The 40,615-nt window shown below is 46.1% G+C and carries 27 protein-coding genes, 1 pseudogene and 1 other annotated feature; of the genes and pseudogenes, 11 read left to right on the top strand and 17 right to left on the bottom strand.

Translation table 11 applies throughout. The annotated features are described in order from the left end of the window. Window positions 1-25: 25 nt before the first annotated feature. Window positions 26-1,342, bottom strand: a complete 1,317-nt coding sequence (locus ABD014_RS19700) for a DUF4179 domain-containing protein (RefSeq protein ID WP_343864010.1) — start codon at window positions 1,340-1,342, stop codon at window positions 26-28. Next, the gene (locus ABD014_RS19695; protein WP_343864008.1) at window positions 1,335-1,835 is read right to left on the bottom strand and encodes a sigma-70 family RNA polymerase sigma factor; all 501 of its coding nucleotides are present in this window, start codon (window positions 1,833-1,835) and stop codon (window positions 1,335-1,337) included. The genes ABD014_RS19700 and ABD014_RS19695 overlap by 8 nt, the downstream gene beginning before the upstream one ends. Before the next feature lie 361 nt (window positions 1,836-2,196). On the opposite strand from ABD014_RS19695, the gene ABD014_RS19690 reads away from it, so the two are divergent. Both ABD014_RS19690 and shc read left to right on the top strand, forming a co-directional pair. Continuing rightward, window positions 2,197-3,561 (top strand): TrkH family potassium uptake protein, encoded by a 1,365-nt coding sequence (locus tag ABD014_RS19690; RefSeq protein WP_343864521.1) that lies wholly within the window; start codon window positions 2,197-2,199, stop codon window positions 3,559-3,561. Between the two features lie 560 nt (window positions 3,562-4,121). Next, window positions 4,122-6,017: a squalene--hopene cyclase gene (gene shc, locus ABD014_RS19685; protein WP_343864006.1), complete on the top strand. Its 1,896-nt coding sequence runs from the start codon at window positions 4,122-4,124 to the stop codon at window positions 6,015-6,017. Window positions 6,018-6,390: 373 nt separating this feature from the next. On the opposite strand, the gene ahpF is transcribed toward shc, so the two are convergent. Together ahpF and ahpC are read right to left on the bottom strand one after the other, a co-directional pair. Continuing rightward, window positions 6,391-7,923, bottom strand: coding sequence for an alkyl hydroperoxide reductase subunit F (gene ahpF / locus ABD014_RS19680; protein WP_343864004.1), 1,533 nt, complete (start codon window positions 7,921-7,923; stop codon window positions 6,391-6,393). Between the two features lie 11 nt (window positions 7,924-7,934). Then, window positions 7,935-8,498 carry an alkyl hydroperoxide reductase subunit C gene (gene ahpC, locus ABD014_RS19675; RefSeq protein WP_343864002.1) on the bottom strand — a complete coding sequence of 188 codons (564 nt, stop codon included), beginning with the start codon at window positions 8,496-8,498 and terminating at the stop codon, window positions 7,935-7,937. A gap of 582 nt (window positions 8,499-9,080) precedes the next feature. Between ahpC and ABD014_RS19670 the strand changes: the two genes are divergently transcribed. Beyond that, window positions 9,081-13,031, top strand: coding sequence for an endo-1,4-beta-xylanase (locus ABD014_RS19670; RefSeq protein WP_343864000.1), 3,951 nt, complete (start codon window positions 9,081-9,083; stop codon window positions 13,029-13,031). A gap of 195 nt (window positions 13,032-13,226) precedes the next feature. Here ABD014_RS19670 and ABD014_RS19665 read toward each other — a convergent pair whose 3' ends face one another. Then, window positions 13,227-13,790, bottom strand: coding sequence for a cupin domain-containing protein (locus ABD014_RS19665; protein WP_379338701.1), 564 nt, complete (start codon window positions 13,788-13,790; stop codon window positions 13,227-13,229). Between the two features lie 297 nt (window positions 13,791-14,087). On the opposite strand from ABD014_RS19665, the gene ABD014_RS19660 reads away from it, so the two are divergent. Continuing rightward, window positions 14,088-14,663: a TMEM175 family protein gene (locus ABD014_RS19660; protein WP_343863996.1), complete on the top strand. Its 576-nt coding sequence runs from the start codon at window positions 14,088-14,090 to the stop codon at window positions 14,661-14,663. A 77-nt stretch (window positions 14,664-14,740) separates the two neighbouring features. On the opposite strand, the gene ABD014_RS19655 is transcribed toward ABD014_RS19660, so the two are convergent. From ABD014_RS19655 to ABD014_RS19645, 3 genes are all read right to left on the bottom strand, one after another. After that, window positions 14,741-16,159 carry a sensor histidine kinase gene (locus tag ABD014_RS19655; RefSeq protein ID WP_343863994.1) on the bottom strand — a complete coding sequence of 473 codons (1,419 nt, stop codon included), beginning with the start codon at window positions 16,157-16,159 and terminating at the stop codon, window positions 14,741-14,743. A gap of 32 nt (window positions 16,160-16,191) precedes the next feature. Next, complete coding sequence (locus ABD014_RS19650; RefSeq protein ID WP_343863992.1) at window positions 16,192-16,884, bottom strand: response regulator transcription factor; 693 nt, start codon at window positions 16,882-16,884, stop codon at window positions 16,192-16,194. Window positions 16,885-16,988: 104 nt separating this feature from the next. Next, a complete protein-coding gene (locus ABD014_RS19645; protein ID WP_343863990.1) occupies window positions 16,989-18,347 on the bottom strand; it encodes an erythromycin esterase family protein in 1,359 nt (452 codons plus the stop codon). 997 nt (window positions 18,348-19,344) lie between these two features. Here ABD014_RS19645 and ABD014_RS19640 point away from each other — a divergent pair. Continuing rightward, window positions 19,345-20,601, top strand: coding sequence for a saccharopine dehydrogenase family protein (locus ABD014_RS19640; RefSeq protein ID WP_343863988.1), 1,257 nt, complete (start codon window positions 19,345-19,347; stop codon window positions 20,599-20,601). A 1-nt stretch (window position 20,602) separates the two neighbouring features. Continuing rightward, entirely contained in the window at window positions 20,603-21,730 is a 1,128-nt protein-coding gene (nspC, locus tag ABD014_RS19635; RefSeq protein WP_343863986.1) for a carboxynorspermidine decarboxylase, read from the top strand. Window positions 21,731-21,980: 250 nt separating this feature from the next. Here the strand turns inward: nspC and ABD014_RS19630 are convergent, their stop codons facing one another. Then, on the bottom strand, window positions 21,981-26,369 hold the full coding sequence (locus ABD014_RS19630; RefSeq protein WP_343863984.1) for a DUF4855 domain-containing protein: 4,389 nt from the start codon (window positions 26,367-26,369) through the stop codon (window positions 21,981-21,983). A gap of 452 nt (window positions 26,370-26,821) precedes the next feature. Beyond that, window positions 26,822-27,020, top strand: a binding site (T-box leader). Between the two features lie 98 nt (window positions 27,021-27,118). Between ABD014_RS19630 and nhaC the strand changes: the two genes are divergently transcribed. Both nhaC and ABD014_RS19620 read left to right on the top strand, forming a co-directional pair. Next, a complete protein-coding gene (gene nhaC, locus ABD014_RS19625; RefSeq protein WP_343863982.1) occupies window positions 27,119-28,549 on the top strand; it encodes a Na+/H+ antiporter NhaC in 1,431 nt (476 codons plus the stop codon). Then, window positions 28,542-29,405 carry an MBL fold metallo-hydrolase gene (locus tag ABD014_RS19620; RefSeq protein ID WP_343863980.1) on the top strand — a complete coding sequence of 288 codons (864 nt, stop codon included), beginning with the start codon at window positions 28,542-28,544 and terminating at the stop codon, window positions 29,403-29,405. The genes nhaC and ABD014_RS19620 overlap by 8 nt, the downstream gene beginning before the upstream one ends. 91 nt (window positions 29,406-29,496) lie before the next feature. On the opposite strand, the gene ABD014_RS19615 is transcribed toward ABD014_RS19620, so the two are convergent. The 6 genes from ABD014_RS19615 to ABD014_RS19590 all read right to left on the bottom strand — a co-directional run bounded on the left by ABD014_RS19615 (window position 29,497) and on the right by ABD014_RS19590 (window position 34,726). After that, entirely contained in the window at window positions 29,497-31,143 is a 1,647-nt protein-coding gene (locus ABD014_RS19615; RefSeq protein ID WP_343863978.1) for an FAD-dependent oxidoreductase, read from the bottom strand. A gap of 86 nt (window positions 31,144-31,229) precedes the next feature. Beyond that, a complete protein-coding gene (locus ABD014_RS19610) occupies window positions 31,230-31,604 on the bottom strand; it encodes a rhodanese-like domain-containing protein (protein ID WP_343863976.1) in 375 nt (124 codons plus the stop codon). Window positions 31,605-31,821: 217 nt separating this feature from the next. After that, window positions 31,822-32,085 (bottom strand): metal-sensitive transcriptional regulator, encoded by a 264-nt coding sequence (locus tag ABD014_RS19605; RefSeq protein ID WP_343863974.1) that lies wholly within the window; start codon window positions 32,083-32,085, stop codon window positions 31,822-31,824. A gap of 191 nt (window positions 32,086-32,276) precedes the next feature. After that, window positions 32,277-32,588: a rhodanese-like domain-containing protein gene (locus ABD014_RS19600; RefSeq protein WP_343863972.1), complete on the bottom strand. Its 312-nt coding sequence runs from the start codon at window positions 32,586-32,588 to the stop codon at window positions 32,277-32,279. A 364-nt stretch (window positions 32,589-32,952) separates the two neighbouring features. Beyond that, window positions 32,953-33,270: a thioredoxin gene (gene trxA, locus ABD014_RS19595; RefSeq protein WP_343863970.1), complete on the bottom strand. Its 318-nt coding sequence runs from the start codon at window positions 33,268-33,270 to the stop codon at window positions 32,953-32,955. Between the two features lie 163 nt (window positions 33,271-33,433). After that, window positions 33,434-34,726 (bottom strand): ArnT family glycosyltransferase, encoded by a 1,293-nt coding sequence (locus tag ABD014_RS19590; RefSeq protein ID WP_343863968.1) that lies wholly within the window; start codon window positions 34,724-34,726, stop codon window positions 33,434-33,436. Between the two features lie 311 nt (window positions 34,727-35,037). On the opposite strand from ABD014_RS19590, the gene ABD014_RS19585 reads away from it, so the two are divergent. The 3 genes from ABD014_RS19585 to ABD014_RS19575 all read left to right on the top strand — a co-directional run bounded on the left by ABD014_RS19585 (window position 35,038) and on the right by ABD014_RS19575 (window position 39,758). Beyond that, window positions 35,038-36,798: a LytS/YhcK type 5TM receptor domain-containing protein gene (locus tag ABD014_RS19585; RefSeq protein ID WP_343863966.1), complete on the top strand. Its 1,761-nt coding sequence runs from the start codon at window positions 35,038-35,040 to the stop codon at window positions 36,796-36,798. A gap of 228 nt (window positions 36,799-37,026) precedes the next feature. Then, window positions 37,027-37,767 carry a LytR/AlgR family response regulator transcription factor gene (locus tag ABD014_RS19580; protein WP_343863964.1) on the top strand — a complete coding sequence of 247 codons (741 nt, stop codon included), beginning with the start codon at window positions 37,027-37,029 and terminating at the stop codon, window positions 37,765-37,767. Window positions 37,768-37,949: 182 nt separating this feature from the next. Then, window positions 37,950-39,758, top strand: a complete 1,809-nt coding sequence (locus tag ABD014_RS19575; protein ID WP_343863962.1) for a carbon starvation CstA family protein — start codon at window positions 37,950-37,952, stop codon at window positions 39,756-39,758. 26 nt (window positions 39,759-39,784) lie between these two features. Here the strand turns inward: ABD014_RS19575 and ABD014_RS24895 are convergent. Together ABD014_RS24895 and ABD014_RS24890 are read right to left on the bottom strand one after the other, a co-directional pair. After that, window positions 39,785-40,216, bottom strand: a pseudogene (locus ABD014_RS24895) (transposase). A gap of 224 nt (window positions 40,217-40,440) precedes the next feature. Then, entirely contained in the window at window positions 40,441-40,590 is a 150-nt protein-coding gene (locus ABD014_RS24890) for an IS3 family transposase (RefSeq protein ID WP_425542120.1), read from the bottom strand. Window positions 40,591-40,615 lie beyond the last annotated feature (25 nt).

Here is a 40,615-nt window from a genome sequence, read left to right as displayed (position 1 = left end):
AAGATGAAAAATCATTCAACGCACATTATTTTAATGGCACAACGATTCCATTTATACGCAGCTCCTTGATCGCTTCAACATCTAGAGGAGCTTCATGTTTCACTGTAAACCTCCCCTCTGCTTCCTGGGATTCAATACGGCTATTCAGCTCTATACTCGTTCCATCCTTCATCACAAGTTCTACTTGTAAGGGGGCAATAGACGGCAGTGAACTGACAATATGGACACCAAGGGGCGTTAAAGTAACCTGATCGAAGTGTACATCACCTACATTTACATCTTTAGCAACTTTTTTCGTGGTATCTACCGCATCAAACTTAAAGGTTGTCTCCCAATTGCCTGTGGTAAAACTATTATTTTTGACAAAGTAACCATATAAGTCATAATTGTCAATCTCAGATTCATTGATATCAAATATATATTCGACATATTCATCTCCATAGACTGCCTTACCCTGTTGATCTACTCCGAAATGAACACTACCTCCCCTAACACGCTCGCCCTTCTTATTTTGCAGATAGAAGTATCCATGATTATCCACGCTCTCCTGCCACTTAGTCTGGACATGAAGTCTTCTATTCACAAAACCTATATTAGAGATATAGGCAAAATTAATCTTAGGAATATCCTTATGAATCTCATCTGTTCTTAAAATATCTATAAACTCCTTGTCCTTTAACTCCTTATATAACTCACCTCCGCCTCCAGAAATGTTGTTCATATCGAGCGTTTGTGTGTCAATCGGTCTATTCACGATATCTTTCAGGTTAATCTCAGTATTTTCTAGATCAAATTCCTCTCTATGACTTAGGAAGGAACTGAGGCGAACAGTCACCTTGCTGCCATTCCATTGCTTCCCACCATGAGAGACCATTCTAATCGTAGCTGTACGAGAGGTTTCATCATAATCAATCAGTTCATGCGTAAAGCTTCTCCCCCCACTGATCCAGTAATTATACAAATCAACCGTATGATCTACCCGATCTCCTGTTAGGTCTTGCAACGTTAAATAAACAACGGCCTCATCCTCATCATTTATTGCTGCCAGGACTTCCATCTTGATCCCTTGATCTTCAGCAACCAACTGAATGGGTTGAAGGAGATAGACATAGGGGACTCCCAGCTGCTCTAATATTGCTCGAAAAGTAGGAACTTGTGCTGCTATGACAGGAACGGAGACCATCACGCAAATAAAACAAGCCACTATGAAGGCCACAGATCTCCGATATGTACGCTTTCTTGGTGCTACAGCGTAGCGAATTCTACCTTCTAATTCATGACTCACTTTTACGGCACTTAACCTGGCATTAATCACTTCTTCGAGATTAATCCTACTATTCATCAGCCTGCCATCCTTTCAAGTTGAATTTTAGCTTCTCACGAGCTCGCTTCAACCTTACAGAGATCGTAGATTCTGGTACCTGCAACGCTTCAGCAATCTCTCGAATTTTCATGTCCTGATAGTAATAAAGGAGAATAACCTCCTTATACTTCGGAGACAACTTCATAATCTGACTTAATAAAGCATCATCCTGCCTATCATGAGTCTTAGCTGGTATCTGCTCCAGAGTGAACGAATAATCAATACGTCTCCACCACGAACTTCGCTGAATATTCTTGCAAACATTTATGGCGATTCGCATAATCCATGTTTTCTCACTAGATTTGCCTTGAAACTGTGAATAACGCTGATAGACTTTCACGAAGGTATCTTGCACCGCATCTTCTGCTAAGCTCAGATCCTTCAGATACAACAAACACATTCGCAGAAGAGAGTCCCCATATTCCTCGATTAATCTCTCAATATCAGGTTCTTCCCTCTCTAGATCTATCATAAGTGTCCCTTCCCCCCCTTTCTACAATTAGACACAGGAGAAGCTGTTTTTCTTTCATTAATAAAAAAATAATTAAACCCCTCTAATGTACCATAGAGTGATGCATCTAAAACTATATTCGCAATATCATCATCGATCACTATTTGGATCTTCTTACTCATCAAGATATAGAGATAGACAAGAGTAAAGTAGGTGTAAGAATATAACCGAAGCACTATTATTTACTACCCTTTACAAGCCGAAACACAGAGGGTATGATAAACACGATTCAATTTTAAACTTTCTTTGAAGCTGTCGGAAGAGTCATCTCTTTCGTTGGCTTCTTTTTACGATATATGAATTGGAGGACATGTTGTTGGCCCTGTTAAGAAATATGCGAGGTTGGCTAGAAAAACGCTCACCTGCTCAGGTTATATCCGGCTATTATTTACTTGCTGTAACGATATCTATTGGATTATTCAGCCTTCCAGGTGTATATCGACGTGGCACTGAGGTGAGCTTCTTTGATACGGTGTTCACTGCAGTTAGCGTAGTAAGTGACACAGGGCTTGCTGTACTGAATGTGGCAGACACCTTTAGTGTGTTTGGATACTTCATTATTATGTTAGTGCTGCAGTTCGGTGGTCTTGGGATTATGGCGATGAGCACCTTCTTCTGGATCCTCATCGGACGCAAAATTGGACTACGCGAACGGCAGCTTATCATGATTGACAACAACCAGTTTCAATTATCAGGACTGGTTCAATTTATCAAGGAAATTCTAAGAATCATTTTGCTTACTGAGCTCATTGGAGCTGTTATTTTCGGACTTCATTTCCTTAATTATTTCCCAACCTGGCATGAAGCCTTCCTACAAGGTTTATTTGCATCCGTTAGTGCAACGACGAACGCCGGAGTGGATATTACAGGACAATCACTGCTGCCTTTTGCCAATGATTATTTTGTACAAGTCGTTACCAGTATCTTGATCATATTTGGAGCCATCGGATTCCCTGTACTGATTGAGATTAAGACTTTTTTATCGAGAAAAAGGGACAAGCAGGCTCCACCTTTTCGCTTCTCGCTATTTGCCAAATTAACGACATCGACGTATCTCATTCTTTTGGTTATTGGGACTATTCTTATCTTCTTGCTTGAATATCAGCATTACTTTAAAGGAATGTCATGGCATGAGATGTTCTTCTATTCGTTCTTCCAATCTACTTCAACCCGAAGCGCCGGATTAACGACGATGGATATCACTCAATTGTCAGAGCCTACCCTGCTTGTCATGAGCATCTACATGTTCATTGGTGGATCTCCAAACTCTGTAGGCGGAGGAATTCGAACCACGACCTTTGCAGTGTGCATCTTATTTATGTATAACTACGTCAGAGGGAATCGTGAGATCAAAATTTTCAATCGAGAAATTCATCCGGATGATGTTATGAAATCACTGGCGATTATGCTGCTTGCCATTGTGATGTGCGGGACCTCCGCTATTGTTATCAACATTACGGATCCACATCACCAACTGATATCGATCATTTTGGAGGTATGCTCTGCCTTTGGTACGGTGGGAATGTCCACAGGCATTACACCAGAACTAAGCGCCTTTGCGAAGTGTTTGCTGATGCTGCTCATGTTCATTGGTAGAATCGGTCTGACATCGTTCATCTTCATTATTGGGGGCAAGAAGAAGAAACCGAAAATTAATTATCCTGTGGAGAGAGTTATTTCGGGGTAATACAGGGGTAATACAGGAGTAATTCATATAATGGACTATAGGGCTGTCTCAAAAGTCGATCTTCCGACTTGGAGACGGCTCTTTTGTGTTTGACCTGACCACTCAGACGGACATTATTGACCGTTAGCGGTGATTCTTTGGCATCTTGCCCCTGTAACGGACATTGATGTCCATTACAAGGGGGAAATGTCGAAGAAAACCACATTATGTGCTTCTAATGGTCAAAAGTGTCCGTTAGAAGAGCGTAGTTGTTCTTTTCTTGCTCTAACGGTCATTTTTGACCGCTTGATAAGTGTGATCACACTAGTTTTCATCTCATAAGGATATTTCCCCCCGCCCACATTCATATAATTCTAAAAGTGCGTGTTCAAAAAGGCCGGTTTTCAGCACCGAGAATGAAGCTAGGGCATGAGGAGCGGAGCGTACGTTGTGAGTACGTGAGCACCGGAAGGCCCGGCTGAATTCAAGATTCGATGTCGAATTTGCTTCCTGATTCACTTCGTGATCAAAAGCGGACTTTTTGAACAACCTCTAAAAACACCCTCGGAGGTACTAAGGAAATGGGCGATGTGCTGAGTGCAGTAGATGACGAAATAGAGAGGCTGACGACGGCGCTGATCGAGCAGCAGGAGCAGGATGGGTCCTGGCGTTTCTGCTTTGAGAACGGGACAGCCATCGATGCTTATGTCATTATTCTCTTTCGAGTGCTGAATATCCCGAACGAGGCGCTGATTCGGCAGCTGCATGACCGGATTCTTGCTGCGCAGCAGCCCGATGGCTGCTGGAGACTGTTTACCGATGAAGAGGAAGGGAACTTGTCCGCTTCGGTTGAAGCTTACTACGCCCTGCTCTACTCCGGGTACAGCCAGACAGCAGACGAGCCTATCCAGCGGGCTAGACGATATATTTTATCCAAAGGTGGTCTCGGCAAAATCACCAATATTCTAACGAAGGCTATTCTCTCGATCACCGGACAACGAAAGTGGCCTGCTTCCATCTCCTCGATCCCGCTAGAGATCATGCTGTTCCCCAAATATTTTCCGATTAATATATATGATTTCTCAGGATATTCAAGGATTCACCTGATCCCGATGCTCATTATGGGCGACAAGCAGTTTTCGATGACCAACGCTCATACGCCAGATCTGTCTGATCTTCATATGCGACTAATAGATGAAGAAGAAGAACCACTCCCCCGCGGATACCAGGAGTTGCAGGATAGCATGAAGACGGGTCTAAGCTGGCTGATCGGTACTCGACGTCATATCCATGAGACCGCGATAACCAAAGCGGAGAAGTTCATACTCAAGCGAATCGAAGCTGACGGCACCCTCTACAGCTACGCCAGCAGTACGATCCTTATGATATTCGCCTTGCTGGCCCTGGGCTATGAGCAGCAGCATCCTCTGATCACGGATGCCATTCAGGGGCTTACCGATATGCAGTTCCACTATGACGGAACAACGACGATACAGAACTCTCCTTCGACGGTATGGGATACGGCGCTGCTAGCCTACGCCTTGCAGGAGGCCGGGGTTCCCGCTAATCATCCAGCGATCCGGCGTGCCGCCGCGTATCTACTGCCTAGACAACAGCATAAGACCGCTGATTGGAGTATTCACAATCCGGGAACCCAGCCTGGGGGCTGGGGATTCTCAGAGACCAATACGATCAATCCTGATGTGGATGATTCCACCGCGGCTCTACGGGCAATCCTAAGCTTCTCCAATAGCGATCCTTCCTACCTGAAAGCGTGGAATCGCGGACTGAATTGGGTTCTCTCTATGCAGAATAAAGACGGAGGATGGCCCGCATTTGAGAAAGATACAAACAACGAAATGCTCACCTGGCTCGCTATCGACGGGGCCAAGTCAGCGGCCATTGACCCCTCAGAGGCGGATTTGACCGGGCGTACCTTAGAGTATCTTGGAAACTTCGCTGGACTGGACATTCGATACCCATATATCAAGCGGGGAACAGAGTGGCTGATCGGACATCAAGAGAAGGATGGTTCCTGGTACGGAAGATGGGGCGTCTGTTATATCTATGGAACTTGGGCAGCGTTGACCGGATTAGCCGCAGTTGGCCTCCCCGCCAGCCATAAGACCGTACAACAAGGAGTCCGTTGGCTCTTGGACATTCAGAATGCGGACGGTGGATGGGGAGAATCCTGCCGAAGCGATCGACTGCGGCGTTATGTGCCCTTAGGGGAGAGCACACCCTCTCAAACCGCGTGGGCGTTGGACGCGCTCATCGCTGTTCAGGCGCAGCCAACACCAGAGATCGATCTAGGAATACAGAGGCTTATCGCTTTACTTCACGAAGACGACTGGAAGAGTACCTATCCGACAGGTGCTGGCCTTCCTGGCCACTTCTATTCCCATTATCATAGCTACCGCTATATCTGGCCGCTTCTTACACTGAGCCACTATAAGAAGAAATTTGGAAATGATTGATGTTATGCCACCCGGTGCGTGCCACGGTAGAGTCTCGCTTCTTATCATAGCTACCCATAGCGATGTCCGTGTAATTATTGTTCGCAACTATATCGTCCCTCAATGCCGCTATCTCCACCAAATTAAGCATTCTAAAAATTTCATTTCCATTAGTTCTCAAAACACCACATTTAGCGCAAAATAACGTCGCTGATTTCCGTTAGAATCCAGTAACTTCATATTTACAAAAAACCCCAGCCCTCACCCGGGCTGGGGTTCTTCAATGGACGCAGGAGCCATCCTTCTAGGAACGCACGTATAAGCGTAATCCCAAGCAGGTACATTCACGGTGCTGTCGTGAACTTAGGCCCTTGCTCCATGATCTTAATAAGGTTTATTGGTTCCGGATCATATAATCGAACGCGCCAAGCGCTGCAGTAGCACCGGAGCCCATCGAGATGATGATCTGCTTGAATGGAGCATTCGTGCAGTCGCCTGCGGCAAATACGCCAGGAACGGTCGTTGCACCGCGGTTGTCTACGACAATCTCACCCATACGAGTACGTTCTACGGTGTCGGCTAACCAATCTGTATTCGGTACAAGACCGATTTGGATAAATACCCCTTGCAGATCGATATGCTTCTCTTCACCGCTCTCACGCTCGATGTAAGTTACACCGTCAACCTTGTTGGTTCCGGTAATCTCCTTCACTTGAGCGTTCTTGAGTACTGTGGTATTCGGCAAGCTGTTCAGACGTTCTTGAAGAACGGAATCAGCCTTCAATTCTGGCATGAATTCGAGGACAGTAACATGACCAGCGACGCCTGCCAGATCAATTGCTGCCTCCACACCAGAGTTGCCGCCGCCAACAACAGCAACATGCTTGCCAGCGAATAGAGGACCGTCACAGTGCGGGCAATAAGCCACACCCTTGTTCTTGAACTCTGCTTCGCCAGGTACACCCAGGTTACGCCAACGAGCACCTGTGGACACAATGACGGTCTTACTCTTCAGAATCGCACCGTTCTCCAATTCAACCTCTACGAAGTCTTTCTTCTCGAGACGCTTCGCAAGCTGAGATTTCATGATGTCGATGTTGTATTCCTTCGCATGCTCCTCAAGGCTGGCAGCAAGCTTAGGACCTTCTGTATATTTTGTACCGATCAAGTTCTCGATACCCAGCGTATCATTCACTTGTCCGCCGAAGCGTTCAGCGATAATACCTGTGCGAATGCCTTTGCGTGCTGCGTAGATCGCTGCGCTCGCGCCAGCTGGACCGCCACCAACAACCAATACGTCGTATGGCTCTTTATTATCAAACTCGGAAGTATCCTCCGAGCTGCCCATTTTATTCAAAATATCTTCCACCGTCATACGGCCGCTCTCGAAGAATTCAGCATTGAGATAGACACTTGGCACCGCCATAATGTCCTTGCTCTCTACTTCTTCCTTGAAGGCTGCACCGTCAATCATGGTGTGGGTAATATTAGGATTAAGCACGCTCATCATGTTCAGCGCCTGTACAACGTCAGGACAGTTGTGGCAGGACAAGCTGACATAAGTCTCAAAGTGATATACACCTTGAATGGCCTTAATCCGATCAATAACGCTCTGCTCAACCTTAGGCGGTCTACCGCTAACTTGAAGCAAAGCGAGTACCAACGAAGTGAACTCATGGCCTAATGGTACCCCAGCAAAAGTAACGCCAGTGTCCTCACCTACACGGTTTACGCTAAAGCTTGGAGTTCTAGGCAATGTAGTATGCTCTATCGTAATTTTATCAGACATGCTGGATAGTTCATTCACTAAATCCAGCATGTCGTTAGATACCGAATCGGATCCTGCACTGACCTTCAGCAGAACATTGCCTTCCAAGAGCTGGAGATATTGCGCCAGTTGTGATTTGATGTCTGCATCCAGTTTCATGATCTCTCTCCTTAAATCTTGCCTACAAGGTCAAGGCTAGGCTTCAGAGTTGCTCCGCCTTCCTTCCACTTAGCAGGGCAAACTTCACCCGGATGGTTGCGAACATATTGAGCAGCCTTGATCTTGTCGATCAGAATGCTTGCGTCACGTCCGATGCCGCCGGCAGTAATCTCAACCGCTTGAATCACTCCGTCTGGGTCGATGATGAAGGTACCGCGGTCTGCCACGCCATCTGCTTCAATCAACACGTCGAAGTTGCGGGAAATTGTATGTGAAGGGTCGCCAATCATAATGTAAGTAACTTTGCCGATGGCTTCGGAGCTATCGTGCCAAGCTTTGTGTACGAAATGGGAATCCGTAGATACGGAGTATACTTCAACACCAAGCTCCTTCAATGTTGCATATTGATCTTGCAAGTCTTCAAGCTCAGTAGGGCACACGAATGTGAAGTCTGCAGGGTAGAAGCAAACTACACTCCATTTTCCTTTGAAATTCTCTTGAGTGACTTCAACGAAATCACCGTTGTGATAAGCATCAGCTCTAAATGGTAGTACTTCTGTTCCAATCAATGACATGATTTTTCGTACCTCCCAGGTATATTGGTTTAAATGAAGATTAGCATAGAGACATTCGAGCAGTGGCATGCACATTTCTCAAGTAAGCTATACTAATTTCTTATTTATAATAATTATTATATATTAATCATTCTCAATGTCAAACCAGTTCACCAAGTCTTCATATTCTTAGTATTCACAGGAGTTCAGTTCTCATTCCTCCGGATGATTATAAATTCCCACCTATAGTATGACCACTTCTAATCCTGTCCTCAGCGCATAGACTCCCTCCCATGCAAGTTCGTTCTTCGTCTTGTTAGCAAGGATAACTCTTATCACACTGCTCTTGATATACATGATCTCTATTTAAATAGGATAACTCTTTTTCTGGAAAATAGATGTAGCTATTCTCGCAAATAGGAGCTAAATCACGAGAAAATCTACATATTCACAATGATATGTAATAATATCGGAACCTTCTTTAATTCTGAACTAGAGGCTAAATTGAAAAAATAATATGATTTGGTTCTGAAAGGAGGATCTGTTCCACGATACATGAAAGCGCTTAACCACAATATTTATAAGGGAGGGTGCACAGAACGAATGACTAAAATGATCAAACGATCCATCGCGATCTTGCTTGCAGCAATCCTATTCATCCCTTCGGGCTGGATAGCTACTGGAGCAAAGGCTGATACTGAGGGAGCTTCGGCGCCAGTAACAGTTTATCACGAGACCTTTGCTAACGGTAAAGGGGCAGCTCAACAATCGGGCAGCGCCTTGCTGGAGCATGTCACGGGTAAAGATTTTGAAGGAAATGAAGACGGCGGAGCGTTATATGTAAGCAACCGATCAAACAACTGGGATGCGGCTGATTTCAATTTCGCGGACATTGGTCTGAAAAATGGTAAGACCTACACGGTGACCGTAGCTGTGTATGTTGATGCGGGTGTGAATGTGCCGAGTGACGCTCAAGCTTTCTTACAAACGGTAGATAGTTATGAATGGCTAGACGGTGCAAAATTTGAAGCAGGAAAGGGCTTAACCCTATCCAAAAAGTTTACCGTTGATACATCCAAGGATCGGGCTCTTCGAGTCCAATCCAACGACCCCGGTGCCACAGTTCCATTCTACATCGGAGATATCCTGATCACCGAGGAGTCGGGTGGTACTGAACCAGAACAGCCTAGACCGCCAGCGAAGGAATTCACTACGATTACCTTTGAAGATTTGGAGATGGGCGGTTTTGGTGGGAGGTCAGGCAAAGAAACATTGACCATTACAGATGAAGCCAACCATACCGAGGGCGGATCCTACGCTTTGAAGGTCGAAGGCAGAACAGAGACTTGGCACGGTCCGTCCCTGCGTGTCGAGCAGTATGTCGACAAGGGCAGTGAATATAAAGTGTCGGCTTGGGTCAAGCTGATCGATCCGGCAAGCTCACAAATTCAATTGTCTACGCAGATTGGCGATGGAGGCAGCGCGAATTATGTTGCCCTCTCACCCAAAACCATCAGCACCAATGACGGCTGGGTGCAGTTCGAAGGAAGCTATCGTTATAACAGCGTCGGCGGCGAATATCTGACGATCTACGTTGAGAGCTCGAATAATGCGACGGCCTCTTTCTATATCGATGATATCAGCTTCGTGAAAATCGCAGGCCCAATCGATATCCAGAGAGATCTAGCTCCAATCAAGGATGTATATAAAAATGACTTCCTGATCGGCAACGCTATTTCGGCGGAGGATCTGGATGGCATACGGCTTGACCTGCTGACCATGCACCATAATGTCGCTACGGCAGGCAATGCTATGAAGCCGGATGCGCTGCAGGGCGAGAAGGGCAAATTTACTTTTGACGCAGCGGATGCCATGGTAAATAAGGTACTGGATGCAGGCATGCAAATGCACGGGCATGTCCTTGTGTGGCATCAACAATCGCCTCCATGGATGAATACGACTGACAACAAGCTCCCTCTGGGTCGCGAAGAGGCCCTCGAGAATTTACGGAACCACATCAAGACCGTGGTGAAGCATTTCGGGGACAGGGTCATTTCCTGGGATGTCGTAAATGAAGCGATGAACGATAACCCGAATAACCCTTCCGATTGGCAGGGAGCGCTGCGCAAGTCTGAATGGTATCAAGCCATCGGTCCGGATTATGTCGAGCAGGCCTTCCTTGCAGCCAGAGAGGCAGTTGAAGAGAATAACCTCGATATCAAGCTGTATTACAACGATTACAATGATGACAACCCGAATAAAGCGGAGGCCATCTATCAAATGGTCAAAGAGATCAACGATAATTATGCCAAAGACCATCCCGGCAAGCTGCTAATCGACGGTATAGGCATGCAAGCACACTATTCGGTGAATACCAACCCGGCCAGTGTAAGAGCATCCCTGGAGAAATTCATCTCCCTCGGTGTCGAGATCAGCATCACCGAGATGGATATTATGACCGGAAGCAACTATGAGCTCTCTGACAAGCTAGCCAAAGCCCAAGGTTATCTGTATGCACAGCTATTCAACATTTACAAAGAGTATTCTGATCATATCAAGCGTATTACGTTCTGGGGATTAGATGATGGGACGAGTTGGAGAGCTGAGTTCAATCCACTGCTGTTCGACAAGAATCTGCAGGCCAAGCCAGCCTATTATGGCGTCATCGATCCTGATAAATATATGGAAGAAAATCAACCTGAGCAAATCGATGCTAAACATTCCACAGCGAACTATGCCACTCCTGTAATTGACGGAAGCATAGACACGGTCTGGAGCAATGCCCCAGAGATGCCGATCAATCGGTATCAGTCAGCTTGGCAAGGGGCTACCGGTGTAGCTAAAGCGCTATGGGACGATCAGAACCTGTATGTATTGATTCAGGTCAGCGACTCACAGCTTGATAAATCAAGCGCTAACGCTTGGGAGCAGGACTCCGTTGAAGTATTCGTTGACGAGAACAATGCCAAGACTTTCGTCTATCAGGATGACGACGGACAATATAGAGTGAACTTCGACAACGAGACTACTTTCAATCCTGAAAGTATCGCCGAAGGGTTCGAATCAGCGACCAAGATTTCAGGCTCCAATTATACGGTTGAGATGAAGATCCCGTTCAGGACGATCACTCCAGCTAATAATACAAAAGTAGGCTTCGATGCACAGATTAACGATGCCAAGGACGGCGCCCGTCAGAGTGTCGCAGCATGGAATGACACGACAGGCAATGGGTTCCAGGACACCTCTGTCTTTGGTGTTCTTACTCTCACCGGCAAGCCCGGCAGCTCCAATGGTGGCGGGAGTAATGGCAGCGATAGCGGTAATAGCAATAATAGCGGCAATAGCTCTAGTAACAGCGGTTCTGTTCCATCGGCGCCTACCGTAGAGAACAAAGACGGTGTTGTAACGATTAAACCGCAGGTGAAGAACGAGAATGGAGTAGCCAAGATTACGATCTCCAATGAGACGCTGAGCAAGGCGCTTGAGCAGGCTGCAATCGGAGCTAACGGCAAGAAGCAAATCGTCATCGATGTGCCGAAGCAGACGGATGCGGAATCTTACGAAGTGCAATTGCCGTCTCAGCATTTGACAGGTCAAGTAGATTTCGATCTGCTGTTGCAAACAGAGCATGCATCCGTTCGAATTCCAAGCCAAATGCTATCCAACACAACTGTGGAAGGAGAACAAGTAACCTTCCGCATCGCCAAAGCCTCTGCAGAGGGGCTATCTAGCTCTATCCGCGAGCGTATTGGCGATCGTCCGATGATCAAGCTGAGCATATCGGCCGGAGATCGCGTAATCGCATGGAATAACCCTGCTGCACCTGTCACGGTATCTATTCCTTATACACCGTCAGCGGATGAACTGGGCCATCTGAATAATCTCGTCATTTGGCACATCAATAGCGAGGGCAAGGCAACGCCTGTTCCGAACGGACGATATGTTGCAGCAAGTAAAGCGGCTGTCTTCCATACAACCCATTTCAGTACTTATGCTATAGCCTACGTATCCAAGACCTTCGGAGATCTGTCTGGGGTTGCTTCGGATAGACAAGCGATCGAGACGCTAGCAGCCCGTGATATTATCAAGGGCATGAACGAGAATAGCTTCTCTCCGGAATCTCCGATCAGAAGAGCCGATCTTATCACGCTTCTAGTGAGGACACTTGAACTGCAAGGAACGAGCAGCAACGAAGGGACTTTCAGCGACATTCCTGCAGGCGCTTATTATAGTAAGGAACTGGCTATCGCTAAGGAACTCGGTATCGCTAATGGCTATCAGGACAACACTTTCAGACCAAGCAGTACAGTCTCCCGGCAGGATATGATGGTTATGACGACACGTGCGCTTGCTGCAGCTGGCATACAACTGGAAGGCAGCGGTGGGCTCGACGCGTATTCGGATGCAGCGAGCATATCCGGTTACGCCTTAGACAGCGCCACTACGCTGATCAGCAGCGGAATTGTAAGCGGCAAGGATGACAAGATTGCTCCTCATGACCCGGTTGCCCGGGCCGAAGTAGCGGTGATCCTGTACCATATTTGGAACCTATAATGTAAGCGAAACAGCAAATATAGTTCAATATGAGCTTCACGCAGATATTAAAAATAACACCGATTCAATCATGAATCGGTGTTATTTTCTTGAACTTCATGGAGATTATTGGAACATCTAAATAGTAACCATTACATTTAATCAGCCAGTCGCCGCAATTGATGGGCAACTGGCTGTTCTACTTATTGATTAAAATTACTTTTCTGCCCTTTCCTCAGCCATAGCAATGGCTTTGGTCTCTTGGACGGTTCCATGCGGATGGTTAGGTGGTGCATAGATTGTGTAGAGCTTAAGCGGCTTCTTGCCTGAATTGATCACATTATGCCAGGTTCCGGCAGGGACTAGGATAGCATCGTTATCATGAACCCTCTCTTGAAAATTCAAGTGGTCCTTCTTATTCCCCATCTGGACGAGTCCCTCCCCTTCCTCGATTCGCAGAAATTGATCGACATCCGGATGAACCTCCAGACCGATATCCTCGCCGACATTGAGGCTCATTAATGTTACTTGCAGATGATCCCCTGTCCATAGAGCCGTACGGTAATTGTTGTTCCGCTTCGTGGCCTCTTCAATATTGATGACGAACGGCCTGGGTCCATAATCCTCAATCTTATTGGCTCTGTAGAACGGGCTCCAGCCATGCTCACTCACACTACCCGAGCTATAGTACGAATAGCCGCCATGACTCCAATCGTAATTATTCCAGCCGTATTGTCCAGGATTAACCCATTGCTGCTGGTCCCATGGTTTGTCGTGCAACATTCATTCTCCTCTCATAGCCTATAACTTTTTGTAGTCATCCTATGCGGGTGCCTATTTATCGGGAACCTGTCCGTCTAAAATAATGGAAAACACCCTAGATCACATATTCCCGCTGCTTCACATATTCGTAGAACTCGGCGAAGTCGAAGCTTGAATTCGGGCATCTGCTGCAGCGGCATCACCATTGAGAGAGCATGAATATCTCCTAATCCTGAATATTATGCATCTATTAATGTCGCTCAAGAAATATTATTATAGGGAAAATAACACACGCATCGGAAACGAGGGGTCTTGGTGAAAGCAAATCGGATGGAAGCCTTCAGTGACGGGGTACTGGCCATTATCATTACCATTATGGTGCTGGAATTCAAGTTGCCTGAAGGCCATGATTGGAATTCCTTGGTCTATCTTTTTCCAAAGGTTCTCAGTTACATTTTCAGCTTTGTATACGTCGGTATTTACTGGAATAATCATCACCATCTGCTGCATATGGTGCGAACGATGAACGGTCGGCTGATGTGGCTTAATCTACTGCTGCTCTTCTGGCTGTCCCTGGTTCCGTTTACCACCGCCTGGATGGGAGAGAGCCACTTTGCTCCGACTCCGATGGCCTTGTACGGTATCATCCTTACCCTGGCATCCATGTCGTACTGGCTACTGCAACGATCAATTATTAACCAACATCCGAGGGACTCCCATTTTCACACTATAGGAAGGGGTTGGAAGGCGAAGCTCTCGCCGATCCTTTACCTTCTAACGGTGTTAACTGCGTATATAAGCCCATGGGTATCTGGTTTCTTCATCGTCCTTGTTGCTATCATCTGGTTCTTGCCGGATAGACGAATCGAAGAGTTCCTGAGAGAGAGGTAACAGGCAGGACCGCATGTAACGGCTGAGTGATCCAAAGAGCCACCGGATTCCGGTGGCTCTTATCTTTTATATGAACACTATGGAGCACACTCATAGGGTATAGTAATTCTTACCCAAGCGCCGCCTTGGACACGATTCCCGGCCTCAATCCTTCCGCCGTGTTTCTCCACTAGCAGCTTCGCTGTGTACAGTCCCAGTCCGGAATGGCCCTGATCCTGAGATCTGGAGGCATCGCCGGAATAGAATCTATCGAACATGAAGCGTAGATCTTGCTCGCTGAAGCCCGGCCCCGTATCCTTCACTTCGAAAATAATATGCTGCTCATTTACAGAGATCGTCCACACTATTTCTCCACCCACTGGTGTAAATCTCAATCCGTTCGTAATCACGTTATCGAGAACTTGCTCCAGTCTTGCGGTATCAAGAAGAAGCATATGCCCTGCATGGCGATGCCACTGTTCGCGTGAGTAATGGAACGTGGCCCCTTTTTCTTGGCACAATAGATCGAACTCTTGTCTCTTCCGTTCACAGAAGGCGGCTAAATCCGTTGGCATATACTGCAGGATAAAGTCAGGTGTGTCGATGCGATTCAGGAACAGCAGCTCGGTCAGCATCTTATCGGCACGCTGGGTACTGTTCCGAATAGTCAGCAGGTACCGCTCCAGCCGCTCGGGATGGCGTGTACCATTCTCGATCAGGTTATCCGCATGTCCCTGGATAATCGTCAGCGGAGTCCGCAGATCATGGGCAATCGCCGAGATCATATCGCGTCTCTCCTGCTCCAGTAGCCACTCTCGCTTCAAAGATTGCTCCAGGGCACCTCGCATCTCTTCAAAAGCATTCGAGAGCTCGGTCAATTCCTTCGAACCGCCCTCTCCAGCGACAGAGAAATTAAGATCATTCTGCTGAATTCGCCGCGCTCCCCCAATAATCCGGGTTATCGACGGTTCGAACCGCTTGCCTAGTCTTCTGGCGAAGATCGCAGAGAACAAGATGATAAACACGAACGGGGCAATCAAACTGCCTAATACGAGACTAACAAGCAGCCCGTTCCTAGGATTGTTAGTAGTCACATTAAGACTGTAGCGGAGCAGGAGCATCCCCTTCAGCCGTTTTTGCCCATCAAGAATAGGATTGAACTTAACATACCTGCCATTATAACTATCTGTCCTGTTCAGCTTTCCAATCAAGTCCTCCCGACCCTTGACGTAGCTCTCTCCCTTCCATCCGTAGACAATCCGTCCCTCAAGATCGATAACTTGATATTGGATGCCCTGAAGTGGAATCACTTTCTCCAGTTCATCCTGCATCTGAGGAGATAACAAGGCATCCTGCTGCTTTGCCGCATATTTTAGAATCTGCGGGATTTGCCGCTCGTAATGATTGGCTGGAAGAAATCCCTTCCTCGTCTGATTGATCAGAGAATAAAGTGTACAGCCCCACACGACAAGTGAGCATAGGAAGCTAAAAAATAGGACAAGCACAAACGCACTCATAAACTGCCTGCGCAGCGATCTTCTACTCGTCTTCACTGTCTGTTGAATTTGTATCCTACCCCCCATACCGTCGTCACAAATGTCTGCTCAGGGGCTGCCGCCGCCAGCTTGGCACGAATGTTCTTGATATGCTCTGTCACTGTAGCCGAGTCTCCCTCGGCATCATAACCCCAAATCTTCTCATACATCTGCTCGCGAGAGAATACTTGGTTCGGATGCATGAAGAGAAGCTGGAACAGTTCAAATTCCCGGCTGGTTAGAGGGATAGGGATGTTCTTATAAAATAATTGCAGACTGTCCAGATCAATCGTCAGATGGCCGTGGTGAAGCAGCTTCGGCTGACAGCCTAAGTGAACCCGCTGCTCGCGGCGTAGATGCGCCCTGATTCTCGCCTTCAGCTCCTGCATACTAAAGGGCTTGACGATATAATCGTCACCGCCGACAGCCAGTCCCCGGATGCGATCCGCTTCGGCGGAGCGTGCGCTTAAGAACAGAATAGGGCAGGATACCCGGTCCCTGATTACCTGGCACACCTCAAGACCATCCAGATGGGGCATCATAATATCAAGAATGATCAGATCAAGCTGCTCATGGTCTTCAAGCCGGTCCAGCACCTGGCTGCCGTCATATGCGATCCGCACATCATAGCCTTCGTCCTCCAGTGCGTCCCGCATGAACTCTACAATTTCCCGCTCATCGTCGGCAATCAGAATCTTTTCTCTCATTTTCGCAGATATCCTTTCAACTTCTATCCAGTCCATTGTACATGCTTACACATCAAAAATCCCCCTGAAATGTAACATCGTTGCTTCTTCAGGGGGGTGCACTATTAATACTTCGTTGTCGGCTCCTTCACTTGATCGAAGACGATAAGACCGTCATACTGTTCTCTCGGGATAAATCTCATCGCGTTCGGGGCTATGATCTCGGAGGTCATTCCATCTTCAGCGGCATAGTTCATTCTGAACATCCAGGAGTTGCTCTTGTCCGGTGTCTTATGCTGGGACAGATCAGCGAAGGCAATCTTATAACCGCTGCTCATTACGATCTGCTCCAGGCTGCCCTTCGGCATTGGATGAATATCGAAGAGCTGCTGTGTCGTGATCGTGCTTGCTCTTCCGCTATTCATATAGAAGCCAATCACATATCCCTTGTCCTTGAACTTCTTATGCAGCAGTTCTCCCATGCTGGTGAAGCTGTGAATCCATTTGCCCTGCTCCTTCGTCATCATTCCCGACGTATTCTTGGCCAGATGATCGTTATGCGCCCATAGAATCACCTTTTTACCTGGGTACATCACCTGCATTAGCCACTCTACATTGTCAGCCATAATGCGGTCTCTGAATTCATAGCTTTCTTTCGTGCCGTACAATCCCATTTTGATGAAGCTGATCCGGCCCTCCAACGTTTTCAGAGCAATATCGACCATTTTGTCATTTTGCGGAAATGCAGCTGCAAGCTGCTCCTCGTTGTCTTGGATAAATTGAATGAGGGCTCTATATTTCGGTTCATATTCATTCAGTACTTTCTGGATGGCCTGCTTGGCTTGAGGGTTGTTATCGAAGTCAAGGCCATATTCGTTAATCACCGTGTAGAAGTCAGTCATCGCCTGCATTTCGAAGTCGAAGTAATCCTTACCTTGCTTCTCATCTACCTTGGCAAGCCAACCGGCAATAAACTGAGTTAAGTAACCCGATGTGAACTGCATATCGTACCCTGCAAGATACAGGGGATCATCAGTACTCTTCTGCTGCTTGATATAATCGAACAGCTCCAACGTCTCCTTAGAGTGCCAGATCGGGAAGATGGAGCCTTCCATCATTCCTTTGGCGGGTAGAGCATCTGCATTCTCATACGCCATGAAAGAATCGCCTAGCCCCGACTCAAACATAACGACGTCAAAATCAAGCTCTTCATGCAAATACTTAATCAGTCTCGTCTTCATGCTGCTGTATTCCGCTACGCGGTGAAAGTTCTCACCTAAGCTAACGACCGTCTTATCTTCCAGCAGCGGCTTAAGAAACTCCAGATCGCTATAGTCCTCCGACGTTGCCGACTTAATTTCCCGGAAATTGTCCTTGAATCCCGTATCCTGCTGCCCGGATGCAGAGGCGCTGAGCGGTGACAACAGCATCGTCAGGGCCATGCCCGCTGCCACGATACCTGTGAATCGTTTGCTTGCTTTCATTGATTTCTTCCTCCCTATAAATTCATTGAATTGTTCTCGTGTCAACCTTCCCGGTTATCGTAACAACAATTTCTAAGGAATTTATAAAGATGTGATGACATGCCGAAAATCGATATCGATGTTACTGTACAGGACTCAGCCAGAGAAGTAAGCCGCGAATAATTTCTAACGAAACGTGGTCGCTATTTGCGCTAAAAAAGGCAATCACAAAGTTTAACGAAACAGGGTATCGCTATTTAATCAAAATAGTGAACTTAAGCTTGTTTTTCCTGCAAATAACGTTATGGTGTTTCGTTAGATTTAAACAAGTATCGTTTTTGTAGAAATAACGATCTGTAGTTTCGTTAGAGACACCTCTCTTCAGCTGGCTCCAGCGTTTACTGGGCATGTACACTTCTTTAGCAAGCCAAGCCGGTTGTCCATTTCTCAGTAATGTCTTATAAAACATGCCCACAAAATTCCTGTAAATAAAATTTAAAATTTATATTGCCGAATGAATAAACTCCTGCTAATATAAAAGAGCAATTTGGAAAGTCGGTATTCAATATATTTTGCGAGTCTTTCCAAGCAGATAATTTTTTGACCACTTCCTTCCCGGGAAGTTAAGGCCATACGGACAGCCGGGTCAAATGCCGATCGGCAACCTAGCGTTGCCTTATTGATTGAGTTAAAAGCTCAAATTTTATAAGTTGGTTACTTTACAACCAGTGCATTATGCACATCAACTTGTGAAACGGTCAATAAGAGTGGTAAAGGCGATTATTTGCTATATAGACTCTGATCAAGCAGGATATATTTGAATATTGAGGGATCTTTATGCGTCGCTGATTTGTTGTGTGTATTTTGCGATGGCATGATGATATATGTCCGATTTCTATTGGAGATACTTCATATCGATATATCAGAAGCAAGTGATGTGTGCGCTAGGCGCATGTATTCACTTGCTTTTTTTGCGTGATTGACCACAAAAAAACACTCACGATAGGGGATATGAACAATGGGAAAAGCGCTTATTATCGGTTGCGGCGGCGTGGCTTCGGTGGCCATCCATAAATGCTGCCAGAACAGTGAGGTCTTCGAAGAAATCTGCATCGCAAGCCGTACGAAGTCCAAATGTGATGCACTTAAAGCTAAACTCGATGGTGGCAAGACGAAAATTACAACCGCTCAAGTCGATGCGAATAATGTTGACGAGTTGATTGCTCTGATCAATGAAGTTAAGCCGGATATCGTGATGAACCTGGCTCTGCCATATCAAGATTTGACGATTATGGATGCTTGCCTGGCTACCAAGACCAACTATATGGATACCGCTAACTATGAGCCGGAAGATACGGCGAAATTCGAATATAAATGGCAATGGGAATACCGTGAGCGCTTCGAGCAAGCTGGAATTACTGCTTTGCTGGGCAGCGGCTTCGATCCAGGCGTAACCGGCGTATTCTCCGCCCATGCTTTGAAGCATCATTTTGACGAGATTGAATACATCGATATTCTCGACTGCAATGCTGGCGACCACGGGTATCCGTTCGCTACCAATTTCAACCCTGAGATTAATATCCGTGAAGTAACGGCAAACGGCAGCTACTGGGAGAACGGCCAATGGGTTGAGACTGAACCGATGGAGATCAAGCGCGTATACAACTTCCCTGAGATCGGGGAGAAAGACATGTATCTGCTGCACCATGAAGAGATCGAATCACTGGCCCTGAACATTCCGGGGATAAAGCGCATCCGCTTCTTCATGACCTTCGGTCAGAGCTACCTGACTCACCTGAAATGCCTTGAAAATGTCGGTATGACCTCAATCGAGCCGATTGAATTCGAAGGCAAGCAGATCATTCCGCTGCAATTCCTGAAGGCCGTATTGCCGGATCCTTCTTCCCTCGGTCCACGTACGAAGGGCAAGACGAATATTGGCTGCATCTTCAAAGGCAAAAAGGATGGCAAAGAAAAGATGTACTACGTCTACAACGTGTGCAACCACGAGGAGTGCTATAAGGAAGTCGGTTCGCAAGCTGTCGCTTATACGACCGGTGTCCCTGCCATGATCGGCGCTATGATGGTGATGACCGGCAAGTGGAACAAACCAGGTGTCTACAACATCGAAGAATTCGATCCAGATCCATTCATGGATGCACTGAACCAATGGGGACTTCCATGGCAAGAAAGCTTCAATCCTGAGCTTGTTGATGCTTATCCTGAAGACGAAGCGGCAACGGCCCAAGAGCGCGAAACGGAGCTAGTTCGATAAGATGCGCTTCGAAGAACTGCCTACCCCATGCTATGTAGTAGATGAAGCTCTATTAGAACGGAACCTTGAGATATTAGGCGGTATTATGGAGCGCACTGGAGCCAAGATCATATTGGCCCAGAAGGCCTTCTCGATGTATACGACCTACCCGCAGATTGGCCGCTATTTGAGTGGGACGGCATCGAGCGGATTGTACGAGGCTCGGCTAGGCCATGAGGAAATGGGTAAGGAAAATCATTGCTTTGCCCCGGCCTACCGTGAGGATCAGATCGACGAGATCATTGAGCTCTGCGATCATATTATCTTCAACTCCTTCTCCCAAGTAGAGAAGTTCGGTCATAAAGTGCTGGCCGCAGGCAAGAAGTACGGTCTGCGTATTAATCCAGAATGTTCAACTCAGGTTGGGCATGACATTTACAATCCTTGTGCCGTCGGTTCTCGATTCGGCGTGACCCGTGAGCATTTTCGCCCGGATCTGCTAGAGGGAATCTCTGGACTGCACTTCCATACACTGTGCCAGCAGAACTCCGATGATCTGGCGACGACGCTGGATGCAGTAGAAGAGAAATTCGGACCTTGGCTGTCGCAAATGGAATGGATCAACTTCGGCGGAGGGCATCATATTACGAGAGAAGATTATGATATCCCTTTGCTGGAGCAATGCATCCGCCGCATGCAGGAGAAGTATGGCCTGGAAGTCTACCTTGAGCCTGGAGAGGCAGTCGCTCTGAACGCCGGCTTCCTGATCACTTCAGTGCTCGATACGATGCAGAACGGAATGGATATCGCCATCCTGGATACGTCCGCTTCCTGCCATATGCCAGACGTGCTGGAAATGCCTTATCGTCCGCCGCTGCTAGGCTCCGGGGAACCCGGCGAGAAGCCTTATACGTATCGGCTTGGCGGGCCTACCTGTCTCTCTGGCGATAACATCGGCGATTATTCGTTCGATCAGCCGCTGAAGAGCGGCGACCGCCTCGTCTTCGGCGACATGGCAATCTACTCCATGGTGAAGAACACGACCTTCAATGGAATGCCTCTGCCAGCCCTTGTTCTCTGCGACAAGAACGGCGACTATCAGGTTGTTCACGAATTCGGCTACGAAGACTTCAGAATGAGATTAGCCTAGGCGAATTATATTTCATGATTAGCTGCAGAAATACAATTATTCTCAGGAAATTGTCTCGAAATCAGGAAATAGCTGCATGTACGCAGCTATTTCCTGATTTAAGCCTCAATTGAGGGATAAACCATCCAAATAGTTGTATAAACGCAGCTAGTTCTCCATAGGTGAAATAAAGGGCCCATATAGTTGCATATTAGCACTTATGATCCGGCACATAATAAGGACTTGGCTAATGCCAAGTCCTTATTATTGTTTATTGAGCTGTCGTCAAGCTATTCAACAAGCGATACAAGAATACAGCTGCTTCTGCACGGGTCGCCTGCTCGCGTGGTTTGATCATTTCACGATCCCCTTGAATCAGTCCATGCTCAACCATTCCTGCGATATGGCCTGCTGCATAATCAGATACTGCACCCATATCCTTAAAGCCTCCCAGCGATGCTAGATTACCCGAGATCTCGCGTCCCTTCGCAGCCTGGATTGCCCGGGCTGCCATCACCATCATGTCTTGTCTCGTTATCTTCCCTTGGGGAACGAACTTGTCGCCATCCATCCCCGTGACGACTCCGAGCTGCTTCGCAATCGATACCGCGTCATAATAGTAATCCTGAGATTGAACATCGGAGAATGTGCTGTCTACGTCTGTCTTCAGATCCAGCGTTCTAACCAGCATGACGATAAAGTCTGCACGGCTTACCTGCTCGGTCGGACTAAATGTTGCTGGTGATGTTCCCTTTACAATCCCTAACGCAGCTAACTGCTCGATAGCTTCCTGTGCCCATGCATGCTTGCCTAGATCGGTGAACTGCACTGCGGACCGTTCAGCAAATACTCCATACGTTTCGGTCTGACTGGCCTGGAAGCGGATTTCCTTGCTTGCATCGGAGTAAGATGCTCCAGGAACGGTGTTAGCCACACCCTGGTTATTGATCGATAGAATGCCTAGTCCGAAAGCGGACTCCGTATTAGCTCTAACATACGGAATCGTCACAGCTGCTGGCGCCTTCTCATTCTTCCAAGCAATACTCTTGCCATCCATCTTCACTTCCAGCAGGATGAGCGGTCTGCTGCCCACTTGGGCCTGTGCGGATTTGCTCAGTGATTGACGATTTCCTTCGCCAATGATCAATCGCATTTGCTTGCCAAGCTCTGCGGATTTGTCGAACATCTGCCCGGATAGAACGACTGACGCTCTCGGTGTGTTCACCTTGATCGACAGATTTGGATGCTCGGAGAAGAATGAGGCTGGAAGATCCAGCGCATAATTCGCTGCATCCCCAATGCTGTTCATCTCAAGCGTTATATTCAGCTTACCGTTTGCATCCGCCTTTGCTTCGGTCATTGCTTTCTGCAGATCCTGTTCGCTTACCGTACCCAACGCTGTTTTTCCACCGGAATCCAGTTTCGTACTTACCACTCCTATGACCGAGCCATCAGCTTGTGGCTTCAGCTCAACAGGCACTGAGGTGGAAGGTGAAGTCGGAACAGAGGAACCGCCACCGCTTCCCCCATTGCCATGGCCTCCATTCCCGTTGCCGTTGCCATTACCATTGCCTGGGTCAGCCTTCTTATAGTCGAAGCTCACCTTGGCGGGCGTCACCATACCGTCTGTCGATACATATCCCTGATAGGTTCCTTCCAACTGTCCCTTCAGCGTGAATACGAATTGGACTTTCCCCTCTGCGGTACTTGTCTTCTGCTCTTCATAATGAACCTTGCCTTTCGGATCCAACACCTTCAGGCTTACTGCAGCCTGATCGTCGCCATTCATTAGCAGTCCGTCAATCCTTACCTTCTTAGTTGCCGTATCTACTGCGGCTTGTAAGCCGTCAATAGCTTGCACCTCGACGTCGCCGGAGAGGTTATATACTCCGAACTCATAGAAGGAATATCCATAATCCGTATTCCGCTCGATCCCTTGGAATTTGATATATCTCGCAGTTACTGGGGAGAATTGCACCGTTTCTTTCCCATCCTGCGCTGTGATAACTCCGTCATTTGGTATGACATTAGTCCAGGTCTTTTTATCATCGGATACAAGTAGCTTGTAGGTCTTAGCCCGGGCATATTCCCAATCGATTCGGATCGTATTGAACTTTTGTGTTTCGCCCAAGTCGACTTGGAACCAGGTATTGTCCACATAGTCGCTGGCCCATCTTGAGGCCGGGAATCCGTCGACGGCTTTTGCCGGTACATAATTTGGATTGCCGCCCTCGGTGGAAGATGCTTCAACTGCTTTATCCTGCACCAAATTGCCTGTGAGATAATATACGATCTCCTTCAAAGTATTGTAGGCCTCAGCCTTCATCATTCCGGCCTTCATAAATTGATCCAGCTTAGCGTTAAATCCTTTCAGATACTTGGTAACCTGCGCCGCATCCTTGCCCTCATAACGCTTCATCATTTCCAAGTAGTTATTCAAGGAGCGTACTGCTGCAGCATCTGTAATTTTCTGTTCTTGTACGAAGCCGTCAACGTATACCCTGATTCCTGCTGCATTTGTGGATGCTTCTACTACATATGAGGTTTTGATCGATTTGCCGGAGGTTGCCGTAATGAGCAACTCATGTTTACCCAGCTTGCCTGCTAAAGATATGACGGTTCCCGGCGTATAAGTCCTTCCATCGAACAGAGCATTTACTTTGGTCAGTCCGTCATCCTCTCTCAGCTTCCAGGTGAACTGAACAGACTCCGTCTCCGTCAGGACAACTCCGCTCTGGAACGGCTCTCCATTCATCAACACGTCTACCTCAGGAGGTGCGGCATTATTAACCTGATATGTTCCTTGTACATATTGATACAGCCAATCATAAAGAACCCTGTTGCTTGGATCCGTACTCACCGCACTGTTATATACAGCGTTATTTCCTTGGTAGTATGCGTTGAAGCCATCGGTCATCAGACCCGTCTCCACACCACTGTTCAAGTAATCAATATATCGTTCGCGGAAGACCCCGTCAGTGAGCATCCGGTCATCGAACTCGAATTCATTGGTCATCCCGTACCGCTTCGCGATATTCGCCGCATCCTCCAGTCGGTCATAGTCCATCGGCTCGAAGAAATAATTCGGCTGGAAGGCTACGGCATCAAATCCGACATCCTCCCACATGAAGCTCTTATAAGCCAGAAAATGAGGAATCCAGAAAAATCTCATATTGCTGTTGCCAGAGACCGTCATCGTATGGACCTTATCGCTGATCAAGCGGATCAACTCTGGTCCGTGTTGATCGGTACCAATCTGCTCTTCCAGCCAGTACATCCCTACAAGCTCAAGATGAGAATAATTCGCCGCTACCCATCTATGCTTCACTTCATCCAAGTACCATTGAACCGCCTTCACTCGATCTGTAAGCGCTTTAAAATTTTCGGATTTATTATCCCCGTCTACATCGCCGAAATTGGTCACTCCCTCATCCGGATATGGAATCATCAGGACGACCTTCTCCTTCTGATTCGGTTGCTTCAGCTTGGCGCTGACTTCCTTGGCTGCTTCATTAAGCTGGTACATGTCTCCTTCGGGAGCGAAGGTCTTCTCCAAATACCATTGCCAATCCTCTTTAAGTGACGGCATATCTGATCCGGCACCAAACCCGCGGCCTTGATCCGAGAAGGTTCCCAGATACAGAACACCGTCAAATAGCCAATCAGTCGGTTCTCCGGCCTTATCTACGTAGCTGATATTCGGAATGATTCGCTCCTTCTTCCAGGTTCCCAGATCATTGCTGTAATGCCCGTTATAGAGCAGCCCAAGATGCTTAATCCCCGCTGTCGCCTCGCCTGGAGCTAGGAATGCCGGCTGCTGCGTCGGAACGGTTACCGCACCTTCAATTTGCCCGTCGTTACCCCATATTTCAATCTCATCCACGAAGCTCATTGCCCTGGTATGCATTGAGAACATGACCTTCACATAACGTGCATAAGCGATTTTCGCTTCCGGGCCTATGCTCTTGATGCCATCCTTGCTTCCATCCCATTCATAGGTCTCCTTATATTGTCCATCCTTCCATAGCGTCTGAGTCGCATAATGCGAGAGCAGACCCCAGTTCTGCTTATCATCGGAGACATACATCGAGACTGTCAGCGGCATGAGTACATTATTATTCGGCCAGTCCTGCAGGAAATTCGCCTTAATCTTCGTGATCGACTTCCGGTCGCCGAGATCAAATACGACTTCGCGCGTCTTCTTCTTGAGATGTCCTACCCATGCTGGATCGGAAATATTTAGCTCCCCATAGTTGCCATCTGTCAGCTTGTTGTTATCATCCGAATACGCTGCTTCTGGCGCTTCCGACCATTCATAAGAGAGGCCAAGAGCCAAATTGTATGGCTCATCATAAACCGCCGAGATCACGCTTTGCTGCTCTGTCTCAAAGGCCTGCTCAGCAGGGGGAGTGGCCTGATCCGTATTTTGGGTGGCCTCTTCTACTGGATCAATCTGAACCTCACCTTCCTGATCTACTGGCACTTGTCCATCAGGTTGTGTAATCTGCTCTGAATTCAGGACTACATGACCATCTCCATTTGCGCCAGTCTGCTTGCCTGTTTGTAACGACGCTGCCTCTTCCGCATGCGTAGCCGGATTAAGTGTGAATAGCATGACTGTAATTATGACCATAGATAACCATCGTTTACTCCTTCTCATACATGCTAGCCCCTTTCTTATGCTCCCTATCCTTTGCATTCATCAAGAAACCTCGTCAACCATGTATCTCTTTACAAGCTGGGTTCGATCCCCCTACCTCCTTCCTGTGATCTCATTACATTGTTTAAGCAGCCTAAAATACGGCCTACTGTAACAGTAAGAAACTTAGCCCCGAATTCAAATAGATAAATCATGACCTTGCATATACATTTATTTACCCGTCCTAGAAATTCGACTTCTAACGTCCCTATCCCCTCCGAACCTCCTAAGACGATACAACCAAACATTGAATGTTCAAGGGAAAACCTACCGGGCATACAGAACTATGGCATTTATACTTACTGATTGGGATTAACTCCCACCAAATAGTTGTTGACAAAAAAATTTAGGAGGACTATCATGTCATTTAACGCAAGAAAGCAAAAAAGCATGGAAGTATAAAAGTGAATATTTCAAAAGTGTTGAACTAATACAGTAGCTGTCTGTGGGCGGAAAATCAGAGACTTAGTGGTTGGTGTGAACTAAGCCGGGACATGCAGTGAATTACAATTAGGGAGCTGACTAACGTCCGGCAATGCCGTTAAATAATTGAGTGAACAAAAGCTTATTTTTTGTTAATCAGGGTGGTACCGCGGAACTTCCGTCCCTATTTGGGGATGGAGGTTCTTTTTTATTTTATAGAGATTGTTCAACAAGTCGACTGATGAACATGAACCATTACAACTACGACATAAAGGAGTGAAACGAACATGAAACGACAAGTATCCATTGGCTTAGCGCTCTTGCCTATATTGGCGCTTATTGCTGCAGGTGCTGCCTCTATCTTCATTTGGAAGGCTGGCATGTTTATCCCTTTAATCATTAGCATCATCGTCACCGTTCTCGTAGGGGTGATGAGTGGCTATAGTTGGAAGGAACTTGAAGAAATGATGGTTAGCGGCGTATCTAAAGCATTGCCTGCGATATTCATCTTGCTTGTCATTGGGATGATCGTCGGTACGTGGATCTCAAGCGGAGTTATTCCGACCATGATCTACTACGGCTTATCCTTTATTCATCCCTCTTTCTTTGTTCCGGCAGTTGCGGTTGTCACCGGTATCGTGGCAATTACGCTTGGCAGCTCCTTCACTTCGATTGCGACGATTGGATTAGCATTCATGGTCATCGGCGAAGGAATGGGCTTCTCCCCCGGCTTGATTGCGGGAGCGGTTATATCCGGCGCATTCTTTGGCGATAAGCTGTCACCGTTATCCGATACTACGAATATTGCACCAGCCATGGCGGAAACAGATTTATTCAGCCATGTACGGCATATGCTCTGGGATACGATTCCTGCATTCGCCATTGCCGTTGCGCTCTACGGGCTGTTCGGTACCCGCTCGGTACAAGGCTCGGTGGATACTGGTAATATCGATATGATATTAAATGGGATACAAGATACGTTTATTATTCACCCGCTGCTGCTGTTGCTGCCGGTACTGACGATTTTCCTAATGATCAAGAAACTACCGGCATTGCCGACATTGCTGTTGGTAGGTATCATTGGTGGGGTCATTTCCATCGTGGTACAAGGAGAATCCATCACATCGATGGTCAACACGATGACGAACGGATTCCATGCGGAATCCGGAGTGAAAGCAGTCGATTCCTTGTTGAATCGAGGTGGTCTTGTCTCCATGCTGAATACGATTGGTTTATTGACGATCGCGACTGCACTTGGCGGACTAATGGAAGGAACTCAAATTTTCCAAGCTCTAGTTCGGCCTATTGTGGCTAGAATCAAGACCCCAAGCTCGCTTATTGCAACAACGATTGCGTCGACCTTCCTTGTTGCGTTCGCTAGCGGTGCACAGTTTCTTGCAATCATATTGCCAACGAGAACTTTCATCCAAACTTACAAGGATATGAACATAGATACGAAAAACTTATCGAGATCCGTTGAGGCGGCTGGTACGGTTGGCATTTCATTAGTGCCATGGGGAGTTCCCGCTGTATTCGCAGCCAGTATGCTTGGCGTAAGCCCGGAACAATTCATTCCGTACATCTTCTTCGCCTTCCTGGTCCCGCTTATCAATATCGTATACGGGATTACGGGATGGACAATCGTGAAAAAGGAATACCCGGCTCGTTCGTTCCAACAACAACAGAGTGCGGCAGTAGGAGGAATGGGTCATGAATGAAGTCATCGTTAATATTATCGGAACCGCCCAGGATGCAGGTGTCCCGCATCCGAACTGCTTTTGTCAGAATTGCATGAGCGCCATGCAAAATGGGACGCGTAGGTTCGCCGCATCCTTAGCCATTATTGAGCCTAATCGGAAGCAATGGCATTTAGTTGATGCAACACCGGACATGCGCGAACAGATGGCAAAAATTCAAATGAAATACCATCTTCAAGGTCAGATCATGAACAGCATTTGGCTGACCCATGCTCATATCGGACACTATCCCGGATTGATGTTTCTGGGAAGAGAGGCAATGGGAGCTCAAGGAGTTCCGGTCTTCTGCGGGGATCATATGAAACAGATGCTTGAAGCGAATGCGCCTTGGTCACAGTTGGTGGAGCTAAACAATATTCAATTGAACGGCATTCAGCATGAGCGGCAGGAACAGCTATCCCCTTCTGTACGCATCACACCAATTGAAGTACCTCATCGCAATGAGCTATCGGAGACATTCGGCTTCTGGATCGAAGGTCCACAACGAAAACTGCTCTATATCCCGGATATTGACCGTTGGGATGAGTGGGATCGAGACATTTTTGACATGGCCGAGGAAGCGGACATCTGCTTATTAGACGGCACCTTTCATTCTATTGAAGAGATAGAACAGATGGGACGCAATTATAAAGAGATCCCTCATCCTGTCATGACGGAGACTATGGATCGACTGCAGGGCTTGGCAGAGCATACCGAAATCTATTTTACGCATTTCAATCATACGAACCCTGTTAACGATCAAGCAAGTACCTTTGCGCAGCTTGTTCAAGATAGAGCGTTTTACATCGCTGAAGATGGAATGGAACTGAAATTATAAAATGGTGTGCAAATCGCTTATATCAAACCAAGAAGATCGCCTATCCCACCTGCTTTTTCAGGTGGTAGGCGATCTTCTTCACTCTCTTTTATTATTTAGGGGAATACTTCGACATCTCGTACGTGCGATAACCCCCGGTTAAGTTCTTTACTTTATAACCGTGCTCTGTCAAAATACGGGCTGCGATATACCCTCTGATTCCTACACCACAGTAAGCATATATTTCTTTATCTTTATCGAGCTCGTTCATGCGTTCACGCAATTCATCGACTGGTATGAGAACAGCCCCATCGATATGTCCTTGCTCATACTCCGCGGCGGTTCTTACATCGAGCAGTACCTGTTCAGGCTGCAGCGTCTCTAGATCCTTCACCGTGAATATATCCAATTGTCCAGAAAGGACGTTTTGCGCCAGGTAACCAGCCATGTTCACCGGGTCCTTCGCAGAAGAGAATGGAGGTGCATAAGCGAGCTCAAGCTCGGCCAAATCATCGACAGTTCCCTTCAAGCGAAGTACCGTTGCGATGACGTCGATGCGTTTGTCCACTCCCTCGGAGCCAAATGCCTGTGCTCCTAATATTCTACCTTCGTCGTTGAACAACAGCTTCATCGCTATTGCCTTGGAGCCAGGGTAATATCCGGCATGTGAGTTTGGATGTACATAGATCGTCCGATATGGAACGTTCATTCTTTGCAATGTTCTCTCGTTGAATCCCGTGCTTGCGCCTGTAAGACTGAACACTTTAATAATAGATGTTCCTTGTGTTCCCTTGTACACAGTGTTCAATCCGTGAATATTGTCCGCGGCAATTCTTCCCTGCTTGTTTGCCGGACCAGCCAGTGGTACCATCGCTCTTTGTCCGTCCAGATCCGTCGTTTCTACCGCATCTCCCACGGCATAAACACCATCGATGTTTGTTTGCATATACTCATTAACGATAATGTGGCCCCGTGCGCCCAGTTCTATCCCAGATTTCTTGATAAACTCGGTATCTGGCGTTACGCCGATTGCCAGGATCACCAAGTCCGCCGATAACTGTAGCCCACTCTTGAGGGAGACTTCAATCCCCTTCTCCTTATCATGGAACGCTTCGACTCCGTCTCCAAGGACGAGCTTCACGCCATGATCCGTCATTTCCTTCTCTGCGAATGCAACCATTTCGGAGTCGAAAGGCGCAAGAATATGAGGCGCAGCTTCGATCAGTGAAACGTCCAATCCACGCTCTCGCAAGCTCTCAGCCATTTCTATTCCGATAAAGCCGCCTCCAATAACAATCGCGCTTCGAGTGCCTGCTAGATCGACATAAGACTTGATCCGGTCTGTGTCTGGAATATTGCGTACTGTAAATATGAATTCACTGTCGATACCCGGAATTAGGGGCTTAATTGGCTTTGCTCCCGGGGATAGAATCAAGTAATCATAAGATTCCTCATACGTTCCTTGATCCGCGCTGTTAACTCTAACCTTCTTAGCCTGTGTATCGACTCCAATAACATCGCTATTAATACGGATATCTATATTAAATCTTGCCTTCAAATTTTCAGGCGTTTGCACCATCAGCTTGGAGCGATCTTTGATTGTCTCTCCGATATAATAAGGAAGCCCACAGTTGGCGAACGAAATATAGGTACCCCGTTCAAACATAACGATTTCCGCATTCTCGTCTAATCTTCTAAGTCTCGCAGCCGCTGACGCTCCGCCAGCAACCCCGCCGACGATAAGTATCTTGTTGCTCATAATCATTCCTCCCCTTTTTCGAATACCCTGGTGGGTATTATTCAGCTGATAAATATTTCTTCACTGGTTTACTAAGTTGCGTTTTTTTACTTTTTCGTTGTCGGATCGTCCCATACAGAGATGCCGCCGTTTAATTGGGAAATTTGGTTGTAGCCGTGCCTGCTCAGCAGCTTCGCTGCCTGCTTGCTCCTCATCCCGCTGCGGCAGTATAGATACACAGGCTTATCCTTCGGCATTTCATTCAGACGCCGCTCTATCTGACTAAGCGGTATATTTACTGCTCCAGCGATATGACCTTGCTTGAACTCCTGAGCTTCCCGGACATCGACTAATCGGTGTCCTTGGTATTCACTTTTGAACTGTGTAAGATTTAGATTCCTCAATCCCTTCACTGGAACAAATCGTTTGTACAGCATCCAGGCGACAAGAGCAATGATCAAAACATAAAGGCCGTAGTTCACACGATCCCACCTTATCTACTTATTAGTATTCATGACTTGCAAAATACCTATAGGGGTATATTTCAAAGTAAAAAAAATAACTCTTCTTCTCTGCTCCTTGACTGATTTTTGTATACCCCATGGGGTATACAAAAATAGTAATATGAATATTTCTGTTTGTCAACTACTCAGGCTCATTACTGTATATAAAAAAAAGCATCCGATCATCCAGGATGCTTTAACGACTCTTCAAGAGCAGTTCTACGGCTTCTTTAACAAGCTTTCCAGAGTCCTGCCCTTTCTCCTGTTCCTCCAGAATGCAATGTTCGAGATTAGACGCTACGATGTAGGCCATGGCTTTATCTGCGGCGCTGCGTACGGCGGAAAGCTGCGTAATGACGTCCTTGCAATTCTTGCCCTCTTCCATCATTCTCAGGACACCCCTTACTTGTCCTTCCATACGCTTAAGCCGCCGCATCACATCTTCATCATATGTCATCATTCCGATTCCCCCTCCATTCTTATAAAATGTATTATGTGTGAAAATCGATCATCGGACAACCTTACTTGTGTCTATCCTAGTCATTTATACCCATACAGGTATTAAAATTATACTGCTTAACCTTTACGAATTACAATGATACATAAAAGCGGACACCGTAATGTGCCCGCTCTTGCAGAATTGTTTACATTTTATTCCCTCGGACCCGTCCAATGCGACATACCGCCGAGCATGTTAGTAACGTTATAACCTAATCCCTCCAGAAGCTCGCAGGCAATACTGCTGCGATTACCGCTATGACAAACCACGATCATTTCCGTATTCTTATCCAGTTCATGTTGTCTTTGCGTCAAATAACCCAGAGGAATATGCTTGGCGCCGGGGATATGCCCCGATTCCCATTCATCAATTTCCCGGACATCCAGGATGCCTAGCTTCTCGCCCATTTCCAATCTAGCTTTAACGTCTTCAGGCATAATTTCCTTCGAGTATTTACCAGCCATGATGAAACACTCCTTATTAGTAGTTATTACAGTGATGTTCAAAAAGTCTGGTTTTCAGCACCGAGAAGGTTGGATGAAGCTAGGGCCTGAGGAGCGGAGCGTACGTTTTGGGTACGTGAGTACCTGAGATGTTTCTGAAGGAAACATGACTTCGTAAGCATTCGATTAGGCCCGGCTGAATTCAAGATTCGATGTCGATTATGCTCTCAGTGTTACTTCGTGTTAGATATAGAATTTATTCGTTATCAACGGAGTTGATGAAATTCTATATCGCAAGAAAACCTACATTTGAATCGCGGTCGCTCATCCTTGAATGACTTCGATCGGTTTTCTTATCAAAAGTGGACTTTTTGAACTACCTCTATTACACGTACTGCTTAATCGCCGACTTGAGTGTTTGTAAAGGTTGAACTCCAACAAAGGTCTGAGCTTCTTTCCCATCGTGGAACAGCTTCAACGTAGGAATTCCTTGAATCCGGTATTTCGCCGCTGACAGCTGATTATCATCAACGTTCAACTTTGCTACGAGTACCTCGCTTCCCATTTCGTCGGCCAATTGCTCAAGAACCGGACCGATTATGCGACAAGGACCACACCATGGAGCCCAAAAATCCAAAAGGACTAATTTATTGTTCTGAATGACCTGTTCAAGAGAATTGTCAGTTACGTTTACTGTAGACATTTTGTTTCCTCCTTTATACCTATACCCCTATGGGTATTATGATAGAACGATAACTTGCCTTTGTCAATACGCGGTTAAAGCACCCAACTGAACGAAATTACTGTTTCTGATATATGCGAATGAAAATAAAAAGGGGCCTCCGGTAATCCGAAAGCCCCTCCCATTAACCTTCCATCTGATGTTTCGTCACCTGTTCCTTCTGTCTTCTCAACCTGATCTTATAGATGATCCGATCCATGGCCAATGCAGAATACATGAGCAGGAGCACCACCGTCGGGTAACCATACCTCGAAAAAGCAATAAACGGAACATAAATCCCCGTAAAGTATACGATCGTCAACAGAACGGGCAACCGACGCCGCCGATCATCTGATCTTCGTGACATCACCATTCCGGCAATGCTTAACCCGATCAGCAGCGCTTGAATCACATGCGCGGTCACCAAATCTAAACCGAATATCGGTAGCCAGTAATAAGCTTCGAAATATAGACCGATGAATTTACCGAGCGTATACCATAATAAGTACAGTAGCGGAGCATGGGTGAAGCCGTATTTTAATATATCGATTCCTTTGGCTGCCGCAGCAGCATCATGGCCCTGAAAGAGCGTCTCAGGGTTATATTGCGGATAAGCCTCAAAGAACCTGTCAGGCGGCATCAGATGAAAAATCTGAGTTCCCAGCAAAAACGGGCTACCCCCCGATTCTGTGAACAGAATGAAGTGACCGAATGTGATGATATTGCGGATCCACCATGGGGACAGCAGAACAATATACACCAACCCGATCATACATGTGAAACGCAGCATTTCCTTCCACGTGTACTTCTCTCTCCACCATAGAATCAGTAGAACTGACGGGAACAAAGAAGCCTGTGGTTTAAAATAAGCCGCGACGGCAGTAAGCACGCCGATCAGTACATACCATTCCCATCGCTTGGACTGCACGGCGGTGATAAGCGCACAGACCAGCAGCAGTACAACTATCCGAAATATCGTCTCCGAGAGAATGACGCCCGAAGAGAAGTAGTCTGGAGGATATAGTGCGCTTAATATGCAAGCAATGAAGGCAATCCTCGAATTAAATATATAGCGTGCAATAATGAAAATTAAATAGAGAGAACCAGCTTGGAGCAAGCACTGAAATAGTCGAAAGGCTACTACCCCTCCGCCATCCTGCCCAAAGACCGCCAGAAATCCCGCCAAGATCAGAGGAAAGCCCGGCATAATAAATGAAGTGGGTTCTGTTCCAGTATTGTAGGCAAGCGTCCCTTCGTTCAGCAAAATTTTTGCCGTCTGAATATATTTCACATCATCATTATTGGGAGCATTCGGATCCCCCAAGAAGAAATAGTCATCATAATACATTACGATCGATACGGACAGCACCAACACGAAAATCATAAGCCCGTACAAAATTCGTCTTTCCTTAGAATCTTTTATTACATAAGAAAACAAGAATCTCTCTCCCATTCTACATATCAATACATTTGGCCATTTATATGCTTCGTAAAATTATTTCTTTCACAATTGCTCACATGAGCATATCACAAATCATTTTTTATGTCCCCCGCTTCAGGGGAAACGCAACGCCTGGACTTTAGTCCAAATAGATAATATCAGATATCCTCTTTTTATTTTGGGGAATATTCTGACATAATGAATTGTGCAAAATGGTCGGATATCAAAAGACAAAGTCGACAAATCCTTAGATCTTGTTATAGGATACAAATTATTGTAGAGAATAAAATAGAACGGATGGTGATCTCATGTTACAACTACTGCCTTTCATGATTGAAAAAATAGGTATCATTGTGATCGCAGCTTTTTTACTTTCTCAAATGAAATCATTCCGTCAAATTGTACAAGGGGAACACAAAACAAGTGAGAAAATTAAACTCACTATCCTGTTCGGAACATTTGGAATTATTAGTAACTATACGGGAATTGAAATCCACCACAGTACAATTGCCCATCATAATTGGCATTGGCTAGCTTCTATTGGTTCTGATAATGCAATTGCCAACACGAGGGTCATGGGCGTTTTCATTGGAGGCTTGATAGGGGGGCCTGCAGTTGGATTAGGAAGTGGGCTGATTGCTGGTTTACACCGTTATTCACTTGGAGGTTATACTGCTGCAGCATGTGCCATATCAACTATTTTGGCAGGTGCTACTGCCGGATATATAGGGAAATGGCGGCGAAGGAAATCTAATAAACTCACTCCATTTTTTACCGTAGCCGTAGGGATGACATTAGAAGCGGTCCAAATGATTATTATTTTGATCATGGCAAAACCATTCATAAATGCCTGGGAGCTTGTTAAGTTAATTGGACTGCCCATGATTATTGGGAACGGCTTTGGGACTTTGCTATTTGTCGTTATTATTCAGTCGGTGCTGAATGATAAAGAGAGGACCCGCGCATTCCAAACCAATCGTACTTTTCAAATCGCAGAGCAAACGCTGCCCTTTTTTAGACAAGGGTTGAATCCAGATTCGTGCAAAGAGATTTCCAAAATTATGCTCTTAGGAACGGATGCAGATGCTGTAGCTATTACTGACGATAACAAGGTACTGTCACATGTTGGTGCTGCTTCCGATCATCATACGCCTCTTGAGGGATTGGCAACAAAATTGACTAGAAAAGTGCTTGAACAAGGCGTAATTCATGTAGCGAGATCAAAGAAAGATATTCATTGTTTTCGAGCTGACTGCCCATTGCAGGCCGCTATTGTGATTCCATTAAAAGTCCATGGTACAACGGTTGGGTCACTTAAAATGTATTTCACACGTCCTGATAAATTAACTGAAGTTCAGCAAGAATTAGCCGAAGGATTAGCCAATCTATTCTCCACCCAGCTAGAATTAGCCCAAGCTGAGCATCAAACGAAGCTACTGAAGGACGCGGAAATCAGAGCTTTACAAGCACAAATACATCCTCATTTCTTCTTTAACGCGATGAATACGATTTCTGCATTATGCCGTACTGATGTCGAAAGAGCGCGAGAACTACTCATTGATCTGAGTATTTTTTTTCGCAGTAATTTACAGGGGGCACGGCAATTACTCATTCCCCTAGAACAAGAAATTGAGCATGTTGAGGCCTATTTATCACTAGAGCAAGCTCGCTTTCCGAATAAGTATCAAATTGATTGGGATATCGAGCCAGGTCTAGAGAAAGTCCTTCTGCCTCCATTTTCCTTACAACCCCTTGTGGAGAACGCCATTCACCATGCCTTTGCTAATATAAAAGAGAATAGAAAAATTATTATCAGCATTTATACAGCGAAGGAATCCATGACTATTGTAGTTGAAGATAATGGGACAGGCATTAATAGCGAGAAGATGCGTGTACTAGGTGAGCAAACTGTAGATTCCCAAAAAGGAACTGGAACAGCAATTTTTAATATTTCTGAACGCTTAGAAGGCATTTATAATGGGCGAGCTTCATTAAGGATCCAGAGTGAAGTTGGAAAGGGAACCATCATCACAATGTCTATCCCACTTGAGCATACAGAGGTTGTTTAAAAAGTCCCCCTTTGATCACGAAGCTATTCTGAGAGCTTATTCGACATCGAATCTTGAATTTAGGCCGGGCCTAAGCGAATGCTTACGAAGTCATGTTTCCTTCAGAAACATCTCAGGTACTCACGTACCCAAAACGTACGCTCCGCTCCTCAGGCCCTAGCTTCATCCAACCTTTTCGGTGCTGAAAGGCTGACTTTTTAAACACGATCATAAAGGAGAGAATAAGTAATGCTGAAGGCATTTATCGTAGACGATGAACCACTTGCAAGAGATGAGCTAAAATATCTTTTGCTTCGAAGTAAACAGGTGGAGATTGTCGGTGAAGCGGATTGTAAAGAAGACGCACTTGAACAAATTTCATCTTTGAGGCCAGATGTTGTATTTTTGGACATCGAGCTGGCAGAAGATAACGGGCTTGAGTTAGCCAAGCAATTGCTTACTTTAAATCCGACTCCTGTAATTGTATTTGCTACGGCCTATGATGAATACGCCCTTAAGTCATTCGAATTAAATGCAGTTGATTATATCTTAAAACCATTTAATGAGAAGCGAATCCAACAAACGTTAGAGAAAGTTCATAAAATGCACAGAGTTCCGGATGAGAATAGTCCGGCTACTCCATCCTCCAAACCCGCCACACCATTCGGGAAAATAGCTGTCCTCATTGAGGAACGAATTGTCTTAATCGATTGTCAAGAGATCGCCTATTTGGGCTCGTGTGAAGGCAAATGCGCAATTAAGACATTGGAACGGGAATACAAGGTTTGCGATTCGCTCACTATGTTAGAGAAAAAACTCAATCTCGATCAATTTATCAGGGTTCATCGTGGATTCATCGTCAATATTGATCACATTTCTGAAATTCAACCTTGGTTCAATTCAACCTACAATCTGATCATGAAAGAAGGGTCCAGTATACCTGTAAGCCGTACTTACGTAAAAGATTTAAAAAATTTATTAGGTTTCTAGATCAAGAAGCTATCCAGTCCTCACTTTTTCGCGGATTGTAAGCGCTTTTGTATTTCGTCGTTCGATATTTGTAATCCATCCCCTCTTTTCTGTGTTTTAGGATGAAAATCATGAATTTCAGTTTTCATCAGGTATGATTATCTCAAACTCTTATTATTTTAATCCGATAGGGGGATTACAATATGAATGCGGTTACAATAGTAGTGGGGGCTATATGTATCTTGTTAATTGCTTATCGTCTATACGGTACGTTCATGGCAGCAAAAATATTAAAGCTTGAGGAGATGGATGCAGCAAAGGAAACTCCAGCCCATGAACTGGAGGATGGGAAAGATTATGTACCCACCAATAAATGGGTCACGTTCGGTCACCACTTTGCAGCCATTGCTGCCGCGGGTCCATTAGTAGGTCCAATCTTGGCCGCACAATTCGGTTATTTACCTGGACTCATCTGGTTACTCGTCGGGGCCGTTATCGGCGGAGCCGTACATGATGCCGTTGTCTTATTTGCTTCCATGCGAAAAAATGGACAATCACTCTCTGAAGTAGCTAAAGAGGAACTGGGTCCCGTTGCGGCCTTTTGTACAGGGCTTGCCATGTTATTTATTATCACGATAACCATGGCTGGACTTTCTATGGTCGTACTTCATGCCTTGGAGCACAATCCATGGGGTGTCTTCTCGGTAGGTATCACGATCCCAATCGCTATGGGCGTAGGAATCTACCATCGGATCACAGGTAACTTAAAAGGAGCAACCATAGTCGGTTTTATCTTGATTATGGTTGGAATTCTGCTGGGACCAAGCATCCAAGGTACCGCGTTTGGAGATTTCTTAACCCTTGATGCCAGCACGCTCGCCATTATTTTACCGATATATGCATTCTTTGCTGCAGCATTACCCGTTTGGTTATTACTTGCACCTCGTGATTATTTAAGTACCTTCATGAAAATTGGAGTTTTCGGAGCACTTATTGTTGGGGTGTTCTATGTAAATCCGAAGGTTCAATTCCCGGCTGTTATTTCCGACTTCATTAATGGTGGAGGTCCCATCGTCGCAGGTCCCGTCTGGCCATTCATCTCCATCACCATTGCTTGTGGCGCCATTTCAGGATTCCACGCATTCGTTGGATCAGGAACCACACCTAAAATGATCAATCGCTGGAAAGATATTAAACCTGTGGCCTTCGGCGCCATGCTCGTGGAATGTCTTGTAGCCTTGATGGCTCTGATCGCTGCTGTTTCCCTTCAACCAGGAGACTACTTTGCAATCAACTCCTCTCCTGAAGCATTCGCAGCCCTTGGAATGGATACCGTCCATCTAAAAGATTTAGCTGCAGAGGTGGGAATGGATCTGGAAGGACGTACAGGTGGAGCGGTCACACTAGCGGTGGGTATGACTTATATCTTCACTAAGCTTCCTTGGTTTGCAAACTTAGCCTCTTACTTCTACCAATTTGTCATTCTCTTTGAAGCCGTCTTTATTCTAACTGCAATCGACTCAGGTACTCGTGTAGCACGCTATTTGATTCAAGATTTCTTCGGAGATCTCTATAAACCATTAAAGAGAACGGATTGGTTACCTGGTAACATTTTTGCAAGTGCGTTAGCGTGTTTCGTCTGGGGCTATCTCCTCTATTCAGGAGATATCAGCTCGATTTGGGCACTGTTCGGAGTTTCCAACCAGTTAATGGCATCCATTGGATTAATTATTGGCGCGACCATTGTTCTGAAGATTGCAGATAAACGCTGGTATGTGCTCACATGCTTGATTCCACTGGCCTACCTATACGTAACTGTTAACGTAGCAGGCTACTGGATGGTGAAAAATGTGTATCTGAATCCAGCTTCCAATAGCTATAGCATGTTAAACGGCATTCTTTCCATCGTCATGATCATCCTAGGATTAGTCATTATGATTACCGCTATCAAGAAGTGGATTGAGCTCTGGAAAGTACCTCAGGCCGAATTAGCCAAAGAATTCGGAGTATAAATAAAAAGGGGCTGTCCAATAAGTCCCTAAAATAAAAAGTTGGTAGCGAGGAGGATGCCTGCCCCCTTCAGTAGATTGTGGGCCAAAGCCACAATCCCAAACTCGGTGTGAACCTTCTCTAGCCCTTGCAAGGAGGAAAACGACCGATTGCCCTTGATGTGACCGAATACGCTCTCTACCTCGACTTTACGCCGAGCATAGATCGCGGATTTCTCGTCATCCTCAAGGGCTTTTTTGGCCTTTGCTTTTAGTTCTTCCTAGATCGTATTCCAGTGTACCTGGCGGTTTCCCTTGGCCTTGGTGCAGCTTGCTTTGAATGGACAATCACTGCAATCTTCACATTTATAAATCTTAAAGCTTTGTTCCAAGCCAGAAGCATTCTTTTTCGTTTGGTATTTCTTAAAGCGAACATACCGGCCATTCGGGCAAATAAATCGGTCCCAGATGTCAGTATTCATTGACTTTCTGGACAGCCCCCATTTATCCGAATATATGTAGCTGGACTTGGCATGTTTATAGAACTGCGGTGGCTTTCAAAGCTCAAAACTGCAAAAATGCAGGTTTTAGCATACAAAATCGCCTGTTTTTATAAAATGCCTGCAAATGCGGTTCGGCCCCTTAAATCTGGAGTCTGACCCGAGTAAAATACTGTATTCGCAGTCTAACGCTATATTTTGAAGTTTTACAAAGATCTATAAAACTTGGATCGATCTTCGAACTGCATAATCCAACTAGAAAATTGGAGTGGAGGCATCCGTTTTAGACTGCCATGCATCCTTCGGTTGTTGTAAAAATCGATATAGTTATCTACCGATTCAAAGGCTGCCTCCATCGTCATGTATTCCATTCGGCTGAAT

Origin of the sequence: Paenibacillus motobuensis (assembly GCF_039521865.1) — a bacterium.
Lineage (GTDB): Bacteria > Bacillota > Bacilli > Paenibacillales > Paenibacillaceae > Fontibacillus > Fontibacillus motobuensis.
This window is presented reverse-complemented; position numbering and strand designations above follow the sequence as displayed.

Bases quoted from the DNA above. Each gene is read 5' to 3' on its own strand.
- ABD014_RS19620 (WP_343863980.1), top strand. From the start codon at position 28,542: ATGAATGAAGTCATCGTTAATATTATCGGAACCGCCCAGGATGCAGGT.
- shc (WP_343864006.1), top strand. From the start codon at position 4,122: ATGGGCGATGTGCTGAGTGCAGTAGATGACGAAATAGAGAGGCTGACG.
- ABD014_RS19670 (WP_343864000.1), top strand. From the start codon at position 9,081: ATGACTAAAATGATCAAACGATCCATCGCGATCTTGCTTGCAGCAATC.
- ABD014_RS19700 (WP_343864010.1), bottom strand. From the start codon at position 1,342: ATGAATAGTAGGATTAATCTCGAAGAAGTGATTAATGCCAGGTTAAGT.
- ABD014_RS19615 (WP_343863978.1), bottom strand. From the start codon at position 31,143: ATGAGCAACAAGATACTTATCGTCGGCGGGGTTGCTGGCGGAGCGTCA.
- ABD014_RS19600 (WP_343863972.1), bottom strand. From the start codon at position 32,588: ATGGCTGGTAAATACTCGAAGGAAATTATGCCTGAAGACGTTAAAGCT.
- ABD014_RS19645 (WP_343863990.1), bottom strand. From the start codon at position 18,347: ATGAAAGCAAGCAAACGATTCACAGGTATCGTGGCAGCGGGCATGGCC.
- ABD014_RS19605 (WP_343863974.1), bottom strand. From the start codon at position 32,085: ATGATGACATATGATGAAGATGTGATGCGGCGGCTTAAGCGTATGGAA.
- trxA (WP_343863970.1), bottom strand. From the start codon at position 33,270: ATGTCTACAGTAAACGTAACTGACAATTCTCTTGAACAGGTCATTCAG.
- ABD014_RS19580 (WP_343863964.1), top strand. From the start codon at position 37,027: ATGCTGAAGGCATTTATCGTAGACGATGAACCACTTGCAAGAGATGAG.
- ABD014_RS19585 (WP_343863966.1), top strand. From the start codon at position 35,038: ATGTTACAACTACTGCCTTTCATGATTGAAAAAATAGGTATCATTGTG.
- ahpC (WP_343864002.1), bottom strand. From the start codon at position 8,498: ATGTCATTGATTGGAACAGAAGTACTACCATTTAGAGCTGATGCTTAT.
- ABD014_RS19655 (WP_343863994.1), bottom strand. From the start codon at position 16,159: ATGAGTGCGTTTGTGCTTGTCCTATTTTTTAGCTTCCTATGCTCACTT.
- ABD014_RS19650 (WP_343863992.1), bottom strand. From the start codon at position 16,884: ATGAGAGAAAAGATTCTGATTGCCGACGATGAGCGGGAAATTGTAGAG.
- ABD014_RS19695 (WP_343864008.1), bottom strand. From the start codon at position 1,835: ATGATAGATCTAGAGAGGGAAGAACCTGATATTGAGAGATTAATCGAG.
- ABD014_RS19575 (WP_343863962.1), top strand. From the start codon at position 37,950: ATGAATGCGGTTACAATAGTAGTGGGGGCTATATGTATCTTGTTAATT.
- ABD014_RS24890 (WP_425542120.1), bottom strand. From the start codon at position 40,590: ATGGAGGCAGCCTTTGAATCGGTAGATAACTATATCGATTTTTACAAC.
- nhaC (WP_343863982.1), top strand. From the start codon at position 27,119: ATGAAACGACAAGTATCCATTGGCTTAGCGCTCTTGCCTATATTGGCG.
- ABD014_RS19630 (WP_343863984.1), bottom strand. From the start codon at position 26,369: ATGAGAAGGAGTAAACGATGGTTATCTATGGTCATAATTACAGTCATG.
- ahpF (WP_343864004.1), bottom strand. From the start codon at position 7,923: ATGAAACTGGATGCAGACATCAAATCACAACTGGCGCAATATCTCCAG.
- ABD014_RS19640 (WP_343863988.1), top strand. From the start codon at position 19,345: ATGGGAAAAGCGCTTATTATCGGTTGCGGCGGCGTGGCTTCGGTGGCC.
- nspC (WP_343863986.1), top strand. From the start codon at position 20,603: ATGCGCTTCGAAGAACTGCCTACCCCATGCTATGTAGTAGATGAAGCT.